Below are 57671 nucleotides of genomic sequence, written 5' to 3'. Positions count from 1 at the left end.
TCACATGCTGGTGGGTAATGTAATAGTTATAAAGTGTCTCTTCCAGTTCATCCTCTACCTGCAGAAAACTTTCATTCATATAGTTTTTTTCACTGCATGATAACTTTTCCAAATCCCTGTTATTCCGTATAACCATTTCAGACTGCAGGGAAAGCTGATAAACATCACCTTTCGTTGAATTGAGATAGTCTGAAAAAGAGTAGTCTATTAGTTTTAGGTATTCGTCCGAACTTTTTGTTATCGCATTAAGACTGTGCTGGTTCAGAGTTACAGGAAGAATTACTCCGACAAGGAATATTACAAGCAGTGCAAGGCACAAAAAAATCACCACAACCCTTGTCTGAAGATTCATGCGTGAAAAGATGCTTTTTTGAAATATATAATTTTTGAAGATACCAAAAGTCTTCCGGAACACATCAGCAAAGAGGCGGACTGAAACGTTATTCAGAAACGGAGAATATGAGATTTTCAGGCAAAACGGTATTGAAAGGATGGATATTAGGATACTTTTTTGAAAATACTTTATTTCAGGATATTCCAGTCTCCTAAATAAAAGAGGACTCTTTTCTTATCGCAAGCCTTAATACCGACTCAGGCACTTCAGTATAGAAACGCGGACAACTGCTCTCAAAGTTTTTTTTCGCACTGCCGCAACTTTCGCATGACATTCCACAGTATTTTGAAGGATCGGGGAGGGGGACGAGTTCTTCAAGGGTCTTTTCGTTTATAAGGATCTGAAACGCCCTCTCACCATCAATATTCTCCTCTTTTTCACTGAAATTTATTTCAATTCCTTTTCCGGCCAGAAAAGAGCTCATATCATAAGAAACGTCACGCGGGCTTCTCAGGGTATCAGAACAAACCGGCATATACCCTTTGCGCGAGGGGTTTTTTAATAATACAACATCTATTTGTTTCATCATTTTTCCTCTATTCCGCCAAAGTATTCATCAACCCATTTGGAGATATCACTCAGGACACTCCTAAACCCGTCCATAATCTCCTCTTCGGAGCCTGTAAACTCTGAAGGATTATAAAATATTTTTTTCACAAGGTCACGATGTTTAGGAATTTCAGGTATGTCACCGCTGCATTCGCACATTAAGACAACGGAATCGAAGGTCATCCCTCTGTAAAAATCAAGTTTTTTAGGTTTTTTCCCGTTTATATCGATTCCGGCTTCCTTTAAAACCCCGAGAGTATGCGGGTTTATAACAGGTGCCGGATTGATTCCGGCGCTGAATGCCTCATATTTGTCCTGGTATCCGGAGTTTAACACCGCTTCCCCCATCTGCGACCTACCGGCGTTATGGCTGCAGATAAAAAGAACTTTTTTTCTCTCTGTCATATTAAAAACCTGATTTGTGCAAAGTCATGTTTGTATTTTATTCATCATAATATTCATTCATAAGAAAATAAGAAATTTCAAGTGAAACCGGATTATTATGAAAAGAGACGACAAAAGTTCCGGTTAAACCGTTAAAATTTTAAAAAGAAAAAATGGTTGTAAATATAAGTAGGTTATCTGAACTGTTAGTCCGGTTGAACACCCCGGAAAGATTTGCCTGGAATCTCCCCGGGGCAGTGGTGTTTGTTTCTCTCTTAAATAGGAGGAAATCTTATTTTTATGTACAGCAGAACAACTTAACCGTATGTTCCCTGTACAATGACTAGAGATTATTCAATTGTTGAAAGTTTGAATCCATTTTTGGGTTCCATTATGGATTGAAGCATGAAAATTACGTCATTTAAAGAGCATGTGACACATGATTCCCGATTCTGCTGACCACAGCCGTTAAACAGATGTTTTTTTCAGGCTTAACCCCTAACCGGATTTTCAAATTTTTATCTCTCCTTTTTCTTATCCCTCCCGGATTTAAGGTCACTCCATCTCATAAACTTAATATTAGAGGCTGATTTGAATTTGTGCACTACTGGTATGAGAGTTTAGATTTTATGGCGATATTTGTTTTATCAATAATTTGCGGTGTGTTGCGGTATGTTTAGATCGGCATTAAGCACGGTTTGAAGTGAATGTCCTAAAGAGGCATTTCTGCTACCAAATGCCCAAAGGCGGACGCTCCTTTTTACATGAGGTAAAAAGAACCGCTTTTCAGCTTCAAAGGCACTTTTGACATAGTATGGAGTGGCTGTCATTCCAGTTCTTTGCATTTTTTCCATACCGTATGCAGCCTTTGCGGGACTGCATACCCCTTGAGTCGAATACTTTCCGTTTTTCCTCTTTTTTATCACCTCTCACCTCCCCAATAATAGGAAATTGAATGCCTGAACATATATATATTGGTATATATGCAAACTGGATTGAGGACATTTTAGCGGATATCAGGTGAATTCAAAAGAATATTTAAGATTTTATTACATATAATCCCGGATAAAGAGTTGAACCGTTATAATGCCCGTTCCCTGAGCCTTTTCTTTTTCCGTGTCCAGGCATAGTACACTGTAAGAATAACAACCGCTGTTACAGCTACAGCCGCAATTCCATACCGGATGTCAATTAAGAACAGATCTTTTATGTATTCCGAACCAAGCGCGATGATATAGCACCCTGAGAGAGAACCTGCAACTACTGCCAGAAAAACGTTTTTTCCCGGTATTCCTATCATCTTCCCAACAATAGGTGTTGCAACACCCCCTGTCCCCTGCATTGGAATCATCACAAATACCGCAAGCCCGAAAGAGGAAAATCTTTCAATCCAGCGGTGTTTTGAAAAAAATTCCCCCCCGTGCTCCATGAAAGACTTCATCCACCGGTCACCAAGTACCGGTATTTTAAGCGCAAGATCAAAATTCAGTATCATAAAAAGCGTTGATATAATATCCATCATCGCAACCGAAGTGCCTATAATCCACCAGGGCATTCCAAGGGATATACCTATAGGAATTACTGACTCTTTTCCCGCCGGCGGAATAAAATAAATAAACATAAGCCCGAGAAGCGAGATGTACACCGCCTCAGGGAGAGACACGTATAAGATAAAAATGTAAATCCCAAGGACAATAAACGGTATTACCAGGTTAAATAACGCTTTTCCGGCTCTTGCCAGATTAACCGATCCGTTGCCCGGTGCCGTATCCATTCATTAAACTTGGTCTCTGTTTATAGATAAAAACAATCCATAAATACGTCCATTATTTAAAAAACCGGCACTCATAAAAATTTTCTCTTTTTCCTGAGACCCTCGCGCAGCCTTTTGCGGTGCCTCTCCCTCAAAAGATATAAGGACGCTATTACAAGCATCAGAGCAGACAATAATACCGCCGCTAAGACAGGGTCAAACCTGAAGATGTCTATGAAGTAAACTACTCCAAGAGCTATCGAAAACGAGCCTATAAACGCACCCAGGGATATCGAAGCAAGAACTTTGAGTTTTGAAAGCCCCATCATCCTGCCGACAAGGGTCCCTCCAATTCCCCCTGACCCCTGAAACGGGACAACGACAAAGAGCACAAGTCCCACTTCGGAGAGCTTTTCAAGCCATTTGTGTGATTCAAAGAAATTTTCCCCGCCTTTCATAACCCCTTTTATCCATCCTCCGAGAACAGGGATTTTTAGTGCAAGATCAAAGTTTAAGGCCATAAAAATAGCCCCGCAGATGTCCATCATCATCGTCGAGGAGGCGACAACCCACCACGGAATCCCGAAAGCAATCCCCAGCGGAATTATGCTCTCCTTTCCGGCAGGGGGAATAAGGTTTATGACCATAAGCCCCATCAGCTTTTCAAAACTTTCATACGGAAGTATAAGATACGTTATAAAAAAGTAAAGTCCTGCAACTATAAAAGGCAGGATAAAGTTAAAAAGAATTTTTCCGGCACGGGAAACCTGAAAAAAATAAGATTTTTCCTCCGTTTCTCCCGCAGTCATAAAACTTCCGTTTCCCTTATTACCCGGTCTCACTTATCCGGCGTACAGCCTCTTTAAGTGTGTCCATACCGGCAGCGTATGATATTCTGACCCAGCCCGGTGAACAGAACGCCGTTCCGGGAGTAGTTGCGACTAACGCCTTTGTAAGCCACTCATCGCAGACTTTCATGTCGTCACCGCAGACTTTTAGAAAAGCGTAAAACGCTCCCTGTGCCGGTGCGGTCTCATATCCGGCCCTGTTAAGCTCTGATATCAGAAACTTCCGGCGCCTGTCAAACTCCTGTCTCATATCCTCCACGCAGGCCTGGGGACCTTTAAGAGCTGCAAGACCTCCCCACATCGCAAATGATGCGGGATGGCTTATGGTATGCTGCTGAACTCTGGTCATCGCCTTTGTAATGTTCAAAGGTGCACAGGCATACCCCAGCCTCCAGCCTGTCATTGCATACGCCTTGGAAAAACCGTTCACTGTTATGGTCCTCTCGTGCATATCCCCTAAAGACGCAATTGAGATGTGCTCATTTTCGTATATCAGCTTCTCGTATATTTCGTCAGAAAGGGCAAGAATATCGTTGTCCTCGCAGATGTCCTTTATAAGGGTGAGAGAAGCCTTATTCATAACAGAGCCTGTAGGATTTGAAGGAGTATTAAAGACTATCATCTTCGTCTTTTTGTTTATCTTTTCAAGAATTGTATCATCGGCCTGAAAGTCACCGGCACGCAGTGAATGATGAACAGGACGGGCACCGGCAATCCTTACGGAAGGCTCATAACTGACCCATGAAGGATCGAGTATCAAAACCTCGTCCTCAGGGTTCAGGCAGGCCTCCATAGCCTCGTAAATGTTGTCCTTTGCCCCGCAGGCAACAACAATCTGCGAAGGGTCGGACGGAATCCTGTTTTCAAAGGACAGTTTTTCCGATATTGCCTTGCGAAGCTCTAAAAGCCCCTGGCTTGCCTCGTAGTGCGTTTTCCCGTTCTTCAGCGCATCAATGCACGCCTGCGTGATATGGGCGGGGGTGTCAAAGTCAGGCTCACCTATGGAAAGTGATATGACGTCCTTTCCTTCGGCTTTCATTTTTCTGGCCTTGTCTGTTATCTCAATTGTTGCAGACGAGGGTATTTTTGAAATTTTTTCAGAGAGTTCCTTCATGATTCCAGCACGACTTTCTTTTACTGCAGATATTTGGATTTATAAATCAAACGGATTTTAAAACCGTTCTTTAAAGTCTCTGGACCATCTTCACGGCGGACTCGACCGCACGCTTTGCATAGTCTATCCTGTCCGACGCCTCAATGCGTGTCATTCCCGGTCCTGATATACCAAGTGCGACAGGCTTGTCATACTCAAGCGAGAGGTCTATTATTTTTCTTGCCGCCTGAGCAGCAATAACTTCATCGTGCTGGGTCGCACCCTCGATGATACAGCCGATTGTCACGACCGCATCTATATTATCCTCTTTCAAAAGCTTTTTTATCGCAAGCGGCATGTCATATACGCCAGGAACGTATATTCTCTGGACAACTTCCGCTCCGAGGAATTTTGCGTGTTCCCCGCCTTCAAGCTCCATCATATATGTCAGGTCGCGGTTGAACTCTGCGACAACGAATCCAAGTTTTATTGTCATGACATTTTCTCCGTTACTCAGGTTTGTACTTAAAATAGTATTATCCTTCTCATCAGAATAACACACCGGCCCCGGGTAAAAGGAGAGCAAAAGGATTAAAGTTTTTTATACCACAGGTTCATCGACTCAAATGACCCGCAGATATTTGTGTTGTTGACAAGAGTACCGGCGAATCTGTAGCACCTGTCATAAAAAAGGCGGTTTACAGGAAGAAAACTTGCCCTTGCAATGGTGTATGACATTGTAATCCCTCTTTTTTTCATCTCTTCCTCCATCAGGAAAAGAAGAAAACCTGCGAAACCTTTTCCCCTAAATGCAGGGTCAGTTGCAAAATCTGTCATCTCAGCACTTAATGAATCAATGTCTGTCTCCGCGGAAGAAGCTGCAACGAATTCCTTGGTTTCTTCACTTTGCACACCAAAATAGACGGTTCCAAAGTCCATCGTTTTCCTTATGTACTCCGGAGAATCAACGGGGAAGGGATAGCTTTCAAAAACTTTTGAAAACAGGTCTGCAAGCAGACCTGAATCCTTCTCATCAGCCCTCCTGGCGGTAAAGCCGTCCGAAAGATTATTCTTTTGATCTTTCATGCCAGAAGAAACAGAGCTTTCTGTAAACTTTCCCTCTGATGATTCAAGGTCTTTTTGTCCAATGATTTTTCCTTTGGGAATACCCCTTACAGTGTTATAATACTTTGAAAGGAAGCACCCGTCACAAAAACCCCTGTACATACCGGGGATTATACCTTCCTGGATATAGCCGTCTGACAAAAATCCTTCTCTCATATGTTCCGGAACTTTTGCAAAAGACTTTGAATACCCTTTTTCCTCTGCAAGTTTGTCAATCAGTTTTATTATTCCGGGATAGTCAGAGTCTGATAATTTCATTAGGTACACACGGTCATTGTAATCTCCGTGCTGGACAACAGAGTTCAGAATAGTGCAGATTTCATCCCTGATCATCTCTTCTCTCCATTCTCTCGTTGTCCTCAGGATAAAGGGATATTGTCCCGTCATGATCACACAGGAGTTTTTCAATACCTATGGCCTTAATCTCCGATGCATCGTCAAGTTTCAGGCTTAAATTGCATTTGTCGCATTTTCTGTCGCAAAAATACGGTTCATAGGAATCAGGTTCCTTGTATGTGCAAAGTACACCCTCGTAGTTTCTCATGACAACCTTGTTGGCTGACCACGAAACAATATAGTTTGGTGCAAGCGGAATCTTTCCGCCTCCCCCCGGAGCATCTACAACATATGTAGGAACCGCGAGACCTGAAGTGTGTCCCCTTAGACTTTCAATTATCTCGATTCCCTTCCCGATAGGTGTCCTGAAATGCGAAAGGCCCTCCGAGAGGTCACACTGGTACATGTAATACGGACGCACCCTGTTAATCAGAAGTTTATGAAAAAGGGACTTCATAATTCTCGGGCAGTCGTTTACTCCCGCCAGGAGAACCGACTGGTTTCCAAGAGGAATCCCACCGTCCGCAAGTTTTCTCAGGGCTTCCGATGAAGATTCTGTAATTTCTCTCGGGTGATTGAAATGAGTATTAAACCAGAGCGGCTGGTACTGTCCCAGCATCTCGACGAGTTCACGGTCCACCCTGAAGGGCAAAACCACAGGCATTCTGCTTCCGACGCGAACTATCTCGACATGCCTGATATCAGACAATTCGGAAAGAATCCACTCAAGATAGTCGTTTTCAAGCATCAGAGGGTCCCCGCCCGACAGGAGAACGTCCCTTATCTGTGGGTTATTATTGATGTAATCGATGCCCTTGCTGATTTCGTTTCTGTCCGGGATGTATTCGCAGTCACCTACCCTTCGCTTTCTCGTGCAGTGCCGGCAGTACATGGCGCAGACATTGCTCACCATAAAAAGGACCCTGTCCGGGTACCTGTGCGTGATGCCTTCGACCGGACTGTCAAGGTCCTCTGAGAGAGGATCGTTCATGTCGTCCTTTATTATGTCAAGTTCACGCTCTGACGGAAAGGCCTGCATGAATATAGGATCATTTTCGTAGTCTTCAGTCTCTATAAGGGAGAGATAGTAAGGAGTTACAGCCATAGGAAACTTTTCAAGAGTTTTTTCAAGTTCCTCTCTTTTTTTAGGGGGAAAGGAAATGCCCGTAAGTTTTTCAAACGTTTTTATATCGCGGACAGTATTTTTTATCTGCCATCTCCAGTCCCTCCAGTTTGCAGTCTTCTCTTTTGAACCGGCAAGGTCCGTCATCCTGTTTTTTATATTCACATCCGAATTCATAAAATTTCATTAATTTTTTATAATTCCCCTGAATTTTTTCAGAAAAACACACTCTGAAATATCAGGTATTTCAAAAAACTGCACCATACTCTGGTTTTGACAACGGAAAAATTACAAATCCCATATTTTATGGTGCAGAATATTTGTCCGGGTGGTGCCGCTTTAAAAAAGCCGTCTTTTATATGACTAAATACACCAGAATCTCTATATTATACGTTTTTTGAAATAAATTCCCAAAACATCAAGTATTATGCCGTAATAGTATTGTTTTATCCTTCTTTTATCTGATATGATAAATTTCGTCCTCCGGAAAGGGCATTTTAATCAACATTTTCCAGTTGACCACAGTCAGAAATACCCCCGTTTCACCTGTGGCTTAGCTGTTTCCTTTTATGGAAGGTCACCCTTAATATAAGTTTTGCTATGGGAAATACAACTGAATTATTCTGTTAAAAAAAAGATTTTGCTGAAAAAATTTTGCCAAAAAATTATTTTCATCCTCTTACAGGCCCTGCATCATCAAAGCCCTGTCTCTGGCCGGTTCCCGCAAGCCTTACAAGTTCGTCAGGCCTAAGTATCAGCCTTATTGCATTTTCGGCATGCTCGCGTGTCCTCCTTTCGGCAAGCCATGCAAGCTGCGCATCGTCTTTCGCCTCGTCCTCGTGGACGAACACTTCTATTATATGGGTGTTTGTCATAAGCTGTGCCCTTATAAGACCCTGCGAAGCCTCATGTGCACACATCTTGTCCTTTTCAACTCCGCCGGGCATCCCGAGGGCCATGACTATATCGCACCCGCGCTCCTCTATAAGCTTTTTTGCTGCAACGGGGAGGTCTTTTACACCAGGAACTGTATACCGCTCAATCGAAACGCTTGCATGCCTGCGCAGCTCATCGACCGCTATCGCTCCCATGTTGACGCGGGCGAACGTTGTATCGGCAACACCAACTTTCATAGTAATATCCTGTTGCTTCCTGTCAGACCTTAAGGACTTCTGCCGCAGCCATGACACCGCAAGATGCCGGTTTGAAGCCCTGCTCTTTAAGAGTCTTCTGGACTGCCGACAAAACGGCCATAACCTCAGGTGCTCCGGTTGCACCCATAGTCCCTATTCTGAATATTTTGCCTTTCAGGCTGTCCTGACCGCCGGAAATCTCGATGCCTGTCTTTTTCACCGCACCGCGGAACTTTGAGTCGTCTATTCCGTCGGGGTAGCAGAAAGCGGTCGCCGTGTTGGAGTATGAATGGAACTTATCGGTCTTCGGGAATAACTTAAGGCCCCATGCCTCTCCGGCGGCCCTCACGGCTTCGGACATGTTTTTGTGGCGTGCAATCCTGTTCTCAAGACCTTCATTCTCAACGAGCCTGCAGGCCTCCCTCATTGCAAAGAACAGGGAAATTGCAGGTGTATAAGGTGTCTGGCTCTTTTCAGCACTTTTTTTGTATGCCGCAAGGTCAAGATACATAGGTCTCCATTCTGCAATCCTGTCCCATGCCTTCTCTGAGACCGATACAGCAGCAAGACCGGCAGGTGCCGCAAGGCATTTCTGTGAGCCGACAATTGCTACATCAACGCCCCACTTGTCGGCATAAAATTCGTTTCCGGCAATGGATGTGATTCCGTCAAGAATAAAAAGTGCACCGTACTTTTTGCATAATCTTCCCACCTCTCCGGCAGGGTTCAGAATTGCTGCCGACGTTTCATTGTGGACAAGTGTTACCGCTTCGGCACCGTTTTCAAGCTCTTCTTCAAGTTTTTCGAGAGGAAGAGGAGTACCCCATTCGGACTCAAGGCACACTGCATTGTCGGAGTAAAGTTTGCCCAGCTTGAAGAGGCGTTCGCCGAACTTTCCGTTGACAAGCGAAGCAACGTTCTTTTTGGCGCAGAAGTTTGCAACAGCTGCCTCCATTCCCGCTGTTCCGGAACCCGAAAGGACGAGTATATCGTTTTTTGTTCCGAACATGGGCTTTAGCATACGGGTAATGTCATCGAGGCATTCCCCGAATTCCGCTCCCCTGTGATTTATTGCCTGCTTTGTCATTGCCATCCTTACGTTCTGTGGCATTGGGACAGGGCCCGGCATCATTAGAAGTGTTTCGTCCTGCATAAAAATCAGTATAATATGTACTGCGTACTAGGAAATTTATTTTACTGATTGGTCCGCATAAAGACTCCAAATTCAGACATGAAAATTCTTCAGTGATAAGTTTTGGTGGTGGCTGCAAAAAAAAGAATTTTTTCAGGGCTGCCTTAAAACAAGGCAGCTATACTGTCAAGGTTTTCTGAAACAAACTTCAGAATCATAATAATCAGTCCAAGCCAGTCAAACATAAAATATCTCCTTAAATCGTCATATAGGCAGTATTTCCGGCCGCCATGCACAAATAGCTGTGCATACATGACTTTTTCGTTTATACTTAAAATACTTTTTCAACTGCGGGCGCACGGGAAAGAATTCGCAAAAATAATCGGTCAAATGAAAATTTTTTGCAGAAAACTATGTCCGTGAAAAAAATTGTGTCAGGTGCACTTTCAAAAAGGTAAATCACTGACGAGACCAAATATAAACGTATATGACAGAAGTGGCGATTATAGCAGGCTCGGCTTCGGACGTGCACGTTGTAGAGAAAGTAAAGGCTGTTCTTTCCGAGAGCAACACTGACTTTGACTACCAGGTGATTTCAGCGCACAGAAACCCGGACAAACTGGACGAATATGTCAAATCATCGGATGCAAAGGTTTTCATCTGCATCGCAGGTCTTTCGGCGGCCCTCCCCGGAGTCGTCGCTTCAAAGACAGACAAACCGGTGATAGGTGTTCCGGTTTCCGGCACTCTCGGCGGACTTGACGCACTTCTCTCGATAGTACAGATGCCCAAAGGTGTGCCTGTTGCGTGCGTGGGTATAGACAACGGTGCAAACGCAGCCCACCTCGCTTTAAGAATCCTTAAAACAGCTTAAAAATAATCCTGAAAGAAATGAGTCTATTTAACGCGACACTGGACGCGGTTCAGCAGATTCCGTCAATATCCCAGGAATACGGATTATTTGCATATATTATACTTTTTTGCGTGATTTTTCTTGAGACAGGAATTGTCATATTTCCGTTTCTTCCCGGGGACTCGATAATATTCGCCGCAGGGGCCCTTGCAAACGGCGGCGGGTTCAATATATGGGCACTTTTCTTCACGTTCTCTTTTGCAGCCGCCGCCGGAGACTCCGTAAACTACATGATTGGGAAATATCTCGGGCATAAACTCACAGGAGAGGGCAGTTTCAGCCATCTGATAGAGCAGGAATGGCTTGACAGAACAAACGTTTTCTTCAAAAAATACGGCGCCCCTGCTGTAGTCATAGGAAGATTCATACCGTATGCAAGGACATTTGCGCCTTTTCTTGCTGGAATGGGGGAGATGAAATACAGGCGCTTTCTGTTCTGGAACATATCGGGAGCGCTTCTCTGGTCTGGTGTCATCCTCTTTGCAGGCTATCACGCAGGAAAAATTCCCCAGATTAAAGAGAACCTTGACCTCATGATGTACGCGATGATTGCCACAGGGGTTATTGCCGTTGTCCTGATAATATGCAGAATAATATCTGTGTCGCTCAAAAAAAGAAAATCATCCTGAAAATAGCATAATTTTTTTAAAAACTGTTTTGAGGCATTTTTACCTCATTTTGGTGGTTATTTTTCAGTTTTGCTGCTTTTTTATCTTTTTTTTGTCTTCCATTTTTAAATTCCCGAGACAGTCACGGACAAGTTTTACTGCGCACAGGTCACCGCACATTGAACATGTCTCAAGGTCACCGTCGCGGTCATGAATACGCTTCGCATGCTCCCCGAACATCGCAAGCGAAAACTGCCTCTTCCAGTCAAGATTACGCCTAGCCTCCGCCATATCGGCTTCACCGGTCTCAAACCAGCGGTCCCCGAGTCTTTTTATGCTTCCGACATGTGCAGCTATCCTTGCAACCCTTGTCCCCTCCCTGATGTCTTCTATGTCAGGCAGTGCAAGATGCTCGGAAGGTGAGACCATGCACAAAAAATCGGCCCCGTTGAGAGCTGCTATAGCACCCCCTATCGCCCCGGAGACATGGTCATACCCGGGTGCGATGTCCGTTACGAGAGGCCCGAGAAGATATAAAGGAGCATACCCGGAGAGCTCTTTTATCATCTTCACGTTGTATGCAATCTGGTCTACAGGAATGTGGCCCGGACCTTCTATCATCCTCATAACTCCGGCGTCAAGGGCTCTTTTGGAGAGCTCGCCCAGGTTTAAATATTCAACGGTTTTGGCCCTTTTTACGGCGTCGACCATTGCACCGGGCCGCATGCCGTCACCAAGAGAGACAACAACGTCATACTCGGAAAGAATTTCCATGAGGTAGTCATATTCACTGTAAAGAGGATTTTCCTCGCCGTTTGCAGCCATAATCGCCGTATGAAAAGCACCTCCCCTTGAAACGACACCCATAGTCCTCGGGTCGTCCTTCAAAGCCTTCAGAGTGTCAAGGTTGACACCGCAGTGAAGGGTAAGAAAATCAACTCCCTGCCTGCAGTGCTCGCGGATGACATTGAACAGGAGGTCGCCCGTCACATCCAGTGCATTTCCGGCACGGCGTACGGCCTCGTATATCGGTACAGTCCCTACCGTCGTGTCAAGCTTCAGGACTTCCTTTCTTATGGCTGGAAGGTCTCCTCCTGTAGACAGGTCCATTATGGCGTCAGCTCCCTCATCGAGTGCACACTGAGCCTTTTTCATCTCGAGGTCAGGGTCGCACCTTGCACCCGATGTGCCGATGTTGACGTTCACCCTGACGCCGCACCCTTCTCCTATCGCACACAGTTTGTGACTGCGTATTCTGTTTGCAGGAATGACCGCCCTTCCCCCGAGTACCGAACGGGCAAGCTTTTCTGCATCAATCCCTTCTGCCTTTGCTGCGGAAACTACATTCTCAGGAATACCTGATCTGCACTCCCCGATGAGAGTATGCATAGATATAAATTTGTACCTGTTAACTAAAAACTACTACCAATGTCAGTCGAGTGGATAAGAGGAGAGGGCTATTATGCAAATTCGTATTTCTGCGAAGGTATACTCATCGACGCCGGTGTTTACCCGATGGCTTTTGAAAAATACAAGGACAAAACTGATACCATCATAATTACCCACTGCCACTACGATCATATCGCTCATATAAAAGAGGCAAAGTCAATGTGCGGCGCCTTTATATGCATCCATGAATACGACGCACAGGGACTTTGCGACGATATAAGAAGCCTTTCTCCTATGTTTTCCGAGAGGTCACCCGGAGTCTGCCCTGACAGACTGCTAAAGGAAGGGGACGTCGTCGGCCCGTTTGAAGTGGTTCATACCCCGGGGCACACAAAGGGTTCGGTCTGCCTTTACGACAGAAAGACAAAAGACCTTATATCAGGAGACACTGTTTTCTCTGACGGAAGCTTCGGTAGGACGGACTTTCAGAGCGGAAGTTCTGAAGATATGCTTAATTCGCTTAAAAAACTTGAGAAGCTTGAGGTCAGGGGAATCTATCCCGGCCACGGCATCCCTGCCATGAATTCAGGTTCGGAAATTATCAAAAGGGCTCTTAAGACTGCTGAATTATATTAACAAAAAAAAAACAATCTGAACTGATTATGGCTGAAAAGGGGATATATTTCATAGTATTCAGAAACAGGGAAGCCTGCATAAAAGTTGGCGCCCTTGGAAATATCGGTTTCAAAGAAGGCTGGCACATATATGCAGGTTCGGCGCTTGGAAGCGGCGGTCTTTCAAGGGTTGAAAGACACTTTTCCCTTGCAGAGAGAAAGGACAGAAAACCCCACTGGCACATAGATTACCTGCTCCTTTCAGAAAAGTTCAGACCTGTTTATGCAGTATATGCCCCTACAAAAGAAAGATTTGAGTGCCAGGCGGCGGGAATGATGGCAAAAGGCAAATCCGTTGAAAATTTCGGCTGTACCGACTGCATGTGCAGGTCCCATCTGTTTTACAGGGAAAATGACCCACATGACGAGCTGACAGGGATATTCAGATCTCTTGGCCTCTCCCCTTCAACAGCCACCCCGCAATTTAAATTATAAGCCGATACTTTTAAGGGAAGAGGATTCTCGTCATTTATGCCAAAGATTTTCTAAGATCACACCAAGAATAAAGATATGAAAGTTCTTGGCATCTGCGGAAGCATGCGTAAAACCGGAAACACATCAGTTCTCGTAAAAAAAATCCTTGACTATGTAAAAGACGAAGGCTGCTCTGAATTTGAGACAGATTACCTGTCGCTTTCAGGCCTTAAAATATCACCCTGCACAGGATGCGAAAAATGCAGGGAGAAAAAGTGGTGTATATTAAAAGACGACTGGGATACAATAGCAGAAAAAATGACCGGATGCGATGTCCTTGTGATAGGGTCTCCTACGTATTTCTATGACGTCAGCGGTCAGGTAAAAAACCTTATTGACAGGACATATTCCCTTTACCACGACAGAAAACTTGCCGGCAAAAACGCCGTAGTCGTATCCGTCTGTGCCGACAGGGGCGGCGAAAGGACACTTGAAACACTCGAAGGATTTGCAAACACCCACGGATTCTCGTCCCTGGGTTTTGTCGCGGGAAGAGGCTTTGGTGAAGGCGATGTAATAAACGATGAACGTTCAACGGAAAAATGCATTGAAATCGGAGAAAAAATACTCAAACTTGTGAGCAATACCCACAGGTCAGGCCAGAAAAAAAGGTGAAATTTGCGGAAAATCCCGGTACATTTAAAAGAGAATATGATACCTTGCGAAATAAAATTTCTTTTTCCAAATTTTTGACATATATTATTTTCATAAATATATCTATATGCAAAATTTTTTTTATTAGAGAACCGATACTCTAAATTGATATATACAAAGTAATTTTGAATATTTATAAGATTTAATCAATATAATGGTCAGATGATTAAATGGCAGAGATCTCAATAAAGCGTTACTTCGAGGGCGATGGCGGCTACCTTATCCCCGCCGAATATACAATATCCCTGAACTCTGCTAAAAAAACTGATTTTTCAGGTCTTTTCAGCAAATACCGGGTCTTGTTTGTGGATTCAGGGAATAACAAAGTAAATGTCAGGGTTCCCGAAGACCCCTCCCTGATTCACTCGGTAATGGAGGAAATTTCCGGCATGCTTTCCTGGGCTGAAGAAACGGAAAGAAAAAGCCCGGTTAAACAACAGGGGCTGCATGAAAATTCTGCTGCATATGAAAAAAGTTCTGATGAAGTTATACCCGCAGAACCTGTCACCGGCCACAATGAAGATTTGCCGAAATCCTTACCTGTTATAGCTAACTGCAAAAATCCGGCGCAAACAGAAAAAGTCTGCGAAGATTCTGAAGAGAACAAACCTGTCATTATACCGTCAAAGCCTGATGACACGTACAACTACGTGGAGCCTGAACTCCGCAACAACTCCGAGGATCAGTGCGATAAAGACTTTTCAGTGGATAATTTTGTCATACTGGCTGAGAACAGTGCACCGGAACCAAACAAAGGATCGCTGATATTCAAAAAATCCCTGAAAATGAACTTTTTCGAGGATTTTCCTGAAGACAATCCTCTGGATGAAAAGATTTCAGCCGACACAGAAGAAAAAGGAGTAGAATTCAAAATTTCTGATGAGATTGGAGATAATATTCCTGAGACAGACGATGACAGCGAACCAAAAGTCCCGAATACAGAGGCATCCGGCATAGAAACAGAACCGCCTGAAGCAGGTGATTCAGGCATTTCAGGAGATGACCCAGACCTGAGTGGTATGCCGGAAGAGGAATTCCCGGCGGATATTGATTTAGAGATATCAGAAGATGATATAGCAGACCTGCAGGATGAACTGCCGGATGAAAACGATTTTACCTTCTCTGATGTAAATTTAGCTGACCCTGAAACTGAACTTTCCGGAGAAACATGTTTAAACGCTTCAAAACAGGATATAAAAGATTTACAGAAAGATATTCCATGGGACATGGAACTTAATATTCCGGCGGAGGACGAACCTGAAAATAAAGAGGAGCTAAAGGGACCTGCATCAGAAACCGCAGCCGTTACAGATGATAAAAAAACCGAAAGTCAGAAACCTTTGTCTGACCTGAAAAATGCTAATGAACTATATTCACAGGGGCTCTTTGAAGAAGCACTGGAAAAATACAGCAAAGTTCTGGCAGCAGACCCGTCGGACAGGGAGGCGCTTTTAAACAGTGCACTGATTCTCTATGATTCAGGAAAGGTAGACGACGCACTAAAAGACTTTGAAAAAGCTTTTTCTTCCGTAAAATTCTGCGACGAAGACCTCCTCAAATTCGCAGACGCACAGAAAAAATCAGGAAAGATTCAGGAGGCGCTTGCAACATATGACCATATGCTTTCGGTGTCTCCGCGGTGTACAGAAGCCCTGGAGAACAAATTTTCAATCCTGAAGGAACAAAAAAGATTTGACGAAGCACGCTTCACCCTGGAAGCCCTGACTGAAGTGGACCCTAAAGAGCCTGTTTACTGGTATGAAAAAGCTGTTCTTGACGAAAAATCGGGTAAATTCGAAGAAGCTGTTTCGGATTACGACAAGCTCCTTGAGCTAAAAGAAGACTTCACTGAAGCCTGGGTTAAAAAAGCACTCCTCTTAATAAAACTTGAGCGGCACAAAGAAGCCCTTGAATGTTATGAGTACCTGGTATCCAAGAACCCTGAAAACGCCGGCCTGTGGTACTCAAGAGGGCTTGTGCAGAAATTCATCGGAATGTATGAAGAGGCTCTCCACTCATTTGAAGTTTCAATAGCACTCTCCCCCGGCGATATGGATACAGTGCACGAAAAGGCCCGTACACTTGCAAAACTGCAAAGATATGACGAGGCTCTGGAGCAGTACAGTGAATTAACCAGTGAAGGTGCCGAAGATTACCTAATTTATCTTGAGACAGCCGAAATTCAGCAGAAACAGGGAATTTATGATAAGGCGTCATCAAACTACGGCCTTGCCCTGCTGGAAAAGCCCGGCGACATGACAGCTCTTCTCGGAAGGGCCGAGTGCGAAAAAGAGACAGAAAATACAGACAAAGCTATAACAGACTTCAGGGCCGCCCTTGACATCAATCCCTCCGATGAATCCGTATGGATTTCCCTCGGTGAAGTATACGATAAGGCCGGCAGGAGCAAAGAAGCTCTTCTTTCATACAGCAGGGCACTGGATATCAGCCCCGCATCAGATACCGCATTAAAGGGAAAACTGAAAAGCCTTATAAAAACGGGAAATTATGAAGAGGCGCTTTTAATCTACGACAGGCTTATAGTAATGACGCCCGGAAATGCATGTCTTATAGCAGGCAAAGGCTCTGCCCTTGCAAAACTTAAAAGATACGACGAAGCTCTTATGCTCTACCGCACAGCCGTGCATCTTGAGCCGGAAAACTCCACAAATATACTTGATCTCATATCACTTATGTCAGATATGGAGATGTTTTCAGAGACGATCCCATACTATGACATGCTCGAGAAACTGCTGCCTGATGAGCCTGACCTTATCATGTCCGGGGGGATGGCCAGATACGCTGCAGGCGATTATGAAGGAGCGCTTATTTCATTCAGAAAAGCTGCCGGACTAAATCCGGACAGTCCTCTCCCTGTAATGAAAGAAGGACTCGTTCTGCTGAAACTCGGAAAGAAAAAGGAGGCACTGATGTGCTACCTGAAAACAATAGACATAGACTCAAAATTCGGGAACGTATGGATGGAAAACGGAATAGACGCAACGTCTTTCATGGAGATGAAGGCTCCTGAAAAAAGACATATTCCGGATGAAAAAATCCCCACTCCTAAAGTAGAGACAAAAGAAGAGGTGAAAGGCGGGAGTCCGGAAAAAGACTTTTTCGATACTGATTCAGAAGAGGCCGGAGATGAAAAGACTCTGCCGGAAATGAAGAATACTAAAGAGAAGAAAAGCAGAAGACCTACGGAAGAGCAGCTCAAAGACCCGGACTTTCTATATTCAAAAGGGATTTCCCTTACAAAACTCGGGTATTATGACGCCGCTATAAAATGCTTTGAGAAAGCTTCCGACCTTGACCCTGAAGACGCCAGGTATGTCTATGCGCTCGGAATACTCTTCGGTAAAAAAGGGATTTATTTTGATGCAATAGAATGCTTTGATAAGGCTCTTGAAATCGAACCGGGACATAAAGGTGCACTTGAGGCCAGAAAAAAGGCGGTTTTATCTATATAAATAAACGAAAACCCGTATAAACCGGCAGGCCCTGTCTCATACATCTGTTATTGTCGGAAATCTGCCTGAGTTTAATAAAATATTGTCTTTATTTTTGTATTATCTCCAGAACATCCATTTCGGCTTCTGGATCATGTCAACGCTTTCCTCTTCAATCTCCTGGCGGCTATTTTCAAGAGCGGGTTTTATCGCTGACTGAAGCGCTACGCTGTGCGCAGCCGCCTGGGCCTGGAGGTGCTCAATCATGTGATTTAAGTCGTTTATTCTTTCATCCTTCGATGATGCAATCTGATCTGTTGTAGTAATACTCATAGCCTCGATCCTTGAGACGCTCTCTTTAAGATCATCTATGCGCTGGTCCTTTTCTGATATCAGCTTTGCATAGGTGTCCTTGAGGTCTTTCTGAAGTTCAATTTCCTCGCGGAGATTTTGTATCTCATGGTCACGGGACTCTATATCATCCTCTGAATAAACGGACGACAAAGCCCGGCTGCCCGCTTTGTCATCATGGCTGTAACCTCCGGAGTTCCCAAGAAATGTTTCGCATGCCATCTTTACCCAGTCGCCTTTTTTAAGGCCGAGTTTTTCCGATGCCTCCTCTATCTGCGCACCGGTTTTTTCGTCAACATTAATTATAATACGCATTACTCATTCCTGCCTTCCTAATTATCCCCTTTCTTTCTCATCTCATTTGAAATGTTCTGGTTTATTAAAACCCCGGGATTTCCGGGTTTTATTTCAAGAGCTTTCCTAAAACATTCGTCTGCCTCATCAAACTTTTTCAAAACAGATAGTGCAACTCCCTTGTTGTTTAAAGCCGGTGCGTTGAGCGGTTTTATCTTTATGGACTCATTAAAGCTTAAAACCGCATCCCCGGCTCTTTTTACATAAAACTGTGCCATTCCGCGCCTGAACCAGATCTGTTCATCATTATCATCTATTGAAAGGGCCTTGTCAAAACAGTAAAGCGCTTTTTCATGCATTTCGGCATCACAAAGCGCCAGGCCTTTGTTGTACCAGTAACTGACGCCAACTTTCATTTTATCTCCGGTCGCATTGATCTCACCAAATCAGGTATTTCTGTTGCATCTGGGTGTGACTGATTATATTCGTATTTTTTCTTCACATTACAAAACTGTTTTTTTATTATTCTTCAGACTCACTGCCTACCGGCATCTGATGTATAGAATAGTATTGAATTTCATAATTAAAATGTTTAAGGAAATATAACTCGGCACAGATTACATTGCGGACTACACGGGACACACCAAAAATACCGGGTGATACATTACAACGAAATTACCCGGTTGCCTTTTGGATTTCCGGATTCGAAAAATCAAGAGAATTTAAATATTTTTATTGTCTGTAAAATCAACAGAATATTAAGGGTAATAATAATCATATCTTTAAAGACCGGTTAGTGATGTGAAAAACAATGAGTGCCGAACTTATAAGCAGAATCCTTAAGAGAGCTCTCGAGGGTGACACCTCAGTCAGAGTCGACGAATATGAAGTCTCCCCGGAATTAAAAGACCTTGCAGGAACCGCCAACGCTGTCATTGAAAAGATTGAAACAGCTAATGAGGCGCAAATATACAAAAAAAGAATGACAGCTTTTGTCAAATCAAACCCGCAGGCAATAGCTGTTTTAGGGCCTGACAAAAAAAGAATTGACCTGAACAGGGAATATGAGCGCATATGGCGCGGAAGCTTCCAGGAGCTTATGAAAAAAAGGCTCTATGACTTCAATATAAAAATTACAGGCGGTGACGACTTCTATGCTTCGTTTGAAACACGGAGGAATGCAGTTACAGACATGGAGGTCTCATGGCCTGACAATACAAAAACAATACTCAGGCTTTTCCAGATGCCTATTCTCAACGAGCAGGGGAATATCGACATAAATTACTACATATACCAGGACATGACTGCAGAAAAGGCACTCAACTCATATATGCATAATGAGGTCAACAAAATAGCGGCCAATATAGAAAAGATATCCAGAGGTGACCTTGACCTTGACCTTAACGTAGGCCAGGCCGACGAAAACACAAGGGACGCAAAAGAGATGATGACTATTATATCATCAAATCTTGAAAAAGCCAAATCAGCGATACAGGGTCTTGTAATTGATACTGAATATCTCTCGGATGCCGCCATAAACGGAAAACTCGGCGACAGGATTGATGTAAAAAAGCATAACGGCCACTTCAGGGGCGTTGCCGAGGGCTTCAACAGGACAATGGATATGATATCAAGCCCTCTCAGGGAGTCGATGCGCGTGATAAGCCGCTACGCCGAAAACGATTACAACGCAAGATTCTCTGATGAAATCCCTGTAAACGGAGAGTTTTCAGAGTTCAAAGACTCAATAAACGAACTGGGGAAAAAGCTTGTCTCAACTATAGATGACGTAAGAAAAGCAGTCGACAATGTAACTGTAGGGACTTCCGAAGCAAGCAAAGGCTCAGACGAGGTCGCAAAGGCAACCGAGCAGGTCGCAATGACCAGCCAGAAATGCGCCGACCTTAGTAAGGCGGTTCTTTCAAAGATGGAGGATATCCAGAGGCAGATATCTGAACTTTCTGCGTCCAACAACGAAATCTCCTCAACTTCTCAGGAAGTCCTTAAAAATGCGGAGTCTATGGCCGTAAAAGGAAACGATGCGCAGGTTTTGGGAAACGACGCAAGCCAGAAGATGGAGAAAGTCCAGCAGATAACAGCAAAAAGCGTCAGCGAAATAGAAGGCTTAAACGACCAGATGAAGGAGATCAACAAAATAGTCAAGATGATAACAGACATCGCCGGCCAGATAAACCTTTTAGCTTTAAACGCGGCAATTGAAGCCGCACGTGCAGGAGAGCACGGAAGAGGATTCGCCGTCGTTGCAGGGGAAGTCAAAAACCTTGCAGGCGATGCCAAAAAGGCGACTACCCATATAGAAAAGGTCATAGGGTCTGTCCAGAAAAACAGCAAAGATACGGCCGACGCCATAAAATCTGCAAGTGAAGGCGTAAAAAGCGCTGTTGACAGTGTAAATGCAACAATAAAGGCCTTAAACGATATAGTAACAGACTCCCAGAACGTCACATCAGATATGGGAGAAATAGCAAAGGCAATTGACGGTCAGGCAAACATAGCAAACATTGTCGTAAATGCAACCGACGAAGGCGCAAAAGAGACAGAGGAGACATTAAGGGAGGTAGAAGAGCTCGCGGCGCTTGCAGAAGAGGCAAGTGCGTCGGTCGAGGAGATAGGAAGCGCAATCCACGAAGTAAACGAGATGGCCGGAACACTCAAGAAAAATATGGGTACATTCAAAACTGACAGAAAATAGAATGTCACCACAACACTTATTTTAAAAATTTTTTTTAGAGAGCAATTGCATAATCCTTCGGACGAAACTTCATGAACAGGGCTTTTGACAACAATTTTGTGCAGGATGAAACGGCAGAAAAATTCCTGCGTAAATATTTCGGCTATAACTCTCTTTATCCCTACCAGAAAGATATAATAAACGCGGTTTTAAACGGGCGGGATGTCCTTGCAGTAATTGCAACAGGGGGAGGAAAGTCGATATGCTACCAGCTCCCGGCTCTTCTCATGAACGGCATTGCAGTTGTCGTATCCCCCCTTATATCTCTCATGAAGGACCAGGTGGACTCGCTTAAAACGGCAGGCATTTCGGCAGGACTTTTAAACAGCACGCAGGACTACTCGCAGTACTCCGAAGTAGTGTCATCCATGGTAAACAACAGGGCAGATATTATTTATGTATCCCCCGAAAGAGCCGTCACCCCGTCCTTTATATCGACACTTAAAAAATGCAGGGTGTCTCTTCTTGCGGTTGACGAGGCGCACTGCATATCCCAGTGGGGGCATGAGTTCCGCCCGGAATACCGGAGATTAAGCGTTTTGAAAAAAGAGCTTGAAAGAGTTCCGGTAATCGCCCTCACTGCAACGGCAACGCCTGTTGTCCAAAAAGACATCGAAAAGCAGCTAAGCCTCAAAAACCCTCTCGTTTATGTTGGAAGTTTTTACAGGAAAAACCTCTGCTACAGTGTAATGCCTAAAAAAGATGCATTCGGGCAGGTTGTTGCCTACATAAAAAGCAGGCGCACGGATGATTCCGGGATAATATACTGCCAGAGCAGAAAAGGTGCCGAGGATATCGCAAAAAAACTTGGTTCTGCCGGAATATATGCTCTGCCCTATCATGCGGGACTGTCAAGGCAGGTGCGTGAAAAGACCCAGGACAGGTTCATAAAGGACAATGTACCTGTAATCGTTGCTACGGTAGCCTTCGGGATGGGCATAAACAAGCCTGATGTAAGGTATGTCATCCACTACGACCTGCCGGACAGCCTTGAGAACTACTACCAGGAGACAGGCCGTGCAGGAAGAGACGGTCTTCCCTCGGACTGCCTCCTTTTCTACAGCAGGGGGGACAGGTCGAAAATACAGTATTTCATCTCCGGGATGGACAGCGGCAGGCAGAAGTCAATCGCAATTAAAAAACTTGAAGCAATGACCTCTTTCTGCGAAAGCCACGAATGCCGTGTCAAAACTTTTCTGGACTACTTCGGAGAGGACACAGGAGGCTTTTCATGCGGCATATGCGACAACTGCCTGAACCCTTCGGAAGAATTTGACGGGACCGACATCGCAAAAAAGGTGATTAAGTGCGTGGAATCACTGGGAATCCCTTTTGGAATAGGCCACATTGCAGACGTTCTGCGTGGGTCGAAGAACCGCAAGGTTAAGGAAAAAGGGCATGACAAATCACCGCTGTTCGGGCAGGGAAAAGCTTTTTCAAAGGAAGAATGGGAGTCCTATATAAAAGAGATTATTCGCCTCGGCTACCTTTCAAGAAGCGGCAGCAGGTACCCGGTCGTCGTTATGAACGAAAAGAGCCTGGACGTCATATCGGGAAAAGAACGTGTAACCCTTGTACGGTGCACAAAAAAGACCGTTCCCCGTCCAGGAACCAGACTTAATGGTGCAGAAAAAAAGAAACAGGCAGGCAAAAGTGAAATTGCAAAGGCTGACAAAGACCTTTACGAACGCTTAAAGTCACTAAGAAAAAGAATTGCCGAGGAAAAAAAGATCCCGCCATACATGGTGCTTTCAATCGCATCACTTGCCGAACTTGCTTCCAGACACCCGAAAACAAGGGATGAACTCCTGGCTGTAAAAGGAATAGGGGAGCATAAGGCTGACGACTTCGGGGGCCTGATTCTCGGGGAGATAAACAGGAAAAATAATTCTGCACAAAAAAAATCCCGGGAAAAGAGCAGTGACATATCATACAGGATGTATTGTTCTGGGATGACCTTAAGCCAGATTGCCGCAGAAAGGGGACTTACTGTTGATATTATCTCTGTCCACCTCGAAGAGAAGATAAGAAACGGAGCTGACATCGATATATGTGACCTTGTGTCTAAGAAAAACCAGGACGCCGTGGTATCGGCTCTCAAAAATTACGGCGACGTATCAATAAAAGACATAAAAACAATTGTAGGAGACAGGGTCCCGGTCAGTGATATAAGATTCGTAAAGGCGTTTTTGGAGAGGAAAAACCCAAAATAAAAGTTATATTAAGTTATAAGAATTCTGAGATATAAAAAATTATAAAAAAATAAGGGTTTTCCAGGGAATTTTTTTGGATTTTTCGGGAGTCTCTGATTTTTCAGAAAAACGCCATTTTATCCTGAAAAAATATTTTTAAATTTTTTCAGATAAGCTCATATCTTGTTGTTCTCTGCCGCAGTGTTCTTCCGATGCTCCCGGCAATCCTCTGCATCTCTTTAGGATCAAAGTAGTCGGAACCTTTTCCTCCTGCATCAATCGACACTTCGTCTGTGAACATCGTCCCGCCATAGTCGTTTCCGCCAGCAAGAAGTCCTAACTGCGTAAACTTGAAGCCGACCTTACCCCATGCAATCTGGAGGTTGTCGAAATTGTCCAGAAAAAGGCGTGATACGGCGAAAAAGAGCATATCCTCTTTTCCTGTGGCTCCGGCTGGAGCAAGTCCTTTCTCATAAAGCCTTGTATTCTGGTGCAGGTAAGGAAGTGTCACAAGCTCGGTAAAACCGTTTGTTTCGTCCTGGATATCCCTTAAAACATTGAGGTGCTCGGCCCTGTCCCTTTCGTTGTCAACAGACCCGTACATTATCGTTGAAGTCGACTTAAGCCCCATCGAGTGGGCTTCCTTTATAATGCGGGACCACTCGGCGGTAGAGACCTTTGCCGGGCAGATAACTTTTCTCACCCTGTCGACAAGCATCTCCGCTCCGGTCCCCTGGAGAGTCCCGAGACCTGCGTCAATCATTCTTTCTATGACTTCCTTCGTTGTAAGCCCGCTCATTTTGGCCGCATGGGATATTTCGTCAGGACTCATTGTATGAATATCCACGCCCGGGTACTCCTCGGTAATCATTTTCAGGAGATTTTCATAGGTCTCAACGGTAAAATCGGGATGGACACCTGAAAGAAGGCAGATTTCCGTTACTTTTCTCTCCTTTGCAAGCCTGACACCTTCCCTTATGGTCTCTTCGTCGCACAGATACGCGTCTTCTGCCGATTTTGGCCTTCCGAAAGCACAAAAACGGCAGAGGTTTTTGCAGATGTTTGTGACGTGAATATTCTGGTTTCTGACATATGTCACGACATCGCCTGCCTTTTTTTCACGCATGATATCGGCTGCTTTTATGACATCCCACATCCGCCTGTCATTTATCTTCATAAGCTCTTCAGCTTCGGGTACTGTCATCCTGTGCCCTTCAAGGGTATCATCGAGAAGGTCTTTGAGGTCACTGTCTTTCATTTTTTCTTTTCCTCTTTCCATCTGGCGTAAAGCTCATGTATTACCATAATTGCGATCAGTATCAGTGCAAACTCAAAGAGATGAAGCGGTGCATACCCGACAAACGGTATAGAAAACAGCGCTTTTCCTACGATCCACTCCTTTTTCACCGGCTTTATCGCCCCGACACCTACAATGCCCCCCTGCTGATCATAAACGTCGTTGTTGTCGCCTTTTGTTATATAACCGCTTTCTTTATTCCCTGAAGTATCGTTATACCACTCCACAGCCCGGTGAATTATCGGGTCTACATCACCGACTCCGTTGGGCCTGTAGATAATGACATCACCATAGACCCTGTTTCCCTGCTTGTCGGGATTGGAATTAAACCTCCCGTAACCGGTTGAAAGCCCTTCTTCCCAGGTCTGCAGTTCACCGAACCTGTCCGGGGAGACTACGAAGACAAGGTCTCCGATATTCATGTTAGGGACCATGCTCTGAGATTCGACTGCAACAACAGCAGGCCATGTACCTGAGGCAACAAAAAGCAGGAGTGCAATAATACCGACAGCACACACGACCCATACGATGTCACGTACAAAACTTACAGCAGGGTCTTCACTTTTTATAAATTTCCTGAGCGGATTTGACTCTTCTTGTTTTGTCTCTTTTTTTGCACCCTTCATATTATCGCAGGTTTTAGGTTTGTCTTAAACAATAGAAAGGTTTCGCAGGAACCTTCATTATGACCTGAGAAAAGCACAGCAGAAAACTATATTCAGTGTTTTTTGTTTTGAACAGCAAAAAAGCCGGAATAGTAATATTCAACCCTTTTTTAGAGGGAGAAAACTTTGAGATAAATTTCTGCCGGAATGAGTCCACGCCTGTCAGGCGTATTCAACCGTTCGTAATCTGTTAAATACAATGAGAACTGATACAAAAATAAGCCTGAAAAGTCCGGAAAATAATAAAAAATCGGGTGCGCAGAAAAACCGCCAGTGCATAAATTTGGTCTGCGCATAGAAGTACACAGACATCATGCATGTGGTTTTTTTGATATCTCCAGGAGGCAAAAGCAACATTTACATATCAAACAATAACCCCAAACAAATATTTGAAGTATAATATATCATTTAAAATACGGAGGATTTTTTATTATTCTGCCGGAAAAGATCAAAAAAAATTCGAAAAAGGCCTTCTTACAGATAATTATTATATTAGTCCTCCTGATGCTTTTTGCATGGTGGTTCTCAGGAAACTTATACGAGGAAAGACTCGTCGGCATCGAAAGAGAGCAGTTTCACCATGATTTTTCTGTATACAGCAACTCCTTTACATACAATCTCAACCAGAAAATAGACCTTGCGCTGTCTCTCTACTCTTTTGTACTTGCAGACACGGACGACTCAAGAATCAGCGCGGAATTCCCTGATTTCGCATCAATGTTGTATTCGGAGTATCCCGGTATAAATGCTGTATTTCTTGCTCCCGGAGGCAACTGCACCTACGTTTACCCAAAGTCAGGTAAAAAATTTTTTGACAGATGCAGCAATTTAAATAAGATTTCAACGGAAAAGGTGGCAGAACTGGACCAAAAGCTTAAAGGCAGGCCTTTTATCATTGAGAATGCTACCGGAGAAAGTCCCGACAAAGAAATAATAGCCGTAAAACCTGTATTCTTGAACAGGACATCAAAAGACTCCGAACTGTGGGGTTTTGTACTTGTCGCAATAGACCTACCGGAAATATACAGGCAGAGCGGTTTTGAGGAACTCAGCGGCTTTTCAGTCGCGGTGAAGGACAACGGGTCTGTAATCTACGGAAACGTCTCAACATTTGAAAACGACCCCGGCATATACGAGATGTACATAGGAGACAAAATCTGGACACTTGCACTTGCTCCAGAAAACGGCTGGAATCCTTTTGTTGAAAGCAGGGTATCATTTTTCCGGGCGGTCACCCTTGTCCTGGGAATCATTGCAGTGATTCTTATCGGCTATTCGTTTTACAGCTACCTGTGGCTTAACTTAAACCTGAAGAAAAAGACAGGCGACCTTGAAAAGGCCAAAAGAGAGATTATGTTCAGGGATATGGCTATAGAATCAGCCGTGAGCCCTGTCGTCATATCAAACATGAGAGGCCGCATAGTATACATGAACAAAGCGGCGTTAAAACTATGGAATCTGGACAAAAGGTCTGCAAAAGGCGTATATATGCCTTCTCTTTTCAGCAGGTCCGAAATCGTTGAGAGTTTCCTAAGAGGTAAAGCCAGGTCTGAAAGCTGGACAGGAGAAACCAAGGCTTTTGTGGAGAGAGATAAATTCACCGAGTTATACGGGTCCTTTTCGGCAGTCACCGACAACAAAGATAATTTTTACGGCGTTCACGGATCATTTACAGACATTTCCGCTCTTAAATACGCTGAAAACGCGCTTTATGAGAGTGAATACAAGTACCACGAGATTTTTGACAGCGTAAACGAGATGATAGTCGTAAACATACTGACAAGCGACCCGGATGAGCGCTACAGCGGAAAAATTGTTGAGGTGAACAACTCTGCGTGCGAAAACCTTGGATACTCAAAGGAAGAACTCTTATCACTCAGGCTTCACGATATAATCTCAGAAGATTCCTATATAAAAATCAGGAAGCATTACAGCAGGGAACTTGTAAAAACAGGTCTGGTTTCAAACGAAATTGAGATTGTCAGGAAAGATAAAAGCACTTTCCCGGCTTACTCCAAGGTCAGGCTTCTTACACTTGGAGAAAGAAAATACGCCCTTTCCCTGATACGAGACCTTACCGCTGAAAAGGAGGCAAGAAAAAGGGAAATGGAGGCTTTAAAACAGATTGAGAAGAATATTGCAAGGCTTGCAGCACTTAACGACGAGATAAGAAATCCTCTTGCCGTAATCGTCGGGTATGCGTCCCTCAATGAATACGAAGATTCGGATAAAATTCTCGAACAGGCAAAAGTTATTGACAACCTTATAAATAAACTTGACCAGAAATGGCTCGAGTCCAAAAAAATAAGGGATTATCTTTTGAAATACTATGGAATTTCGCGCAATACCACAGACGAAGACAAAGGCGATAAAAACAATAAAGAGCAATAGAACCGTGTTAAGCCGGGTTTTGTAAAATATAAAAATATATTTCCGGAATTTTTGCACGGTTATATTAAAAATAAAATTTTTTCTGCCAGGACAAATTATCCGAGTAGGGCCAGGGTATGCCAGGATTTGTCAGTGCCTGTTGTGATCATTTTGCCTGCACACAATGCAGTTGTTCCAGGCTATAAAAAATTCATTTATTGAAGCATATCTGGCACTTCTGTCAATGGATACTGATTTTAACACACAGTTATAACACGACCTGCTTAATTCCCAGTTCTCAAACGTGCATGGCATGAAAACATTTTTCCTGTATCTTAGCCTTATGTCGGCATCTGTGAAATTGCCGAAGAAACTAAAAATCAATGCTCCGAGCGTATAAACATTTGTTGCTTCGTCAATTACGGCGCCTTTAACATATTCTTCAGGGGCTTTAAATCTCTTAGTCCCCCAGAAATCTTCTCCCATATCATTAATCGCCGGTTTTTTCCTGAAAAAGTCAATATCGCATATAGTTGTGGTTTCGGTTGAAAAATCGTATATTATGCTTCCGTCATAAAAATCTACAGCGACATAGTTGCTTTTTGAAACCTCAGACAAAAAAGAAAACAACACTTCCACGGCTTTGATTCTCTTTTCCGGGGACAACTGTCTGAATCGTTTCGCAGGTGATATTATCCGGGGACTATCATGGTATTTCTCGAAATTCCAATAATCAAACAGGCAGTCTCCGTCTGCCCATTTGAATACCGCTATATAGATGTCACCAAGAGAATAGTGCCTGACAAGTTCAATTAAGTTCGGATGTTTTATATTCTTGTATATGGGCATCGCTTCTTTTAACGAAGCGATGGCTTCTTCAGGTGTTCGGACTGATTCGACTGTCTTTAGTCCTGCCACTTTAACAAAATATTTTTCATTTCCGTCTTCAACACCGAAACTAATATTGCCGGAATCATTTTGCGAAAACACACAAAAAACTTTACCTAATGAACTGATCCATGAAAAATCGTGACTTTCTTTTAGCTGAAACTCAACATTGTCTAAATTAATTTTAACCATAATTTTCCATTGACAGAAGAAATATTATTACCGATACCCCCGGGCGGATTCGAACCGCCGTCTTCGGCTCCAAAGGCCGAAATGATTGACCACTACACTACGGGAGTTTTTATATCCTTATTTTTTGTAAAGGAAACTGTAATTTTTGCAAAAATTTTCAGTAAAGAAATTTCGCTTTATTCTATTTGTCAGGGAAGATATTAAAATTAACATTTTGAAAAATAAGGAATCCATGGAAAAAATGTTTTATTATTCCCGGGTACTCTCTGTTTCAGAGACAGGATGAATTTTATTTGAAAATGCTACCGGAAAATGATTTCAGGTCTTTTCAGGACAAACCCGCGATTTTCGCAATAATCCTGCCAAAAATGTTTCTTTTCAGTGATATGGCGCTTTCGTCGCACATCTCATGACAGCAGTAGCATTTTATGCAATCCTTATAGTCTATCACCGGTTTTGCATCGATAACTGTTATCGCACCCTTCGGACAGCTCCTGACACACCTCATACACCTTATGCACGTTTTTTTGTCTATCACGGGCAGGGGTGCCTCTCTTGCCAGAATTTTAAACAGAACCTGCATTACCTTTCTCCTAAGCCCGGCGTCCGGGACTGCACCGCCTTTTCCGGAGTACGTGGAAGGGTGCCTGAAATCCTTTACCGCAAAATCACCCGGGTTTTCACCGGTTACCTCTATATCGCTGAAATCGCTTTTGATGTAACCCCTGTTTACAGCTTCGCTGATGGTCCCTATTTTTAAAGGGTCATACGACATAAGCCCTGCCGTGACAAAGTCAATTGCGCTGTAGTCTTCTGATGCCATAACGACGCCTATCTTACGCGGCGTTCCGCTATGGGGGCCGTCGCCTTCCATTGCCATTATGGCATCCATAACCTGAAGCTTAGGTTTCACCGCATCGTTTAAGTCCACTATCATCGAACAGAAGTCGTCCCGCAAAGGCATTTTGCCATGATAAAGAGGTTTTTCAAATCCGGGAATTACCCCGAACATGTTCTTTGCAGCCCCGCTCAGATAGGTAAGTGCATGAGTCTTTGCCTTTGATACGACTATTACGGCATCGGCATCGAAAACCGGATTTATAACCGGAAAACGTTTCGTTATCCTGCCATTTGGTGCCGGCATCTCCCGGAATCCGGTGTCATAGTTCAACGGGATATCAAGCTCTTCCGATATTTTGTCATAGCCCGCCAGGGCATAGTTTTTCCTGAGAACTTTTTCAGTATATGAAAGGCCTGAACCCGGGCTGTCTCCCATCATAACAATGCAGCCGTAATCTTTCAGAAGTTTTGCAACAGCATACACGACTTCAGGGTGGGTGGTCACGCTCTTTTCAGGGTCTTTTCCCAGAAGCATGTTGAACTTCAGAAACACCTTCTGACCGGGGGAGACAAACGAGCCTATACCGCCGATAAGGTCCACGGCTTTTTTTACACTGTCAAAGACATTCTCCCTTTCATAATCGTCGCATTTTCCTATTGAAACCTTTTTCTGCGTCCCGGAGTCGTTCATCCAAATAACCTGTCACTATTAGTAAAGCTCATATTCCTTAAATTTCCCGCATCCGTTTCTCGCTTTACATAATACTTAAATGAAATCATGATAACACTTGCCTTTCTGCAGGGTTTTCTTTATATCAATACCTTTTAGGAAGTTGTATGCCAAAAAATCCAAACGACTGGTTTTTATGCAGGCAGGTGAAAGTAAATTTCAAGTGGCTATTATGAAATGGAAACCCGTTCTGGCGATATCCGCCGCAATCCTTTTTTTCTGCATTTTTTCATGCGGATGTACATCGCAACCTGAAATAAATACGACTTCTCAGACACAGGCAGCCGGAGAAGACGTCGCAGTCTCAATTGAAGACACACCTGTACAGTACATGGACATGACCGGTGATATGACCGGCAATTTAACTCTTGCCTACCGTGAGTTCGGTGTCAACAACTCAAAGCCTCTTCTCCTGATAGAAGGATTCGGGCAGACCATGGACGGATGGAACTCCACGTTCCTCGGCATTCTCTCGAAAGACTATCATGTCTACATCTACGACCACCGCGATATGGGTGAAAGCTCTGAAACAGAAGGAAATTTCACGGTTTACCAGCTTGCAGACGATGCCGCATGCCTCATCACCGGACTTGGGTATGACAGCATGAATATCTACGGTGTCTCGATGGGGTCCACCGTCTCACAGCAGCTTTTGATATTACATCCTGACAGAATAAATAAGGCGGTACTCTCTTCTGCGACATACAGCCCTTCAATTCCTGAGACCGAAAAACTTCACGGGCTTCTTAAGGCGGCTTCAACTGACCCCGACTCATCTGAAGGTGTCGTAAAAGAGGCTATTGCAAACCTGGAATATCCCGGAAACCTCAATGACTTGTCATCTATTCAAAAAGACGTCATGCTGATAACAGGGACAGACGATGACTTAACTCCGCAGTCGGTTGCAGTTGAAATTGCAGGTAAGATAAACGGTTCGTGGCTTGTAAGATTTAAAGGAATTCCGCATGCAGGTTCGCAGTATGCTCCCGTGGAATATGCAAAGATTACAAATGAGTTTCTTGAAATGAACGAAACTCCTGCATAATTTTTAAAAAAAAGTTTTATTTTCCTTTTTTACTTTTCTGTATCGCTTTTTGTCTTTTTGGCCGGTAATTCACATAATTTCGGCAGACACTTTGTCTTCTTCGTTTTCGTTCAGGTAATCGGGGTGAACCTCCTGTTTTATGACAAGCGTAAGTACAAGGATAACTATTGCGACCAGAAACGCGAAGAAGAATGCAAGGTCGAATCCTGACGAGATTACGTCAAGCTTTATGTTGACAGGAGCCTCCTGTGTTACTCCCCTGCGGGTTGCAACTGCAAGCATCCCCTGGATGAAGACTATATTGAATATCGCAATGCCGATTGTCATCGGTGCAAACCTCTCAAGACCTGTCAGGCTTGAGACCATCCCCTGGTATTTTCTGGCAACCGAGTTCAGGATAAGGTTCGAGTTCGGAGTGACCATAAACCCTAGGCCCAGGCCTATGACGACGAGACATGCTATCACGAATGCGGTGGTCGTGTCGCTGTGAAGGTGGGTTATCATGAAATACCCGAGAGTTGTGATTGCAGCAGCCAGGATACACAGGATTTTCCCGCCGATTTTATTGTAAAGGACACCGGCAAGAAGTCCTGATATCATCATCGCAAATGAAAGCGAAGTCAGGATAATACCTGCAGTCGAGGAATCGTAGCCCTGTACATATTCCAGGTAAAACGGCAGGAGATAGTTTATTCCTGCAAAACTCAGGAACAAAAGCGCCATAATAAGGTTTAATGCGACAAAATTTTTGCTTTTGAAAAGCCTAAGCTCCAAAAGAGGCTCAGTCCTGTGGAGTTCATTCCATGCAAAGCCGCAGAGGGATATTGCGGCTACTGCAAAAGACGCAATTATTGCAGGGTTTGTCCACCCTAAAGTCTGCCCTTCCGACATCGCAAACAGAAGTGTAGCAAGACCTATGAATATAAGTGCAGCACCTGAACTGTCAAATCCTTTCAGGTCTTTTTTATCTCCTGTTAAACGTGAAGGTATCACCTTAGAACCCAGGAGTATTGCAACAATTCCGACCGGCACGTTTATGTAAAATATCCAGTTCCACGAGAGGTACTGTGTCAGAATACCTCCGATTGTAGGGCCTATTGCCGTTCCGAGGGCTGATATGGTCATAATAATTCCCATTGCCTTCGCTTTCCTTTCAAGTGGAATAAAGGCCGTAACCATCGCAGGTGCGATTGCGGTTATCATCGCACCTCCTATGCCCTGAAACCCTCTTGAGACAATCAGCGAATAAAAAGAGTTCAGGATGTCTGGGATGAAACCGCAGGCAAAGGAACCGGTTGTAAAGACAAGAAATCCGGCCAGAAAAACTTTTTTAAAACCGATGATATCCGAAATTTTTCCGAATATCAAAACACACCCTGCCATTACAAGAAGGTAGGCTGTTGCAACCCAGCTTACGGAACTCGAAGAGATATTGAAAGATTCGGATATGGTAGGAAGTGCGATGTTGACAATCGTTGCGTCGATTGCGGACATGAAGGTTGCAAGCGATATTGCAAGGATCAAAAGACCGTAATTTTCGTTTTTTGTCTTTCCGGCAGATGAGACCATTATCTACTCTTTCGGTTTACCTATTATATAAATTTCTTTTCAAACGTAACACCCATGAGATGAAAATTTTAAAGAGTATGCCATTAAATCCAAAAACTTAAAATTTCTAAAAATATCCCCAATAATCCTTGAAGCAAAAATAAATGAAGATTTCATCCTTCTTCTTTTATCACCTCATCCACGATAGATAAAATCTGGGAATAAAACATAGGCTCGAGACCGTTTTCGATTGCCAGAAAAACTGCATTCTTGCCGGTCTGCCTCAACCCGTTTGATACAAAATGCAGGTATTGCAGAACTTTTATGGACTGAATATATATCAGCATCGAACTGATTGAATCAAGAATCACAAAAATGTTTTTGTCATTATTTTTTTTCAGGAATTCCGAAAAAACTATGCTTAAAGCAGTAAGATCTGAGGGATTTTTTAGATAAGTGATATGATCGTTTTCCTGGGCATTTGATCCCATGGAAAATTTTGATACTGCATCAATGAAATAAATTTTTTCCTTTGAAGCTCCGTTTTTAATATACAGTTTTTCAAGAACCGATGACGGAAAGTTTACAGTTATTACTACTGCCAGATACCCTGCATCCTGGGCTTTTTTAATAATTTCTATATTATCGTTCTTCAGTTTTCCGGGATCAGACATACACAAAACAATTTTTGGGTCCTGATCTTCACTAATCACGAAATTCATCCCCTAATCCCTCTTCTCCCGGAGGAATTCAGAATAATCGGCAGGTATGATATTTTCAAGTTTTGAAAGGTTGTTATGGAGCTCCCGGAGGTTCTCAAGGATTTGTTCTGCACTTTTGACCTGTACATTAATTATTGATTCCACATCTCCTGTTGAAAGATCCCCTGAAGAAAACAAATCCCTTATATCCTCAAGATTATTTTTAATGATCTCGACAGGTTTTTTGAGTCTCATTGCGCTTTCTGCCGCAAAGAACAAAAGTTCACGCTCAGCCATTTTCTGCGGCGAGAGGTCATACGCCATAAAAGAAATCGCCTTCGGTTCACCGAATTCGTCAAAAACGGGTTGTATACCAATTGAAACCTCTTTTTTTTGACCGCTTTTCGTAATTATCCTGGTATCAAACCTTTCAACTTTCTTTTTCTTTTTTACAGTCTCAAGTACTTCGTAATAATGAAACATCCTCTCCTTTAAGATCAGTACATCAACTTTTTTACCGATAATCTCCTCTTTCTTATACCCGAGAATCTCTTCGGCGCCCCTGTTCCAGTAATCGATAATTCCGTCAAAAGAGAATTCACCTATAGCCTCCTGGGAATTTTCAATTATTCCAAGGAGATTTTTTTCACTTGCGTTTAAAGATACGATGTCGTTGATGTCCGATATCAAGTGAACGGCTCCTATAACCTCACCATTTTCGTTTATAAGCGGGTCGACCACCATCTGGTACCATCTTTCATTAATAACGAGCCTGTAACTTTCACGCTTTTTTGATTTAAGTGACTTTAGAAGAGGACAGTCTTGTGTAAAATTATCGGAATTATGTACAATTTTATAGCAGTAATTTCCTATTATTTCCTCAGGCTTCAGGTCCAGAAATATTTCCGAAGCTTTGTTGCATGCCAGTATAACCCCTTCGGTGGAAAGAATCAATACAGGGTCCATAAAAGCGTCATACATCATTTTCCAGATTCTGCCGGGCATTGTACTGCCATCATTTGCCCATTTCAAAAGGTCTCCTGAATTAACGTTCATTCCCATTTTATTACCCCCCGGATATAGCAGATATATAAAAGCGCCTATGATTTAATCATTACGCCACAGAAATAAAAGACTAAACATTTTTTACGGGAGTCAAAAGAAGTGAAACGGAAAAATACAGCGGACCTGCTTTAAAAGTTGAAAATCACGGATTGAAATTTAATAAAACCGGCATAAAATTTCTGAGTTTTACATTCAGAGATTTTCCCCTTCAATCCTGTAAAGGTACCAGTCCTGCATGACTCCTCCCATCCTCTCGTAAAACTTTATCGAAGGCTCGTTCCATGCAAGGACATTCCACTCCATACGACAGCAGCCGTTTTTTTTCGCCTCTTCACGGCAGAATTCAAAGAGAACCTTTCCTATACCCTTCTTTCTGTATTCCTCGGGAACAAAAATATCCTCGAGGTATAAAACAGGTTTCGCAAGAAACGTTGAGTAAGTCAGGTAAAAAATTATATAGCCTACCGGTGTTTCGTCCTGATATGCAAGGTATGCATTATAACGTGGATTTTCCGAGAATGCGTCCTTAAATAGGCTTTTTTTTGCGTCTTCATCAGGTGGCGTCAGGTTTTCATACTCTGCAAGTTTTTCTATCAGAGACACAAATACCGGGAAATTGTCTTCAGTTATTTTATTTATCTCTAATTCAGGCATATTGTATCTATTTTGCATAAACTTTAATAAAATTTTATGTAAATATAGTTCCTGGTACAAAACCGGATAAATTGCATTAATGCATTATTATTTTAACCAGAATGAATAGTCCTATAAAAGAAGAGGTGTCTTTTAAGGTGGAATCCAAAAAAGATGAAAAAGACAAATTCAATTTTCTCGTAGAAGAGGCGCTTGAACTTGGCGCAAAAGAAGCAAAGGTTATTCCTGCGTCATATATAGTAGTAGAAAACCGGGTAGCCCTCAAATGCAGGTCAGGCTGCATAAACTACGGCAGAAAACTTATGTGCCCTCCCAACGTCCCGACTCCTGACGAATTCAGGAAAATCGCCGGGGAATATTCTTACGCACTTCTTGTAAAGTTTGGAGTATCGGCAAACGTTGATTCGGGAACGGTAATGTCGATATACAAAAACTGGCTCGACCCTGACCTGGATGGAGAAAAAAAGGAGAGAGCTGAAAACTTCTGGAAAGAGTACGGAGAGGAAAGCATGCACATACTCCCGGCAATGCTTGAGCTTGAAAAAAAAGCGTTCAACAATGGGTATACCCTCGCAATTGCACTTGCAAATGACTCTTGCAGACTGTGCAGGGAATGCAACATCAAAGGCGGCGTCTGCAGGTACCCGAGCCTGGCAAGAATCCCCGAGCATGCAATGGGTGTCAACATGAAGAAGACCTCGGAAAACGCAGGCATGCCGATTAAATTCCCGTTTGTGGAAAGTCCGGACATTATGGCGCTTCTTCTTATAGACTAGACTTAATTATAAACTAAAAGCCTCAAAAGCCATCACCCACAAAAGAAAATGAGCAAAAAGGCGTGAAAAAAAGTGGACATAATAATAGGCGGAGGGAAATACGGACTTTCGGCCTTTGAAAGGACAAGAAAGGACAAAAGGTCTGCAATAATTATTGACGAAGACCCTGACTGCACAGTCCGGAAAAAATACGAAATTCCTGAAACTGACACTGAAAAGCCGTTGGAATATACCGTATTTCCCGAAACACACGTGACCGAGTATATTTTTATCCGGGGAGGAACGGATGCAGCCGCCGAAATCATTTTCAACGCAGGCAGAATGGATGAAATGCCCTTTGACAGGGTTTTTCCAACCGCTCCTGTTCACGTCCCGGCAGGTATAATATCTTATATCTGTGGTTTTGAGCCTTACCCTGAAGGGGCTGACAGAATAACGGGGGCAATCGGTGAAGACATCATTTCCGGGAGAAACAAGGCTGACATTTACTGCACGCTAAACCATGAAAAACCGTGCAGTCCGGTATGTCCCGCACCTGCCATATGCCCGGTTACGGGTAAAAAAAGAGAGACACCTCTCTGGAAGACGCTTCAAAACCTTCTTTTACGCTGCTGTCCGGAACCGGGTTTTAAAGCGGTTATTATTCAAAGCAGGCAGCTTGGGCCCGGCCTTGGATATATAAAATGCCCTGACCTGGTAAATGCTGCAAATCTCGTTCGAAATGAAAAAAATGTAATTATAGGCACTGCCTGTACATGTCACGGCGTTGTTACTGTACTAAAAAAAAAGGAATGAACGGGTCTTATACTCTTCTCCCGTAGACAATTGCCCCGTCAACCGGGCATTTCTCTATGCACCTCCCGCAAAGATAGCACTCTGATCTGCTGTCATCTCTTCCTGCCGTACATGTAGGGCAGATTTTCTCGCATTTTCTGCATTCAATGCACTTGTCGGTCCTTTTCAGCCCCATACGACCGAAGTATGAAAAAACCGAGAAAAACAGACCAAACGGGCATAAAAATGTACAAAACGGCCTGTATACAAAGACTGACGCTGCAAGGACTAAAACAAAAATCCATGCGGAAGCAGTAAAAATAAGTGCAAAAAAGTATGATACGCCTATATTCATGAATATATCATACGAGAAATACGCTCCTGCCAGCAGAAGGACAAAAACGGACAGTCTTATATAATTTGGTATACGCCTGTCAGCTATCTTTATCTTTTTTACGGGGATGCGGGACAAAAGCTCCTGGAGTGCCCCGGCAGGGCACATATGCCCGCAGAACACACGCCCGGAGACAAACGAGATAAATAAAAGTACAAAAAGGCCGATAGAGCCAAGTCCTGCAAACCTAAGTGCCGTAACCGACGAATGAATACTGTAAAATCCGTCAGGCGCAATGGGAAATACCAGGATAAAACCGGCAGCAGAGGTAACTATAAGGACGGATATCAGCGCCTCCTTTGAAAGCCTGTTTTTCATCCACAAAAACGCCATCAGTACAGTTCCGCCGAACATATAGACGATTCCCGCATATGAAGCGGAAATGTCTGCAAAAATACCTGAAAACCCAAACATACCCGGATCGTCAAGAATTATCAAAAGGGCCAGAAATATAGGAATAAAGCCTGCATACATAAAAATTCTGCCGTATATTTCAGGATTTACTTTTTTAAGGTGTTTCATCGCAAAATATATGCAGATTACTGCAAAACCTGCGACCAGAAGTCCTGCCGCGGTATAAAACAGAGGGCTTAGTCCGGAACCCGGGGAAGAGCCGGCGGTCGTATTCGACGCTGAAGATGAATCCGCGGAAGATGAAGATACGACGGAGCTGTAATGGCTGCCATGCTTTCCTCCTGAAGCTTCGGAAGTGCTGCTGGCTAATGTTGCAGAGTCTGTACCTGAAGGTGAAGGTGCCGGACTCTGTGATGTGTAATCACACAGGGAGTTTCCGTCCGAATCGACAAACAAAAAGCATTTCCCCGGATACGGACACTCTCCGATACCCCTGGGGCATATCGCCGCACATGCCGGTGAGGCAAGAAGTACGCTGCCGCCTGCAAGAAGCAGAAGTTTTCGTTTTTTCTCCGCTTTAATTATTGACACCTCCGTAAAGTTTACGTTAAATCACACTTCATATGGGAACTTATATGATATATATTCTATAGTATGTATAAAACCAACTGCATCAAATATGTTACCGGAAGGTTCAGGCAATAAGTCCGCATTGCAGACGGTATAATATGAACAGAAAAGCACAATCGACACTCTTGATATTATGCAGTTCTGCAAACTTATTTTTACTTAATACAACCGATTCCACCGATCAAAATATTTTTGATTTCGTAGATCAAAAGAAGGTGAAAGTGGAGTTTTTTATGGAGGACGAGGAAGAGATAATCTGCCAGTCATGTGGCATGCCTATGAAAAATCATGATGACTTTGGCACTGAAAAAAGCGGGGGAAAATCCCAGTATTTTTGTACATACTGCTACATGAGGGGAAAATTCATCGAACCTGAGATGACTGCCGAAGAGATGATAGAATCCTGCGCAAAAAAATACGAAAAACTTGGGATAATGCCTTACAAGCAGGCATACGAGATAAATCTCAGGATTATCCCGGGACTTAAACGCTGGAGACACGGTTAAAAGGTTTTTAAAAAATTTCATTTTTTCAGGCAGAAGATCCATTACCAGGGGGAAAGGCAGCAGTAACTTAAAGTCTGAAAAAGCAGGCAAAAAGGTTTCAGGCAGAATGTTCGCTCTTCCGGCCGGTATCCTTGCATCCGGCTTTTATGAAGAATTCGGAAAGAGAAATAAAACCCCCGGAAAATATGCAGAAAAAGACAATACAAAAGAAAACGGCCGTTATACAGTTACATGCCCAAAATGCCATACACAAATTGAATTTACCCAGAACAACGATAAAATATGATTTTTTCAAAAATATATATTTTTATTCGGGGACTGCACCGCGGTTCGCCTGGCCTGCATATCTTGCATACCTTGCAAGAACACCCCTGAGCTTTTTGTCTTTCGGCACCCATGTCCTCCGTCTTCTGGAAAGTTCTGACTCGTCAACCAGAAGGTCCAGTTTTTTTTCGTACAGGTCTACTGAAATAATGTCTCCTTCCTCGACAAGGCCGATAGGGCCTCCGACGGCGGCCTCAGGAGCTACATGCCCAATACATGGACCTCTTGTACCTCCTGAAAACCTCCCGTCCGTGACAAGTGCGACACGCGTATATCCAAGCCCCATAAGAGCGGAAGTAGGTGAAAGCATCTCCGGCATTCCGGGACCACCTTTCGGTCCTTCATAGCGGATTACAACGACGTCACCCTCTTTTATGCCTCCGGAAAGAATGGTTTTCATAGCCTCGTCTTCCCCGTCAAAGACACGGGCGGGACCGGAATGCTTCCACATATCATCAATTACGGCGGCCGATTTTATAACCGAGCCGTCTGGCGCAAGAGACCCTTTCAGGATCTTAAGACCGCCGCCCTTGTGGACCGCATCATCAATGCTCCTGATTACATTTTCGTCAATGTACTTCACGCCGTCGGCTATCTCGTAGACCGACCTGCCGGAGACCGTGTTGCTGTCCTCAAGAAATCCTTTTATCTGTCTTAAAACGGCAGGGACTCCGCCAGAACGGTAAAAGGTCTGCATAGAGTGCGGGCCTCCCGGTTGCATGGAGCAGATATGCGGAACCCTCTCGCCGATTTTCGTGAAGTCCTCAAGGCTTAGGGGGACTCCGGCCTCCTGCGCAACCGCCATTAAGTGAAGAACAGTGTTTGTAGAGCCTCCAAGAGCCATATCAACCGATATTGCATTTTTGAGAGACTTTGTCGTTATAATATCGCAGGGCTTTATGTTTTCGGCTGCAAGTTTTACGACCCTTACACCGCTTTCGTAAGCTATCCTGAGCTTTGCGGCGTCAACCGCAGGAATTGCTGCACATCCGGGAAGAGACATTCCCATGGCTTCAGTCATGCAGGCCATTGTGTTTGCAGTGTACATGCCCTGGCAGCTTCCGCATCCCGGCATTGCAGAAGACTCTATTTCATGAAGCTCGGATTCACTCATTTTGCCTGCTGCAACCTTCCCTACACCTTCGAAGACATCAGTAAGAGACATCTCGCAGCCTTTGTAAAATCCGGGGAGCATATTGCCGCCCGTGACAAAAATCGCCGGGATATTGCACCTTGCCGCCGCCATAAGCATTCCCGGGACAATCTTGTCGCAGGTGCATATACAGACAAGGGCATCGAAACGGTGGGCGTTCACCATTAATTCGACCGAATCAGCTATGTTCTCCCTTGATGCAAGCGAATAACTCATGCCTTCATGACCCATGGCAATGCCATCGCATATTCCAATCGTGTTGAACTCAAAGGGGACCCCGCCGCCGGCGGATATTCCCTCACGCACGCGTTCTGCAATAGTCCTGAGATGAAAGTGCCCGGGAACAACGGAGTTCCAGGAATTTGCTATTCCTATAAACGGTTTTTTCATCTCTTCATCCGATATCCCGAGAGCCCTTATAAGAGACCTGTTCGGAGCTCTCGTATATCCTGATTTTATATCATCGCTGCGCATTTCAACCACTGAATAAAAGGCAGTGAAGAATATTAAATTAAACGGCAGTGACCTTTCTGCATTTCAAATAAACAGCCTGAAAGAATAGGTATCAGGAGTCTTTTTCTGTTCCTCTCCACCTCTATGTCGCAGACACCGTTATGTCAACAGAATGTATACTGACTGTAACATTGGAACCAAAGGCGAGTGTCAGTTTGTCAGGCCCTTCTTTGCCAGGGTCTACCTGAAGGCTATTGACGTTATCGTAATCCGCGTGAAGCGAACTTAGAAAATCAGATGTTTTATTAAGCGTAAACCCGGAAAATTCGCTTTTTGCAGGACAGGCGGTATCGTTTTCAAACAAAAATTCGATTTTTGTGACATTTACATAGTCTTTTTCCGAAGTCTTTGAGCTGACAACAAGATTCGATACACTGTTTCCGGTCACAAACCTCTCTTTCCCGGGAGTTATATTGACGGCATCTATACTTAAAGAAAAAAGGTCATATTTATCCGTTACCGCATTATAAACACCTTCGTCCCTAAAAGAGACAAGAGACTCGGAAAAATCCTTAAAATCACTTTTAATAACGTCATCCATCGTATATTTCATCAGGGGAGTTGATTTTTCGTCCTTCGTTGCATTAATATAGCCGTACTGCCAGGAATATCCCTGTTTTTCCCAGAACGTGTAAAGAGGCACATAAGAAACGTTTACAAGCCCGAATGAAAACACGGGCTCCGTGCCGTTGTCAATGTAAATTTCCGCCATGCTTCCAAGGCCGGTCACGCCGAGAGCCCCGGAGGATTTTTCAGGGCTCATAAGTATATCACCTGCACCAAGGGGTATCATCTCACTGTATTTCCCTTCAGATTTACCTGATGTAATGTGCTCAATGTCATTTGAAAACCTTATAAACGACTCCTTCACATCCTCTACCTGCTCAATCTCAGACTGCTGTTTAAGCCCGGGAATAAAGGTCGTCGCATATATGGATATAAAAGTCGCAATAACAGCCAGGATAAGCATCAGTGCAACGACCGAAGAGACTGCATCTGCCCTTTCCTCAAAAAACCGTTTCAAATGAAAGTCCACTAAGGTAGAATAAAACTTTTCACTACCGAAGCCGCTGCCTCCAGCTTTTTTTTCTTTGGATCTTCTCCTGCAAAACCCTTCTTTTCCGAATTTCATGAATCAAAGCACCTCTTATTTAATACAACTACAGGATGAAGACAAACAGGACTATACAGCTTGCAAGAAAGACTATCGTATGCTTCAGTCCGCAGAGAATATTGTTTGAACTGAGCTGTCCTGCCATAATCCCGGAAAACCCCCCTATAATTATCCCTACCCTAAACATATCCCTGATATTTCCCGAAGTGTCGAAAGTAACCCCCATATCGCTGAAGCTGGCAACAAAAGCGTCGTTTAACTGGTATGAACAGTACAGATAAATCCCGAAAGACAGGTATATAACCGCAAGATAAACGAAGGAGACATTGAACCTCTTGGACTTCATTTTCAGGTAATGCTCAAGGTCGCTTATCGCAATCGTTAATATCTCCCTTAGCTGATCGGTAATCTCGCTTGCCTTTACAATCAGTGATATGGCCCTTTTAACCGTTAAAAGACCGATTCTCTCCTCCATCCGCACAAGGGCGCTTGAAACGCTGAAACCTACCTTCATCTCCTCTGATGCTATCTTAAGCTCTGATGAAAGAACACCAATCTTTGACCTTGAGACCATGTCGACTGCACCCTGAAGGGTCATCCCCAAATCCTTCATATCCGCTATATCCCGCAGGAATACAGGCATCTGCGACTCGACCCGGTTTATGTAAACTTTCCTTGATTCATAGGCAACGGAGACCGGCAGGACAAGAAAGATTACGAAAAGGCATATAAAAACCTCAAAGGTGTATTCAGGGAAAATCTCCGCGAGAATGCCCGTAAAATACTGCCATACGACAACCATCGAAAGAAGCATTCCTATGAAAAGCCCTATTTGGTAGTCGGATATGAAGAACTTAAAGGGGTGCTTTACTATGCGTTCCAATTTAAGCCACTCTTTTCTCTTCTCTATCTTTTTGATAAAACCGGGATCAGAACTTTTTCCTTCCTTTTTTTCGATGATTTCCCCGGTAAACTCGGTATCACGGGCTTCACTGTGCGATATTTCAAGGCTGTCAGACGGGAGTATGTAATACAGTATAAAGATAAGGGCAATCGCACCTAAGGGAAGACCGATGTACATAAGAGGCATTATTCCTGCCATCTGGCCCTGCCCGGAGAGGTTCTGGGCGACAAGCATGATGATAATTGCAATCGGGCCTGCAACAAAAGCCGTCACGTAGACCTCTGCAATCATCTCCATAATCTGCAGGGTGGCCTCAAGCTCCTGTTTTGCAAGTTCGCGGTAGCTGTCAGAGCGGGAGTCAAAGAAGTCCTTCATCTTCCCTCCCGTCCTGAAAACAAGTGCCAGGTCGTTTAAAAGGTCTGCAAAATTCTTTGAAGGTGTCGTCTCCTGCAGGTTTCTCATCGCTGTTAAAAGGTCTTCACCGAAAAACTCCACGTCACGGACGATAAGTCCGCATTCCCGCGAGACCTCACCGTAAAGGTCTTCAGCCTCATAAACGCTTTTGAAAAGGTTGTAAAGGGTGACATTTGTGGAAAGAGCCTCCATATAGGTTATCGCATACGGAAGGTCAAGGTCTATTCTTGTCTTTCTCCCCGCAGCTACAAGTGAAGGATATGAAAGCATCCCGAAAAAAACGCACATGATGCATACAAAGAATATTATAGTCCATGAAACTGCTTCAGGCAGGTACGGAATGATATTTATTCTTATGTCAAAGGCATACAAAAAGAGAAGAAGAACCATAATACAGAGTGCCGACAGGAGGGTCATCGCTATGCAGAAGCTGATGTAAAGGTCACTGTTTATGGTGATATGGGCTCCGGAAAGGGATTTTTTCAGCTTTTTTGCATCAACGAACGGCTTTACAAAAGAATTAATCTGCATTGTAGGTCTTTTTCCTTAATTCATGTATGAAATGGGATATTTCGTTTATATCATAGATCTTCTTTTCAGTCATCCTCTCCAGTAGTCTCTTCCTCATGTCTATATGAGAATAAAGCTCCTCGAAAGTCCACCCGTTTGTGTAGGCTATATCTTCAAGCGCCTTTGATTCAGTATAAGTCCTTTCGAAGACATCAGTCTTAAGGTTCCATTTATAAAGAGGGTTCCAGCGTATCACGCCGTCGTCCACTTTCATCTCGTTGACTGAAAGGCATCTCCTGTATCCATAGCCGCCTTTGTGCTGAAGACCCTGGATTATCATAAGGTCAAGTGCACCGAACATTACCGGGGGGACGTTTATAGGGTCATGGGTAAGCCTGTTTATAGCCTCGTTTACACCGCCCGCATGGAGAGTAGAAAACGTCGTATGACCTGTGTTCATGGCCTGAAACAGCGTCTGCGCCTCCCTTCCCCTTACCTCCCCTACGATGATGAATTCAGGTCTCTGGCGAAGAGAAGCCTTAAGGAGGGTAAACATGTCCACGTCACCGGAATCAAAGTTTCTGCCCCCTTCACGCGTCTTCATCGGAAGCCAGTTCTTGTGCGGAAGAAGAATTTCACGCGTATCCTCAATCGACACAATTTTTGCAACCGGCGGTATGAAAAAGGATATTGCATTCATAGTGGATGTCTTTCCGCTCGCCGTCCCCCCGACCACTATCATACTCTTGCCGTTTTCAACGCAGAGCCAGATTATTGCCAGAAGCTCGGAGCTGTATGTGCCAAGTCGTATCAGGTCAACCGGCGTCATCGGGTCGCCTTTGAACTTTCTTATCGTAAAAGAGCTTCCCTTTGAGGATATCACGTCACTGTAGGTAATCTGCGCCCTTGAACCGCCGGGAAGGGCTGCATCGACAAGAGGTGTCGTAAGAGACATCTGCTTGTCCCCCTTCTGGGCGATTTTAAGGGCGTATTTATTCAGTTCTTCGCCTGAAAACACAATATTCGTCACGAGATTTGCGTACCTGCGGTGATATATGAATATTGGTATATCAGAACCGTTGCATGTTATATCCTCGATACCCGGGTCCTTCATAAGAGGGTCAAGCTTTCCGAAACCCGAAAAGTTGCGTCTGAGATAATAGACAAGGATATTAAGCCGCTCTTCAGGGATCTCAGGGTCAAAGGACTTGATTATCTCCTTTACCTTTTTCTCCTCAAATTTCAGGTTTTCCATTGCGCCCGGAGAGGTGTAGACCATGATATTCCTGAGTTCCTCGTATGTCTCCTCCAAAAGGACATACTCTTCCTCGGTTACTTTAGGCTCAACCACGACGTATTCAAGGTCCATCTCCCAGTTTTTGACTATCTTCACATACGAAAACGGGGGCGCAAGCCAGTAGCGTTCTACAATCAGGTCCTTTTCATATTCGTCAACAGCAGGAAGCTCGTAGTGCTCTTCCTCCCCGTATGGAATTATTTCATCAACAGGGTCCTTTATTTCAGTTTTTTCGGTTTTTGAAGAGGATTTCAAAAATTTTGAGACCTTTTCTTTGATTTCAGAGAAAGAAAAAACGGGGATTTTTTCACCGGGCCGGGCTTCGGATTTTTTTGCCTGCGGGTTGTATGAGGCATTCATCTTACCATAGGCGCTTTTTGCAGCGGATGAGATGCCCTCCCTTCCGGATTTTATTATATCCGTTATGACTGTGAGACTTTTTTTCGGGACGGCGGCGGCAGTGCTTTCTTCCTTAATTTCCCTGTTCAAAAGCTTCATGTCAGGCACCCAAAAGATATCATAAGAGCATCTGCTGCTTCAAAAATGATTTCAGGCATTTTTTTAGTCCTCTCCCTTTCCGTGGACCTGAACTGAAAGCTTAACTTCGCAGTTTCTTACAAAAGCTGCAATGTAGAAATTGCCCGCCTCATAAAAATTATGATAGTTTACCGTGTCCTGACCGGAGTTCTGCCCGTAAGAAAACTCTGATAGAAAGTCTGCCGAATTTGTCGTTTCATTAACCTTGTATACGGCAAAAACGACCTCTGAAAATGATGAAATACTGTCAACATCATTGTCAGGCTGAGTCGTCGGGGTTACTTCGTATTTGAGTCTCCATGCACCTGTTGGTGTAAAATACAGCTCACCTGATTTGGCGTAGTGTTTAGGGTTACTTATAATTTCATAGTTGATTATGTTCAGGTACCAGACCTGGTTATAGAAATTCTTATATGTGCTGTACCAGACGTCTTTCCAGTATTCGTCCCGGTTCTCCTCGTTTATCCTGTTTACCTCGTCTCCGACATAAACAGGAACCGGTATCTTAAGCCTTTCCGAAAGACTGTCGGTAAGATTTATCCTCTCCTCGTCTTCCAGGGGAGACGGAATTCTCAGAAGTGCTGTAAGCTTTGAGTCAAGAGTGTTGTCCTGAAAGATTTTTATATCGTTATTATCGTCTGCAGGACCTGTAACAATTTCAGGCTTCGCGTATGAAAGTTCGGCCGGGACCTGCCCCGGGACAGTGGTGTTGTCAAGAACGTCAATATATACATATGAGTCCTCACCTGTCCATGAGGCGTTGCTCATCTTAAAATAAGCCGGGTTGTCCCCGGCCGAAAGCTTATACCCGCCGGTATAATTCATACTCCCTGATTCTATATCCCATGTGCAGTTTTTCGCATACGCTTTTTCCCCGTCAGAAAATACTATTGTTGTATTGCCCTCAAAATACCCGTAACCGGGTTTGGAAGGCAGAAGAGCTGGAGCGGAATAGTCTTTTTTCTGTGGATAGCAGGTTACATCTCCGGCGTATTCTTCCTTTTTAAGGGTATAGGTCTTTCCGGAGACATCATCGTCGCTTCGAATCGCTACTGCGGGATACTGTTCTATAACGCTGCCCCTGTCGTACTGTTCGGGATAAACCAGAAATGCAACCGGGTAACCCATTTTTGTAAAAATTGACGCAGCAAGGATACTAATGTCCTCGGTATCGCCTTTTTGGTTCCGGATAGTTTCAACCGGATAGCGGTACATACCGTCAGAATAAGAAGTGTTAAAGCTGCCGGGGCTGTACTGGTGCAGAAACTCAACAGTGTTCATAATCGTGTCATAGTCGCCCCACCCTTTCTGTCTGGACTGCTCCAGAAGATAGTCCGCTATTCCTTCAACGACACCGCTGTCTCCCTCATAAACCACGTAGTCCTGGATATCGTCGGCCATGGTGTCAGGATAAATTTTATGCTCCTTATTCTCAAAATCAAGGTATGTCGAGTTTTTTATACTGAAGGTATACCTGAAAGGATAGCCTTTGTACTCCCAGCTGCTGTTAACGGTTGTTATGCCCGAATCCTTTACTGATGCCCGATACGTCTGTGTAGGCATTATAACGTCCGAAGTCTCAACAGGAACAGCGCTACCTGACGGGGAAACACCGGAATCAGGCGCTTTTTCCTCACCGCCAATAATTCCGGTCAGCTTAAGTCCAATAAGGGCACCTGCAATAATTATGCCTATTATTACGATAACTATGATTTTGTTGAGAATCTCCTGATCAAGAGTGAAAACCATGAAAGACTACCTCCTTTTGAGATAACAGAAAGTGCATAGCACCAGTAAAAATGAAAATACGGTTAACAAAACACCGTTCCCGGAAGTTTTTTTCGTAGGAGCTGACGTGGACTCATCTTTCTGTAGTCCGGGGGATGTCTTTTTTGCGGTCTGTTTCACTGTTGCCCGGGTAGTCTGCTGATGTGTTGCTGCGAAATACGACTCAGGGTCTTCAGGTTCGTAATCGACTGTAATATCTGTCACCCCGTGCTCTTCTGCAAAACCCTGCTCATGAAGAGTGAAGAAAAGTGCTTTTTCGTACTTTACTGCCTCGCATTTTATCAGGGCGACATAGTTTCCGACCTCCATATTAGCCGAGATATCTGAAGGTATGGTAAAAGTGAAGGTGCGTGAGTCCTCTCCTGTTTCAGTCTTGTCAGGATATGTCCGATCGCTGTATATCCTGTAAGTGCTCTGCGTCTTTCCGTCGTAATACATACTTTCGGTGTAAAGCGAAAGGGATAGTTCGTCTCCGTTTAGATCTATCTGGTTATACGGGTAATCTATCGGGCATTCAAGGTTTGTTACCCCTTTTATCTCTATAGAGTTCCCGACCTCGGCATATAAAACCGGAGAGAGTCTTATCGACGGCTTCTCTATATCAAACTCCTGGGTCACATATGAATCGTCTATACTAGGAGAATCAATTGCCTCTGTTATCGCGTTTAGTGCCGCATTTACCTGAAGGCCGGAGAGGTCAATCGTCTTTCCCGTAGTTGTCACAAGTTTTGTGATAGTCCCGTTGTAGCTGTTGCCCTCAGACGGATAGAGATCAAAGACCTGGTTGTTCATCGGGTGCTGGTAGACCACGTAATATGTGCCCTTCCCCATTGCGTTTGAAAAGCTTCTGCCCAAATCAAGGCCCGAATACCCGGGAAAGTCATTGGTTTCCGCCATTTCATCCAGTTGGTCGACAGAAACGCTGCTGCTGTCGGTTTTTAAAAGCGGGAAATTGGTGTATCCTGCATACCTGAAGTTGTTTCCGATTATGTAGTACCTTATGGTCCCCGTGTACTGGTTTCTTGCAGGACTTCCGCGTGCAGACCAGATGGATACAATATGGTCTCCCTGTGCAAAAAATCCCGGAGCCTCGTCAGGAAAGAGGACGTTTATTGATGCATCGTTAAGGTCAACGTCAGTGCAGTCCTCAGCATCGGTTTCACTTACTTCCCTCGAATCATACCCGCCGGGTGTTACAGTCGCAAAAACCGTATATGTTCCTGACGAAAGTCCTGTCTTTGAAGTATCCCAGTAAAAAGTAAAATCGGTCTGGCCTTTTGATACCGATACGTAATCAAAAGTAGAATTATCTCCGTCAACAACTGCAGTGTCCGGACTGGACGGTTTTGCACCGTTTGAATTAAGGTTAGGGCCTGTTATGTAAAAATATACGGTTGTATCACTTTTTGCCGATGCTCCAAGAGTCCCTTTAATCGGAATTCTGTCCCCAAGACAGTAGTACTCTTTTATGCCAAGTTTACTTTCCGAAAGTTCAATCTCCTGGCTTGTTCCCGGCTCAACCGCTATACGCGCTGTCGTTGAGTCATCAGGGTTATCCTTTTTGCAGACTTCTATTGTATACATGCTGGAAGTTCTGCTCTGACCCGCTGACCTTTCGGGAATATCCAGGGGAACATTTATGGTCCCGCTCCAGTCAGGATGAACTATTGCATAAGACTCGTTTATGTATTCGTCATAGTCGCCGTTTATATCAAGTTCAGGCCTTCCGTCCTTTGGATCATTGCTCTCTATAATATAATACATGTACGGCTCTCCGGTTATTGTCAGAGTCGCAGAATCCCCCCCCTGAACTGATGAAGGGTTAATCGCTGCATCAAGCTTGTAGTATATTACTTCAAAATCATAATCCGCCGTATAAAATACGTTGTTCCCGCTGTATGCCCTAAACTCCATACCATAGGAACCTTCTCCGAGATTCTGGTCGTCAATACTGAAAGCAAGAGTATTGTTGTCGTCCGAAGGGTCTTCAATCAGGTTTTTCAGTGATACTGTGTCACCGTTAATATTTGTGATGCTTTGACGTGAAGACCCGCCCGGTGCCATGAGCGTGTACTCATACCACGGACTCGTAAAATCCCCGTTCCCCGAGATTGCCGAGGAGTCTAGCTTAAACTGTACATCCATTGTCGCAGGAATTACGGCCGGCGTCTTTGTGTCCCCCGAAGCCGGGTTTACGTCTGTTCCTAGTTCAGTTCCGGTCCTGACCTCAATAGTCCCGGAAGGTTCTGAAACCGTGCAGATGGCATCTCCCCAGGACCCGTTGTATAATCTAAAAGAGCTGTCAAGGTATTCTGACTCAACGTTGACCGAACTTGACAGAACAGCACCGGAGTCAAGCTTCTGCATCGATTTTGCCGATTCACCGTCACGGTAGGCCAGCCATAAAGGAGGTTCCAGTGGCGTTGAAGGCTGCAGTTTTGAAAAATTAAGGTCCTGCTCACCGTTGAATATAGTGTCCCCCGGGTCTATTCCCGAGTTGCCGCCTTCAGGCGAGGCATACCTTGCCGCAGCAGGGTATACAACAGCAGAAATGAGAGAAAACAGCAGTAAAAGGCATATTATATAAGTTTTAGTTTTATTGGTTTTGCAGCAGCCAGCCATTATGAACTCCGGTAAAATGTACAATAACCTCTGCATACAAACTTATAAAAAATTTGTTTTTTACCAATTTTATTTGGAAATAACCGAAATATAAATTATTATTTTGAAAATAAATTATCTTGGTATTGATCAGATTTTTGAATAAATTAATAATAAAAGATATTAGTTGATTAAAATACATAATGTCAGAATAGTAAAAGATATTTATCAAGTTGATCAATACGCTTGTATAAGAACAACTATTTTTGTTTTACTGGAGGTTCTTGATGAAATGAATTTGGTAGATGCAAGGCTGAAAAGAAAAAAGAATGATATGCATTGCCGCAGTGTGGGGTGCATGTTAAATTATTCTTCTGAGGCCGTATCCCCGGTAATCGGGGTCATGTTAATGCTCGTTGTAACAATAATTGTCGCAGCGGCGGTTTCTGCGTATGCAGGAGGATTCGCTTCAAACCAGGAGCAGACGCCTACAGCCCAGCTGGACGTACAGCTGAAGCCCGGCGACGACGCACCGAGGTTTGTGATAACCCACCTCGGAGGAGACCCTCTTGACACAAGTGATCTCAAGATAATCACATATTACCATAAAATTACAAGACCAGGAAAAGCAGCTAGCGAAGAAGTTTTCAAGCACACCACTGATGGATCACTTAATCCTTCAGTTGCAGCAAATTACTTTGATTCAGTGGATTATTCTGCCGGGACTGGCTCTTCAGTATCAAACAACGGCTACCCGTGTACAGTCTCCAACGGAGACCCCGTCAAGTACTGGGGCAATTCCACAATGATGCCCGGAGACGTCTATACAACAACTGATGCCACGTCTCTTGAAAGTGTTACAACATCCAAAGATATAGGTGATGAGCCCATAGAGGTTGAGGTCATATACATCCCGTCAGGAGGAACTATTTACAGCGGCGAGGTGATCGCCTGATGAAGAATCTTTTACAAAAAGAAGAAGGTGTGTCTCCGGTAATAGGGGTCATGCTCATGATAGTTGTAACGGTCATAATTGCAGCGGCGGTCTCGGCATTTGCTACCGGTCTTTCCGACACTTCGGCTGACACGCCTGTTGCAAATTTTGAATTTAAAGTATATTCTCATTACGTATTTGGAAGCACTTATAACAGTGGGACAACCCCATATCTTGAAGCAAGATTAAAAAGCGGAGAAGCAATCAACACCGAAAATCTTAAAATTATTTCACACTTCAAATACGCAAACGGTACAGAGGGTTCACATGAATTCATCAAATCAAACGTTAATCCAAGCGCAACAAGCGGAACTAAAAATGTTTTTATGAGTTTTTCAGGACCAGGAAATGAATTGTACTTCGGGGATACTGGTTCTTACTGGCATACAGGAGACAAATTTACAGGAGGAGTTGAGTATGTCTTAGGAATACCTGAAGACGAAACTAAGGCTGGTGATAAAATTGACATCGACATGGTGTACAAGCCGACGAACACAATTATCTGGTCTGATGAGGTGACAGTCATATGATCTCAAAAAAACATGAAGAGGCAGTGTCACCGGTAATAGGGGTCATGCTCATGATTGTCGTAACGATAATTGTCGCAGCAGCAGTCTCGGCATTTGCCGGGCAATATGCCAATGACGACAAAAAAGCACCAACTGCTGTAATTTCCTGCCAAGCACTATCAGACCGTCTTTTATTCACACACGAGTCCGGGGATTATGTTGACCTTATTGACTGCAACTTAGTACTTACAAACGGTGAAAATACAAGAAGATTTACAGGTGCAACGGACCTTGAAAAGGTGAGTATGGCAATTTACAGCATAAAAGACAGACAAATTAACACAGGAAATCAGTTCTATTTAGAGGCTGACAATAATGGAAGTTCAGCTGGCGGCGGATACCTTGGATGGGATGAAACATCTGACGACCCGGCGTTTTACCTTACAAAAGATGAGATCGGAACTTACAGGATACTTGACAGGGAAAGCGGCCAGACAATTTCTGAAGGGGTGATAAGTGTATGAAAAATGATGAGGCAGTATCCCCGGTAATAGGAGTCATGCTCATGATTGTCGTTACAATTGTAATTGCTGCGGCAGTATCGGCATTTGCAGGAAATATGGATCTTGACCAGAAAACAGGCCCTAATGTAAATCTTCAGTCAGAACTGGTTATGACATCAGCAGAACCAGTGACTGTAACATATACATATTACTGCCCTGATGACCTCAGTGCTGGAGAAGATCCCCTGGACGAATCAAGTTCTAAGAAGTACACTATTTCTCCCAATGGTGGACAACATGGAATTCTCTTTACGAACATAGGTGGAGACGCAATTGATCTTAAAGATCTCCAGATGGATGTATCCTCAAATAACTTCAATGTCCTAGTGGATTACACTGTCACAAGAGACCAGGCTTCAACAAATTCACTTCCTGATGGAAAAGTTGGCGATGATTATGACACATCTGGAGATATAATATACAGCATTGATATTTCAGACAGTAGTTATACGCTGGACGATGTGAAAGCAATGGCTACAAATCAGTCTAACAGGTATTTCGTTAAAATAAATCCTGAAACTACTGGAGATACAATCATACGCCCCGGGGACCAGTTCAAGTTTTATACTGACGATGGCTATCAAAGCTGGGCAATGAGCGCCAGAACCGGAGATGGATCATGGGCGGGTGGAAGAGAAAGTTTTGGTATGGATAAAGGGTCAGGAAATGAGTGGGTTCTATCGCACAAACCGTCTGGTGAAATACTTGCAAGCGGAGACATCTATTTCCCTGACAATAACTGAAAAAAACGAAATATGGATTTGAAGTGATGAAAAAATGAAGAAACTTATTAAAATCATAAAAACCAATGACGCGGTTTCACCTGTTATCGGTGTAATGCTGATGATAGTTGTAACAGTAGTTATTGCAGCCGTTGTCTCGGCATTTGCCAGTGATATGAGCGGCGGTCAGGACACTGCACCGGTTGCATCAATCCAGTGTAAAATCGTAAAAGAAGACACCAATACAATACTTACTTTCAAACACATATCAGGAGATTCGATAAACACTGCAAACCTGAAAATTATCGTAAGTTACACTGATTCAGGTGGTGCTCCTGTACAAAAAAGGTCAACAGGAGTTAATGTCGATGACCTTACAAATTCAAAAGGTGAAATTGTCAGCGGAAAAGTACCGTATCTTACTGATGTTAAGGAAGGCGATGTAGGCACTGAAAAGACAAATTTTGGCAGTTTTATGTGGAAAACCGGGCAGGTCCTCTCATCTGGAAGTCCAAAAGGGTTTAGTGGAATTATAGGTGTTTCTGATGTAAATATTGGGGATACCTTCAACATTAAACTTGTTGATACCAGCTCTCAAAAAGCAATAGTTGACCAGGATGTGACAGTACAATGAAGTCCCCAGTTGAAGAGGATGCTGTATCACCTGTTATCGGTGTAATGCTGATGATAGTTGTAACCATTATAATTGCAGCAGTAGTTTCTGCATTCGCAGGAGGTATGAGTGCAACCGAAGACAAAGTCCCTACAGCCGCTTTCACAGTTAGTGCTGATCTTGACGGAAATGGCACGATAATATTCAAAGACACAGGAGGAGACGAACTGATACTTGACGAAGTCCTTGTCCAGATGGAATACAACGATAGCACCATAACTCTGTCAAACCTTGATAAAATGGGAAAACGTGATTACAAATACCTCACAGAACTTGGTAATGACGCTGACGGATTTATCGCCGGCGGAGACAGGATGGTTCTCACATGCGACACAAACGATGAAACAAATAAACTATTAGTATTCCAGCCAACCGATGTTGAAACCAACTTCACAATACCATACTATGCACACGTCGATTATATGATAATCGATAAGGAAAGCTCAAAGGCAATACAGACAGGGAAGTTTATACTCAGATAAAGACAACTCAAAAAACCAATCCACGAATTTTAAATTTATTGCAGTTTTTGCAAGAATCAACTGCAATACTTTTTTGAAACAAGACTCAAATATTCACTAACCAATGATTTCCAGATCTTTTAAGACAGAATTCGCAGAACTTCAACAGTGAGATTTTTCATTGAAAATAAAATTATACGCACATCACACAATTATGGAGAACACTATGACCTGTGATTTTAACCATTACGAAATTACTGGTATAGCTATAACACTACCGAGAAATCCGGTTTGACTAAAATAAGATTACATAAAATACCAATATCTCCGATATAATAGTTGGATCAATTCAGAAATAATGATGCAACGATTTCTTTTCAGTGAAGTCAAAATTCATTGATGCAAAAAGGAGATGAAATTAATCATCTCTTATTTTCCGGATAGTGCAGTGTATTCAGAATTCATCCGAATATGTACAGATTTCCGTCGTTTCCGATAGTGTAAACATTACCGTTTGCAATAGCTGCGGTCGCTCCTCCGGCAGGGTAGAACCATTCAGTTGCACCAGTCTCAGCATTTAATGCGTAAGTCGTATTGTAGCAGAATGTACTCATATCACCGGACTCCTTTCCTACAAATGCATATCCGTCAGCAAGTGCAACAGAGCATGTCCATCCACCCATATCTTCATTCAGGCGGCTCCACTTAAGTGTACCGTTGGTGTAATAGCACCTAACTCCAGGAGCAGCTCTGCCCCATTCTCCTCCGTTCCATCCACCTGACACATAAATAAGACCATTTTCAGAGTCTATAGCAGGTGTTGCATCTGTTCTCTCAATAGTTTTACGGAACTGACGGGTACCGTCACTCTTGCTAAACTTGTAAAGGGCACCGTTGCCTGAGAAAGAGTACGATGTCACATAGACGTAATCGCCATCAATTGACGCGGAACCACAAAATTCTCCGCGACCAGTCTCTTCAATACCCCATACTTCCTGTCCTGTAGAAACATCTACCTTATATAATTCTCCTGCCTGATCACCGTCAGAATATCCATAACCAGTCAGGTAAACATATCCTGCAGGATCATACGCAGGGGTGCCCTGTGAATAAGTCATGTCATAATCCTGTGTGCAGGTGTTGTTGAATATCCAGTTCAGTTCTCCGTCGTCCTTGTCAAGGCAGTAATAATTTCCAGACCAGTCGCTGCAGAAGACATGGCTTCCGCCTATTGTCGGGCCCCCGTTGCAAATAACGCTACCAATCGTGGTGAAGTCCCATACTTCGTTTCCGGTTGCAACATTGACACAATACACTTTGTTGTCAGAGACAGCATATACATATGTCCCGTCGGTAGCAGGAGAAGACCATGAACCGTAGTGGACATCACGCGGAAGCGGGAAATTCCACTCAACTAAATGCGTGCTCTCATCAATGCAGGTAAGATATATCTGCGTAAGTCCGCTCGGCTCGTCAAAACCGGAATATCCAGTTAAAACAAATATATGCCCGTCCGCGATAACCGGATTCACTGTGCCTATCGCATTTACGTCAAGGCTTGTCACAGACTGGTTGTTTGAAACAAGGCCGGTTGAAGGTGAACTCCCGACATTTGCCGCATTGTACATAAACTGTGGCCAGTCGTTGGAAGACACACTCTGAAGCGTTGCTATGGCGTTTGCGGACGCCATTTTCATACCTTCGTTATAGTAGGTTGTCGCAGCGTCATCAGAAACTCCGTTTGAGACTTTGTCACTGTCATAGTAAGCAATGAACTGCCCGTTGTTCTGGTAGTCTGCTGCCATTGCAGAAGGCACAAAAAGTGCCAGAAGCATTAAACCTGCTATAATAAGCATTATATTTCTTTTTACCATTAACTATACTCCTGAATTCAATACTTTTCAGTTCGTTCTTATGCCGGGGTGGTGCCAGGCGGTGCCAGGACACTAAATAAACGCGTGCACCGGAAATACGGGGATAAGATTAAAAATCAACCCCCCATTTCAGGACTTTTTCATTGTACAGGTCCGTTTGCCGGCATTTAAGAAAACAAGGGTCCTTAAAAACCCTTATTCCGTCAGTACTGATTTTCCAAAAAAGCCTTTTTTGAGACTTTTTTCGCTGTTTTTTCAGCACTTTTCCAAGATTAAAAAGCAGATGACCCCCTGCCCCCATTTTCTTTTGAAAAGATCAGTAGAGACAAAATAGTTTGATCTAAAACAACTTATATTAAGGTTATGATATTGATTTTTCAAGTGAAAAATTTTCACCGAAGATATTCTCTCATGGCTATACCGGAAACTAACTTCCCAAATAATTTTTCATAGTGAAAAATATTCACAGATTCAGACAAACCTGACAAAATTATCGAAAATATTCAAAGGCGAAACTCTCAAAACCTGCCAAAAATATGCGCTTTGGAAATGAACTCTTAAAGACCGGGTCACAGACAGGAACAGAACTTATCCGTAAATACATCCAGGAAAGGAAAAAATTATCAAAAAAATATTTTAAACCAGAATATCTGAAAAAAATTTGGCACGGCTACAAAAAAATTAAAATTATACAGCAGGAACAGCTATCATCCCTGAAGAAACCGGCCTTCCTGTGGAATCATCAATAATCCGGTAGGTCAGAAAATCATCTGAGTCCACGTGAAACCTGTTTAAAGACCCCTCGCTTTTCCAGTATACACCGTCATCATCTGTCCCGTCAGCATAAAGGATGAATCTTCCGCCGACTGTTATTCTGCTTTTTTTGTCCCCATAGCTTTCCATATAGTCATCTAAACCGTTTCCGGAAGGATTGTCGGAATTGCTTATAACAGTAGTCTCTTTTTCAGATGAACGGACACCAAGCTTTACAGTTATCCCGTTGAGGGAAACCGGGTCACCGCTGATGAGGTCGAATACGACATACGTATAATCGTCGCTGCCGCCAGGAACATGGAAATCAGAAGCGGCAATATTTGAGGATATCGTATCTTCGGACGAGGAAAACGAAAATCCTCCTGCAAAAACGCTTACTATACATGCCACAATGATAGTGATTGTCAGAAGAAGCATCACCCCGAAAACTTCGGACACACCGTCATCAGAAGAAACGATATTTTCCATAAGCCTCACACGAGTATGAACTCCTTTTTAAAGATTGTATTCCCGCTTGGAAGATACACAATGTCTATCTCAACAGACTCACCTGAATCAATAAGGTCTTCAAGTTCACTGCCGTCCGCCAAACCTAAAAAATCCGCTGTTGCCTTAAGGTCCCCCGTCCCGGCAGACATCCCCGCTTTCCAGACTGCATCTCCAAATTCAAGAGAAGAATCTGTCCCGTCCTGCGAATCATAGATATACGGAAGCCTTAAACCTGTGCCGTCAACATCAGTCAGGTACGAGTCCTTCGTCTGTTCATGTTTGACCATCTTCCCGTCGGCATTTTTTACCCAGGACACAATTTTGAGGTCTTCAGTCTTAAGATAATCACCACTCCTATGCTCGAATACAAGATTGAAATCGTCCCCCGACCCGTCGCATACAACG

53 protein-coding genes and 1 tRNA gene (2 of these 54 running past the window's edge) are annotated in these 57671 nt (G+C 43.7%); 20 read left to right on the top strand and 34 right to left on the bottom strand.

What is annotated here, in order from left to right; all coding sequences use genetic code 11:
- From J2128_RS07295 to J2128_RS07240, 12 genes are all read right to left on the bottom strand, one after another.
- Positions 1–352: the start of a hybrid sensor histidine kinase/response regulator gene (locus J2128_RS07295; RefSeq protein ID WP_209690483.1), read on the bottom strand. The gene continues 1586 nt to the left of window position 1, outside the view; the window shows 352 of its 1938 coding nt (coding positions 1–352); the start codon lies at positions 350–352; the stop codon falls past the left edge of the window.
- Between the two features lie 193 nt (positions 353–545).
- A complete protein-coding gene (locus J2128_RS07290; RefSeq protein ID WP_209690482.1) occupies positions 546–923 on the bottom strand; it encodes a DUF2703 domain-containing protein in 378 nt (125 codons plus the stop codon).
- A complete protein-coding gene (locus J2128_RS07285; protein WP_209690481.1) occupies positions 920–1348 on the bottom strand; it encodes an arsenate reductase ArsC in 429 nt (142 codons plus the stop codon). Before J2128_RS07285 ends, J2128_RS07290 begins: the two co-directional genes overlap by 4 nt.
- A gap of 626 nt (positions 1349–1974) precedes the next feature.
- Positions 1975–2253 carry a hypothetical protein gene (locus J2128_RS07280; protein WP_209690480.1) on the bottom strand — a complete coding sequence of 93 codons (279 nt, stop codon included), beginning with the start codon at positions 2251–2253 and terminating at the stop codon, positions 1975–1977.
- Between the two features lie 155 nt (positions 2254–2408).
- Positions 2409–3101, bottom strand: a complete 693-nt coding sequence (locus tag J2128_RS07275; protein ID WP_209690479.1) for a small multi-drug export protein — start codon at positions 3099–3101, stop codon at positions 2409–2411.
- 71 nt (positions 3102–3172) lie between these two features.
- Positions 3173–3889 carry a small multi-drug export protein gene (locus J2128_RS07270; RefSeq protein WP_209690478.1) on the bottom strand — a complete coding sequence of 239 codons (717 nt, stop codon included), beginning with the start codon at positions 3887–3889 and terminating at the stop codon, positions 3173–3175.
- Positions 3890–3908: 19 nt separating this feature from the next.
- A complete protein-coding gene (locus tag J2128_RS07265; RefSeq protein ID WP_209690477.1) occupies positions 3909–5042 on the bottom strand; it encodes a pyridoxal phosphate-dependent aminotransferase in 1134 nt (377 codons plus the stop codon).
- Between the two features lie 70 nt (positions 5043–5112).
- Positions 5113–5517 (bottom strand): 6,7-dimethyl-8-ribityllumazine synthase, encoded by a 405-nt coding sequence (ribH, locus tag J2128_RS07260; protein WP_209690476.1) that lies wholly within the window; start codon positions 5515–5517, stop codon positions 5113–5115.
- Between the two features lie 95 nt (positions 5518–5612).
- Positions 5613–6479, bottom strand: coding sequence for a putative beta-lysine N-acetyltransferase (gene ablB, locus J2128_RS07255; protein WP_209690475.1), 867 nt, complete (start codon positions 6477–6479; stop codon positions 5613–5615).
- The gene (gene ablA, locus J2128_RS07250; RefSeq protein ID WP_245323459.1) at positions 6466–7782 is read right to left on the bottom strand and encodes a lysine 2,3-aminomutase; all 1317 of its coding nucleotides are present in this window, start codon (positions 7780–7782) and stop codon (positions 6466–6468) included. The genes ablB and ablA overlap by 14 nt, the downstream gene beginning before the upstream one ends.
- A gap of 494 nt (positions 7783–8276) precedes the next feature.
- Complete coding sequence (gene ribC, locus J2128_RS07245) at positions 8277–8738, bottom strand: riboflavin synthase (protein ID WP_209690474.1); 462 nt, start codon at positions 8736–8738, stop codon at positions 8277–8279.
- Between the two features lie 22 nt (positions 8739–8760).
- Positions 8761–9891, bottom strand: coding sequence for an alanine--glyoxylate aminotransferase family protein (locus tag J2128_RS07240; protein ID WP_209690473.1), 1131 nt, complete (start codon positions 9889–9891; stop codon positions 8761–8763).
- Between the two features lie 466 nt (positions 9892–10357).
- Here J2128_RS07240 and purE point away from each other — a divergent pair, with 466 nt between their 5' ends.
- Complete coding sequence (gene purE, locus J2128_RS07235) at positions 10358–10744, top strand: 5-(carboxyamino)imidazole ribonucleotide mutase (RefSeq protein WP_209690472.1); 387 nt, start codon at positions 10358–10360, stop codon at positions 10742–10744.
- 17 nt (positions 10745–10761) lie between these two features.
- The gene (locus tag J2128_RS07230) at positions 10762–11412 is read left to right on the top strand and encodes a VTT domain-containing protein (RefSeq protein WP_209690471.1); all 651 of its coding nucleotides are present in this window, start codon (positions 10762–10764) and stop codon (positions 11410–11412) included.
- A 63-nt stretch (positions 11413–11475) separates the two neighbouring features.
- On the opposite strand, the gene thiC is transcribed toward J2128_RS07230, so the two are convergent.
- A complete protein-coding gene (gene thiC / locus J2128_RS07225; RefSeq protein ID WP_209690470.1) occupies positions 11476–12780 on the bottom strand; it encodes a phosphomethylpyrimidine synthase ThiC in 1305 nt (434 codons plus the stop codon).
- Positions 12781–12819: 39 nt separating this feature from the next.
- On the opposite strand from thiC, the gene J2128_RS07220 reads away from it, so the two are divergent.
- The 4 genes from J2128_RS07220 to J2128_RS07205 all read left to right on the top strand — a co-directional run bounded on the left by J2128_RS07220 (position 12820) and on the right by J2128_RS07205 (position 18055).
- Positions 12820–13416: an MBL fold metallo-hydrolase gene (locus tag J2128_RS07220; protein ID WP_209690469.1), complete on the top strand. Its 597-nt coding sequence runs from the start codon at positions 12820–12822 to the stop codon at positions 13414–13416.
- Positions 13417–13442: 26 nt separating this feature from the next.
- A complete protein-coding gene (locus tag J2128_RS07215) occupies positions 13443–13889 on the top strand; it encodes a DUF123 domain-containing protein (protein ID WP_209690468.1) in 447 nt (148 codons plus the stop codon).
- Positions 13890–13964: 75 nt separating this feature from the next.
- A complete protein-coding gene (locus J2128_RS07210; RefSeq protein ID WP_209690467.1) occupies positions 13965–14543 on the top strand; it encodes a flavodoxin family protein in 579 nt (192 codons plus the stop codon).
- Between the two features lie 209 nt (positions 14544–14752).
- On the top strand, positions 14753–18055 hold the full coding sequence (locus J2128_RS07205; RefSeq protein ID WP_209690466.1) for a tetratricopeptide repeat protein: 3303 nt from the start codon (positions 14753–14755) through the stop codon (positions 18053–18055).
- 99 nt (positions 18056–18154) lie between these two features.
- Here the strand turns inward: J2128_RS07205 and J2128_RS07200 are convergent, their stop codons facing one another.
- A complete protein-coding gene (locus J2128_RS07200; protein ID WP_209690465.1) occupies positions 18155–18700 on the bottom strand; it encodes a hypothetical protein in 546 nt (181 codons plus the stop codon).
- Between the two features lie 17 nt (positions 18701–18717).
- Positions 18718–19095 (bottom strand): tetratricopeptide repeat protein, encoded by a 378-nt coding sequence (locus J2128_RS07195; RefSeq protein WP_209690464.1) that lies wholly within the window; start codon positions 19093–19095, stop codon positions 18718–18720.
- Positions 19096–19490: 395 nt separating this feature from the next.
- On the opposite strand from J2128_RS07195, the gene J2128_RS07190 reads away from it, so the two are divergent.
- Positions 19491–21392, top strand: a complete 1902-nt coding sequence (locus tag J2128_RS07190) for a methyl-accepting chemotaxis protein (protein WP_209690463.1) — start codon at positions 19491–19493, stop codon at positions 21390–21392.
- Positions 21393–21463: 71 nt separating this feature from the next.
- Positions 21464–23644: a DNA helicase RecQ gene (recQ, locus tag J2128_RS07185; protein WP_209690462.1), complete on the top strand. Its 2181-nt coding sequence runs from the start codon at positions 21464–21466 to the stop codon at positions 23642–23644.
- Positions 23645–23789: 145 nt separating this feature from the next.
- On the opposite strand, the gene cofH is transcribed toward recQ, so the two are convergent.
- The gene (gene cofH / locus J2128_RS07180; protein WP_209690461.1) at positions 23790–24881 is read right to left on the bottom strand and encodes a 5-amino-6-(D-ribitylamino)uracil--L-tyrosine 4-hydroxyphenyl transferase CofH; all 1092 of its coding nucleotides are present in this window, start codon (positions 24879–24881) and stop codon (positions 23790–23792) included.
- Positions 24878–25546, bottom strand: coding sequence for a S26 family signal peptidase (locus tag J2128_RS07175; RefSeq protein ID WP_209690460.1), 669 nt, complete (start codon positions 25544–25546; stop codon positions 24878–24880). Before J2128_RS07175 ends, cofH begins: the two co-directional genes overlap by 4 nt.
- 543 nt (positions 25547–26089) lie before the next feature.
- On the opposite strand from J2128_RS07175, the gene J2128_RS07170 reads away from it, so the two are divergent.
- Positions 26090–27976: a PAS domain S-box protein gene (locus J2128_RS07170; RefSeq protein ID WP_209690459.1), complete on the top strand. Its 1887-nt coding sequence runs from the start codon at positions 26090–26092 to the stop codon at positions 27974–27976.
- A 129-nt stretch (positions 27977–28105) separates the two neighbouring features.
- On the opposite strand, the gene J2128_RS07165 is transcribed toward J2128_RS07170, so the two are convergent.
- The 3 genes from J2128_RS07165 to J2128_RS07155 all read right to left on the bottom strand — a co-directional run bounded on the left by J2128_RS07165 (position 28106) and on the right by J2128_RS07155 (position 30566).
- Positions 28106–29035, bottom strand: a complete 930-nt coding sequence (locus J2128_RS07165) for a hypothetical protein (RefSeq protein WP_209690458.1) — start codon at positions 29033–29035, stop codon at positions 28106–28108.
- 34 nt (positions 29036–29069) lie between these two features.
- Positions 29070–29142 (bottom strand) — tRNA-Gln (locus J2128_RS07160).
- 221 nt (positions 29143–29363) lie between these two features.
- Positions 29364–30566, bottom strand: coding sequence for a DUF362 domain-containing protein (locus J2128_RS07155; protein ID WP_209690457.1), 1203 nt, complete (start codon positions 30564–30566; stop codon positions 29364–29366).
- Positions 30567–30777: 211 nt separating this feature from the next.
- Here J2128_RS07155 and J2128_RS07150 point away from each other — a divergent pair, with 211 nt between their 5' ends.
- Entirely contained in the window at positions 30778–31650 is an 873-nt protein-coding gene (locus tag J2128_RS07150; protein WP_209690456.1) for an alpha/beta fold hydrolase, read from the top strand.
- A 69-nt stretch (positions 31651–31719) separates the two neighbouring features.
- On the opposite strand, the gene J2128_RS07145 is transcribed toward J2128_RS07150, so the two are convergent.
- The 4 genes from J2128_RS07145 to J2128_RS07130 all read right to left on the bottom strand — a co-directional run bounded on the left by J2128_RS07145 (position 31720) and on the right by J2128_RS07130 (position 35618).
- A complete protein-coding gene (locus tag J2128_RS07145) occupies positions 31720–33219 on the bottom strand; it encodes an MFS transporter (protein WP_209690455.1) in 1500 nt (499 codons plus the stop codon).
- Between the two features lie 152 nt (positions 33220–33371).
- A complete protein-coding gene (locus J2128_RS07140; protein ID WP_209690454.1) occupies positions 33372–33920 on the bottom strand; it encodes a hypothetical protein in 549 nt (182 codons plus the stop codon).
- A gap of 3 nt (positions 33921–33923) precedes the next feature.
- Positions 33924–34961 carry a PAS domain-containing protein gene (locus J2128_RS07135; protein ID WP_209690453.1) on the bottom strand — a complete coding sequence of 346 codons (1038 nt, stop codon included), beginning with the start codon at positions 34959–34961 and terminating at the stop codon, positions 33924–33926.
- A 195-nt stretch (positions 34962–35156) separates the two neighbouring features.
- Entirely contained in the window at positions 35157–35618 is a 462-nt protein-coding gene (locus J2128_RS07130; RefSeq protein WP_209690452.1) for a GNAT family N-acetyltransferase, read from the bottom strand.
- Between the two features lie 137 nt (positions 35619–35755).
- Between J2128_RS07130 and J2128_RS07125 the strand changes: the two genes are divergently transcribed.
- The gene (locus J2128_RS07125) at positions 35756–36394 is read left to right on the top strand and encodes a DUF2284 domain-containing protein (RefSeq protein WP_348632376.1); all 639 of its coding nucleotides are present in this window, start codon (positions 35756–35758) and stop codon (positions 36392–36394) included.
- A gap of 72 nt (positions 36395–36466) precedes the next feature.
- Positions 36467–37189 (top strand): hypothetical protein, encoded by a 723-nt coding sequence (locus J2128_RS07120; protein WP_209690450.1) that lies wholly within the window; start codon positions 36467–36469, stop codon positions 37187–37189.
- Between the two features lie 7 nt (positions 37190–37196).
- On the opposite strand, the gene J2128_RS07115 is transcribed toward J2128_RS07120, so the two are convergent.
- Positions 37197–38507 carry a 4Fe-4S binding protein gene (locus tag J2128_RS07115; protein WP_348632375.1) on the bottom strand — a complete coding sequence of 437 codons (1311 nt, stop codon included), beginning with the start codon at positions 38505–38507 and terminating at the stop codon, positions 37197–37199.
- Positions 38508–38779: 272 nt separating this feature from the next.
- Here J2128_RS07115 and J2128_RS07110 point away from each other — a divergent pair, with 272 nt between their 5' ends.
- Both J2128_RS07110 and J2128_RS07105 read left to right on the top strand, forming a co-directional pair.
- A complete protein-coding gene (locus J2128_RS07110) occupies positions 38780–39052 on the top strand; it encodes a zinc ribbon domain-containing protein (RefSeq protein WP_209690449.1) in 273 nt (90 codons plus the stop codon).
- Between the two features lie 106 nt (positions 39053–39158).
- Positions 39159–39338, top strand: a complete 180-nt coding sequence (locus J2128_RS07105; protein WP_209690448.1) for a hypothetical protein — start codon at positions 39159–39161, stop codon at positions 39336–39338.
- A 21-nt stretch (positions 39339–39359) separates the two neighbouring features.
- Here J2128_RS07105 and ilvD read toward each other — a convergent pair whose 3' ends face one another.
- From ilvD to J2128_RS07075, 6 genes are all read right to left on the bottom strand, one after another.
- Entirely contained in the window at positions 39360–41003 is a 1644-nt protein-coding gene (gene ilvD, locus J2128_RS07100; protein WP_209690447.1) for a dihydroxy-acid dehydratase, read from the bottom strand.
- 121 nt (positions 41004–41124) lie between these two features.
- Positions 41125–42174, bottom strand: a complete 1050-nt coding sequence (locus tag J2128_RS07095) for a hypothetical protein (protein WP_209690446.1) — start codon at positions 42172–42174, stop codon at positions 41125–41127.
- Between the two features lie 28 nt (positions 42175–42202).
- Entirely contained in the window at positions 42203–44005 is a 1803-nt protein-coding gene (locus J2128_RS07090; protein ID WP_209690445.1) for a type II secretion system F family protein, read from the bottom strand.
- Entirely contained in the window at positions 43995–45779 is a 1785-nt protein-coding gene (locus tag J2128_RS07085) for a type II/IV secretion system ATPase subunit (protein WP_245323457.1), read from the bottom strand. Before J2128_RS07085 ends, J2128_RS07090 begins: the two co-directional genes overlap by 11 nt.
- Positions 45780–45842: 63 nt before the next feature.
- Positions 45843–47567, bottom strand: coding sequence for a hypothetical protein (locus J2128_RS07080; RefSeq protein WP_209690444.1), 1725 nt, complete (start codon positions 47565–47567; stop codon positions 45843–45845).
- A 6-nt stretch (positions 47568–47573) separates the two neighbouring features.
- Positions 47574–50228 carry a hypothetical protein gene (locus tag J2128_RS07075; RefSeq protein WP_209690443.1) on the bottom strand — a complete coding sequence of 885 codons (2655 nt, stop codon included), beginning with the start codon at positions 50226–50228 and terminating at the stop codon, positions 47574–47576.
- A gap of 271 nt (positions 50229–50499) precedes the next feature.
- On the opposite strand from J2128_RS07075, the gene J2128_RS07070 reads away from it, so the two are divergent.
- The 6 genes from J2128_RS07070 to J2128_RS07045 are packed head-to-tail and all read left to right on the top strand — an operon-like array spanning position 50500 to position 54150.
- Positions 50500–51162 (top strand): type IV pilin N-terminal domain-containing protein, encoded by a 663-nt coding sequence (locus J2128_RS07070; RefSeq protein WP_209690442.1) that lies wholly within the window; start codon positions 50500–50502, stop codon positions 51160–51162.
- Positions 51162–51731: a type IV pilin N-terminal domain-containing protein gene (locus tag J2128_RS07065; RefSeq protein ID WP_209690441.1), complete on the top strand. Its 570-nt coding sequence runs from the start codon at positions 51162–51164 to the stop codon at positions 51729–51731. The genes J2128_RS07070 and J2128_RS07065 overlap by 1 nt, the downstream gene beginning before the upstream one ends.
- Positions 51728–52234 (top strand): type IV pilin, encoded by a 507-nt coding sequence (locus tag J2128_RS07060; protein ID WP_209690440.1) that lies wholly within the window; start codon positions 51728–51730, stop codon positions 52232–52234. Before J2128_RS07065 ends, J2128_RS07060 begins: the two co-directional genes overlap by 4 nt.
- Positions 52231–53016 (top strand): type IV pilin N-terminal domain-containing protein, encoded by a 786-nt coding sequence (locus J2128_RS12720; protein ID WP_245323455.1) that lies wholly within the window; start codon positions 52231–52233, stop codon positions 53014–53016. The genes J2128_RS07060 and J2128_RS12720 overlap by 4 nt, the downstream gene beginning before the upstream one ends.
- A gap of 34 nt (positions 53017–53050) precedes the next feature.
- Positions 53051–53629, top strand: a complete 579-nt coding sequence (locus tag J2128_RS07050) for a type IV pilin N-terminal domain-containing protein (protein WP_209690439.1) — start codon at positions 53051–53053, stop codon at positions 53627–53629.
- Entirely contained in the window at positions 53626–54150 is a 525-nt protein-coding gene (locus J2128_RS07045) for a type IV pilin N-terminal domain-containing protein (protein ID WP_209690438.1), read from the top strand. The genes J2128_RS07050 and J2128_RS07045 overlap by 4 nt, the downstream gene beginning before the upstream one ends.
- A gap of 440 nt (positions 54151–54590) precedes the next feature.
- Here the strand turns inward: J2128_RS07045 and J2128_RS07040 are convergent, their stop codons facing one another.
- From J2128_RS07040 to J2128_RS07030, 3 genes are all read right to left on the bottom strand, one after another.
- Positions 54591–56003 (bottom strand): PQQ-binding-like beta-propeller repeat protein, encoded by a 1413-nt coding sequence (locus J2128_RS07040; RefSeq protein ID WP_209690437.1) that lies wholly within the window; start codon positions 56001–56003, stop codon positions 54591–54593.
- Between the two features lie 687 nt (positions 56004–56690).
- Positions 56691–57245 carry a type IV pilin gene (locus J2128_RS07035; RefSeq protein WP_245323542.1) on the bottom strand — a complete coding sequence of 185 codons (555 nt, stop codon included), beginning with the start codon at positions 57243–57245 and terminating at the stop codon, positions 56691–56693.
- 5 nt (positions 57246–57250) lie between these two features.
- Positions 57251–57671, bottom strand: partial view of a type IV pilin N-terminal domain-containing protein gene (locus J2128_RS07030; RefSeq protein ID WP_245323454.1) — the 3' portion only. Its footprint extends 197 nt past the window's final position; the window shows 421 of its 618 coding nt (coding positions 198–618); its start codon lies off the right edge, out of view; it ends in the stop codon at positions 57251–57253.

This window comes from Methanomicrobium sp. W14 (genome assembly GCF_017875315.1).
GTDB lineage: Archaea > Halobacteriota > Methanomicrobia > Methanomicrobiales > Methanomicrobiaceae > Methanomicrobium.
The sequence above is the reverse complement of the archived record's forward strand: the minus strand, read 5'-3'. Positions and strand labels throughout refer to the sequence as shown.

Coding starts and splice junctions, on each gene's coding strand:
- J2128_RS07290 (WP_209690482.1), bottom strand. CDS start 923: ATGATGAAACAAATAGATGTTGTATTATTAAAAAACCCCTCGCGCAAA.
- J2128_RS07285 (WP_209690481.1), bottom strand. CDS start 1,348: ATGACAGAGAGAAAAAAAGTTCTTTTTATCTGCAGCCATAACGCCGGT.
- J2128_RS07275 (WP_209690479.1), bottom strand. CDS start 3,101: ATGGATACGGCACCGGGCAACGGATCGGTTAATCTGGCAAGAGCCGGA.
- J2128_RS07270 (WP_209690478.1), bottom strand. CDS start 3,889: ATGACTGCGGGAGAAACGGAGGAAAAATCTTATTTTTTTCAGGTTTCC.
- J2128_RS07265 (WP_209690477.1), bottom strand. CDS start 5,042: ATGAAGGAACTCTCTGAAAAAATTTCAAAAATACCCTCGTCTGCAACA.
- ribH (WP_209690476.1), bottom strand. CDS start 5,517: ATGACAATAAAACTTGGATTCGTTGTCGCAGAGTTCAACCGCGACCTG.
- ablB (WP_209690475.1), bottom strand. CDS start 6,479: ATGATCAGGGATGAAATCTGCACTATTCTGAACTCTGTTGTCCAGCAC.
- ablA (WP_245323459.1), bottom strand. CDS start 7,782: ATGAATTCGGATGTGAATATAAAAAACAGGATGACGGACCTTGCCGGT.
- ribC (WP_209690474.1), bottom strand. CDS start 8,738: ATGAAAGTTGGTGTTGCCGATACAACGTTCGCCCGCGTCAACATGGGA.
- J2128_RS07240 (WP_209690473.1), bottom strand. CDS start 9,891: ATGCAGGACGAAACACTTCTAATGATGCCGGGCCCTGTCCCAATGCCA.
- purE (WP_209690472.1), top strand. CDS start 10,358: ATGACAGAAGTGGCGATTATAGCAGGCTCGGCTTCGGACGTGCACGTT.
- J2128_RS07230 (WP_209690471.1), top strand. CDS start 10,762: ATGAGTCTATTTAACGCGACACTGGACGCGGTTCAGCAGATTCCGTCA.
- thiC (WP_209690470.1), bottom strand. CDS start 12,780: ATGCATACTCTCATCGGGGAGTGCAGATCAGGTATTCCTGAGAATGTA.
- J2128_RS07220 (WP_209690469.1), top strand. CDS start 12,820: ATGTCAGTCGAGTGGATAAGAGGAGAGGGCTATTATGCAAATTCGTAT.
- J2128_RS07215 (WP_209690468.1), top strand. CDS start 13,443: ATGGCTGAAAAGGGGATATATTTCATAGTATTCAGAAACAGGGAAGCC.
- J2128_RS07210 (WP_209690467.1), top strand. CDS start 13,965: ATGAAAGTTCTTGGCATCTGCGGAAGCATGCGTAAAACCGGAAACACA.
- J2128_RS07205 (WP_209690466.1), top strand. CDS start 14,753: ATGGCAGAGATCTCAATAAAGCGTTACTTCGAGGGCGATGGCGGCTAC.
- J2128_RS07200 (WP_209690465.1), bottom strand. CDS start 18,700: ATGCGTATTATAATTAATGTTGACGAAAAAACCGGTGCGCAGATAGAG.
- J2128_RS07195 (WP_209690464.1), bottom strand. CDS start 19,095: ATGAAAGTTGGCGTCAGTTACTGGTACAACAAAGGCCTGGCGCTTTGT.
- J2128_RS07190 (WP_209690463.1), top strand. CDS start 19,491: ATGAGTGCCGAACTTATAAGCAGAATCCTTAAGAGAGCTCTCGAGGGT.
- recQ (WP_209690462.1), top strand. CDS start 21,464: ATGAACAGGGCTTTTGACAACAATTTTGTGCAGGATGAAACGGCAGAA.
- cofH (WP_209690461.1), bottom strand. CDS start 24,881: ATGAAAGACAGTGACCTCAAAGACCTTCTCGATGATACCCTTGAAGGG.
- J2128_RS07175 (WP_209690460.1), bottom strand. CDS start 25,546: ATGAAGGGTGCAAAAAAAGAGACAAAACAAGAAGAGTCAAATCCGCTC.
- J2128_RS07170 (WP_209690459.1), top strand. CDS start 26,090: ATGCTTTTTGCATGGTGGTTCTCAGGAAACTTATACGAGGAAAGACTC.
- J2128_RS07165 (WP_209690458.1), bottom strand. CDS start 29,035: ATGGTTAAAATTAATTTAGACAATGTTGAGTTTCAGCTAAAAGAAAGT.
- J2128_RS07155 (WP_209690457.1), bottom strand. CDS start 30,566: ATGAACGACTCCGGGACGCAGAAAAAGGTTTCAATAGGAAAATGCGAC.
- J2128_RS07150 (WP_209690456.1), top strand. CDS start 30,778: ATGAAATGGAAACCCGTTCTGGCGATATCCGCCGCAATCCTTTTTTTC.
- J2128_RS07145 (WP_209690455.1), bottom strand. CDS start 33,219: ATGGTCTCATCTGCCGGAAAGACAAAAAACGAAAATTACGGTCTTTTG.
- J2128_RS07140 (WP_209690454.1), bottom strand. CDS start 33,920: ATGAATTTCGTGATTAGTGAAGATCAGGACCCAAAAATTGTTTTGTGT.
- J2128_RS07135 (WP_209690453.1), bottom strand. CDS start 34,961: ATGGGAATGAACGTTAATTCAGGAGACCTTTTGAAATGGGCAAATGAT.
- J2128_RS07130 (WP_209690452.1), bottom strand. CDS start 35,618: ATGCCTGAATTAGAGATAAATAAAATAACTGAAGACAATTTCCCGGTA.
- J2128_RS07110 (WP_209690449.1), top strand. CDS start 38,780: ATGGAGGACGAGGAAGAGATAATCTGCCAGTCATGTGGCATGCCTATG.
- J2128_RS07105 (WP_209690448.1), top strand. CDS start 39,159: ATGTTCGCTCTTCCGGCCGGTATCCTTGCATCCGGCTTTTATGAAGAA.
- ilvD (WP_209690447.1), bottom strand. CDS start 41,003: ATGCGCAGCGATGATATAAAATCAGGATATACGAGAGCTCCGAACAGG.
- J2128_RS07095 (WP_209690446.1), bottom strand. CDS start 42,174: ATGAAATTCGGAAAAGAAGGGTTTTGCAGGAGAAGATCCAAAGAAAAA.
- J2128_RS07090 (WP_209690445.1), bottom strand. CDS start 44,005: ATGCAGATTAATTCTTTTGTAAAGCCGTTCGTTGATGCAAAAAAGCTG.
- J2128_RS07085 (WP_245323457.1), bottom strand. CDS start 45,779: ATGAAGCTTTTGAACAGGGAAATTAAGGAAGAAAGCACTGCCGCCGCC.
- J2128_RS07080 (WP_209690444.1), bottom strand. CDS start 47,567: ATGGTTTTCACTCTTGATCAGGAGATTCTCAACAAAATCATAGTTATC.
- J2128_RS07075 (WP_209690443.1), bottom strand. CDS start 50,228: ATGGCTGGCTGCTGCAAAACCAATAAAACTAAAACTTATATAATATGC.
- J2128_RS07070 (WP_209690442.1), top strand. CDS start 50,500: ATGAATTTGGTAGATGCAAGGCTGAAAAGAAAAAAGAATGATATGCAT.
- J2128_RS07065 (WP_209690441.1), top strand. CDS start 51,162: ATGAAGAATCTTTTACAAAAAGAAGAAGGTGTGTCTCCGGTAATAGGG.
- J2128_RS07060 (WP_209690440.1), top strand. CDS start 51,728: ATGATCTCAAAAAAACATGAAGAGGCAGTGTCACCGGTAATAGGGGTC.
- J2128_RS12720 (WP_245323455.1), top strand. CDS start 52,231: ATGAAAAATGATGAGGCAGTATCCCCGGTAATAGGAGTCATGCTCATG.
- J2128_RS07050 (WP_209690439.1), top strand. CDS start 53,051: ATGAAGAAACTTATTAAAATCATAAAAACCAATGACGCGGTTTCACCT.
- J2128_RS07045 (WP_209690438.1), top strand. CDS start 53,626: ATGAAGTCCCCAGTTGAAGAGGATGCTGTATCACCTGTTATCGGTGTA.
- J2128_RS07040 (WP_209690437.1), bottom strand. CDS start 56,003: ATGGTAAAAAGAAATATAATGCTTATTATAGCAGGTTTAATGCTTCTG.
- J2128_RS07035 (WP_245323542.1), bottom strand. CDS start 57,245: ATGGAAAATATCGTTTCTTCTGATGACGGTGTGTCCGAAGTTTTCGGG.